The 55,899-nt window shown below is 61.0% G+C and carries 53 protein-coding genes and 2 pseudogenes (2 of these 55 running past the window's edge); 18 read left to right on the top strand and 37 right to left on the bottom strand.

All coding sequences use genetic code 11. The annotated features are described in order from the left end of the window. From ACSSVC_RS12760 to ACSSVC_RS12750, 3 genes and pseudogenes are all read left to right on the top strand, one after another. Positions 1 to 292, top strand: the 3' portion of a protein-coding gene (locus ACSSVC_RS12760) for a response regulator (RefSeq protein WP_346631923.1). 473 nt of this gene lie to the left of the window's left edge; only the last 292 of its 765 coding nucleotides appear in the window; its start codon lies beyond the left edge, outside the window; the stop codon is at positions 290 to 292. Beyond that, positions 292 to 1,344: a sensor histidine kinase gene (locus ACSSVC_RS12755; protein ID WP_346631924.1), complete on the top strand. Its 1,053-nt coding sequence runs from the start codon at positions 292 to 294 to the stop codon at positions 1,342 to 1,344. Before ACSSVC_RS12760 ends, ACSSVC_RS12755 begins: the two co-directional genes overlap by 1 nt. Positions 1,345 to 1,427: 83 nt before the next feature. Then, positions 1,428 to 1,613 (top strand): annotated as a pseudogene (locus tag ACSSVC_RS12750) (calcium-binding protein); the annotation flags it as partial. 37 nt (positions 1,614 to 1,650) lie between these two features. Here ACSSVC_RS12750 and ACSSVC_RS12745 read toward each other — a convergent pair. The 10 genes from ACSSVC_RS12745 to ACSSVC_RS12700 all read right to left on the bottom strand — a co-directional run bounded on the left by ACSSVC_RS12745 (position 1,651) and on the right by ACSSVC_RS12700 (position 10,220). Continuing rightward, positions 1,651 to 2,703: an AI-2E family transporter gene (locus tag ACSSVC_RS12745; protein ID WP_346631925.1), complete on the bottom strand. Its 1,053-nt coding sequence runs from the start codon at positions 2,701 to 2,703 to the stop codon at positions 1,651 to 1,653. 69 nt (positions 2,704 to 2,772) lie between these two features. Next, the gene (locus ACSSVC_RS12740) at positions 2,773 to 3,576 is read right to left on the bottom strand and encodes a DUF4892 domain-containing protein (protein WP_404938758.1); all 804 of its coding nucleotides are present in this window, start codon (positions 3,574 to 3,576) and stop codon (positions 2,773 to 2,775) included. Between the two features lie 8 nt (positions 3,577 to 3,584). Next, a complete protein-coding gene (locus ACSSVC_RS12735) occupies positions 3,585 to 4,244 on the bottom strand; it encodes a glutathione S-transferase family protein (protein WP_346631927.1) in 660 nt (219 codons plus the stop codon). Positions 4,245 to 4,294: 50 nt separating this feature from the next. Continuing rightward, on the bottom strand, positions 4,295 to 5,149 hold the full coding sequence (locus ACSSVC_RS12730) for an alpha/beta hydrolase (protein ID WP_346631928.1): 855 nt from the start codon (positions 5,147 to 5,149) through the stop codon (positions 4,295 to 4,297). Then, complete coding sequence (locus tag ACSSVC_RS12725) at positions 5,146 to 5,952, bottom strand: alpha/beta fold hydrolase (RefSeq protein WP_346631929.1); 807 nt, start codon at positions 5,950 to 5,952, stop codon at positions 5,146 to 5,148. Before ACSSVC_RS12725 ends, ACSSVC_RS12730 begins: the two co-directional genes overlap by 4 nt. 114 nt (positions 5,953 to 6,066) lie before the next feature. After that, the gene (locus ACSSVC_RS12720; protein WP_123723823.1) at positions 6,067 to 6,510 is read right to left on the bottom strand and encodes a hotdog fold thioesterase; all 444 of its coding nucleotides are present in this window, start codon (positions 6,508 to 6,510) and stop codon (positions 6,067 to 6,069) included. Positions 6,511 to 6,543: 33 nt separating this feature from the next. Continuing rightward, entirely contained in the window at positions 6,544 to 8,211 is a 1,668-nt protein-coding gene (locus ACSSVC_RS12715; protein WP_492612343.1) for an AMP-binding protein, read from the bottom strand. A gap of 171 nt (positions 8,212 to 8,382) precedes the next feature. Further along, positions 8,383 to 8,832 carry a phosphohistidine phosphatase SixA gene (gene sixA, locus ACSSVC_RS12710; protein WP_346631931.1) on the bottom strand — a complete coding sequence of 150 codons (450 nt, stop codon included), beginning with the start codon at positions 8,830 to 8,832 and terminating at the stop codon, positions 8,383 to 8,385. Continuing rightward, entirely contained in the window at positions 8,829 to 9,176 is a 348-nt protein-coding gene (locus ACSSVC_RS12705) for a DUF4389 domain-containing protein (protein ID WP_102863952.1), read from the bottom strand. The genes sixA and ACSSVC_RS12705 overlap by 4 nt, the downstream gene beginning before the upstream one ends. A gap of 18 nt (positions 9,177 to 9,194) precedes the next feature. Then, positions 9,195 to 10,220, bottom strand: a complete 1,026-nt coding sequence (locus tag ACSSVC_RS12700; protein WP_492612342.1) for an NAD(P)H-dependent glycerol-3-phosphate dehydrogenase — start codon at positions 10,218 to 10,220, stop codon at positions 9,195 to 9,197. Positions 10,221 to 10,414: 194 nt separating this feature from the next. On the opposite strand from ACSSVC_RS12700, the gene ACSSVC_RS12695 reads away from it, so the two are divergent. The 5 genes from ACSSVC_RS12695 to fabB all read left to right on the top strand — a co-directional run bounded on the left by ACSSVC_RS12695 (position 10,415) and on the right by fabB (position 17,365). Beyond that, positions 10,415 to 12,541 carry a TonB-dependent receptor plug domain-containing protein gene (locus ACSSVC_RS12695; protein WP_492612341.1) on the top strand — a complete coding sequence of 709 codons (2,127 nt, stop codon included), beginning with the start codon at positions 10,415 to 10,417 and terminating at the stop codon, positions 12,539 to 12,541. 1 nt (position 12,542) lies between these two features. After that, positions 12,543 to 13,472 carry an ABC transporter substrate-binding protein gene (locus ACSSVC_RS12690; RefSeq protein ID WP_404938750.1) on the top strand — a complete coding sequence of 310 codons (930 nt, stop codon included), beginning with the start codon at positions 12,543 to 12,545 and terminating at the stop codon, positions 13,470 to 13,472. Further along, positions 13,469 to 15,370: an ATP-binding protein gene (locus ACSSVC_RS12685; RefSeq protein ID WP_346631934.1), complete on the top strand. Its 1,902-nt coding sequence runs from the start codon at positions 13,469 to 13,471 to the stop codon at positions 15,368 to 15,370. The genes ACSSVC_RS12690 and ACSSVC_RS12685 overlap by 4 nt, the downstream gene beginning before the upstream one ends. A gap of 247 nt (positions 15,371 to 15,617) precedes the next feature. Next, positions 15,618 to 16,133 (top strand): 3-hydroxyacyl-[acyl-carrier-protein] dehydratase FabA, encoded by a 516-nt coding sequence (fabA, locus tag ACSSVC_RS12680; RefSeq protein ID WP_011060067.1) that lies wholly within the window; start codon positions 15,618 to 15,620, stop codon positions 16,131 to 16,133. Positions 16,134 to 16,144: 11 nt separating this feature from the next. Continuing rightward, a complete protein-coding gene (gene fabB, locus ACSSVC_RS12675) occupies positions 16,145 to 17,365 on the top strand; it encodes a beta-ketoacyl-ACP synthase I (protein WP_123723831.1) in 1,221 nt (406 codons plus the stop codon). Positions 17,366 to 17,486: 121 nt separating this feature from the next. On the opposite strand, the gene ACSSVC_RS12670 is transcribed toward fabB, so the two are convergent. From ACSSVC_RS12670 to ACSSVC_RS12655, 4 genes and pseudogenes are all read right to left on the bottom strand, one after another. Beyond that, positions 17,487 to 18,350 (bottom strand): methyl-accepting chemotaxis protein, encoded by an 864-nt coding sequence (locus ACSSVC_RS12670; RefSeq protein WP_372342471.1) that lies wholly within the window; start codon positions 18,348 to 18,350, stop codon positions 17,487 to 17,489. Further along, positions 18,342 to 19,112 (bottom strand): annotated as a pseudogene (locus ACSSVC_RS12665) (MCP four helix bundle domain-containing protein); the annotation flags it as partial. The gene ACSSVC_RS12670 and the pseudogene ACSSVC_RS12665, both read right to left, overlap by 9 nt. Before the next feature lie 139 nt (positions 19,113 to 19,251). Continuing rightward, positions 19,252 to 19,716, bottom strand: coding sequence for a DUF3859 domain-containing protein (locus ACSSVC_RS12660; RefSeq protein ID WP_346631936.1), 465 nt, complete (start codon positions 19,714 to 19,716; stop codon positions 19,252 to 19,254). 82 nt (positions 19,717 to 19,798) lie between these two features. After that, entirely contained in the window at positions 19,799 to 20,776 is a 978-nt protein-coding gene (locus tag ACSSVC_RS12655) for an amidohydrolase family protein (protein WP_404938748.1), read from the bottom strand. Between the two features lie 192 nt (positions 20,777 to 20,968). Between ACSSVC_RS12655 and ACSSVC_RS12650 the strand changes: the two genes are divergently transcribed. Next, positions 20,969 to 21,385 (top strand): OsmC family protein, encoded by a 417-nt coding sequence (locus tag ACSSVC_RS12650; RefSeq protein WP_346631938.1) that lies wholly within the window; start codon positions 20,969 to 20,971, stop codon positions 21,383 to 21,385. Positions 21,386 to 21,447: 62 nt separating this feature from the next. Then, positions 21,448 to 22,320: a pirin family protein gene (locus ACSSVC_RS12645; protein ID WP_346631939.1), complete on the top strand. Its 873-nt coding sequence runs from the start codon at positions 21,448 to 21,450 to the stop codon at positions 22,318 to 22,320. A 103-nt stretch (positions 22,321 to 22,423) separates the two neighbouring features. On the opposite strand, the gene ACSSVC_RS12640 is transcribed toward ACSSVC_RS12645, so the two are convergent. From ACSSVC_RS12640 to ACSSVC_RS12625, 4 genes are all read right to left on the bottom strand, one after another. Then, positions 22,424 to 23,152: a dienelactone hydrolase family protein gene (locus tag ACSSVC_RS12640; protein WP_346631940.1), complete on the bottom strand. Its 729-nt coding sequence runs from the start codon at positions 23,150 to 23,152 to the stop codon at positions 22,424 to 22,426. Positions 23,153 to 23,223: 71 nt separating this feature from the next. Then, positions 23,224 to 25,128 carry a molecular chaperone HtpG gene (gene htpG / locus ACSSVC_RS12635; protein WP_346631941.1) on the bottom strand — a complete coding sequence of 635 codons (1,905 nt, stop codon included), beginning with the start codon at positions 25,126 to 25,128 and terminating at the stop codon, positions 23,224 to 23,226. A 90-nt stretch (positions 25,129 to 25,218) separates the two neighbouring features. Then, complete coding sequence (locus tag ACSSVC_RS12630; protein ID WP_346631942.1) at positions 25,219 to 25,671, bottom strand: PaaI family thioesterase; 453 nt, start codon at positions 25,669 to 25,671, stop codon at positions 25,219 to 25,221. Further along, entirely contained in the window at positions 25,668 to 26,144 is a 477-nt protein-coding gene (locus tag ACSSVC_RS12625) for a PaaI family thioesterase (RefSeq protein WP_492612340.1), read from the bottom strand. The genes ACSSVC_RS12630 and ACSSVC_RS12625 overlap by 4 nt, the downstream gene beginning before the upstream one ends. Positions 26,145 to 26,302: 158 nt before the next feature. Between ACSSVC_RS12625 and ACSSVC_RS12620 the strand changes: the two genes are divergently transcribed. Beyond that, positions 26,303 to 26,554: a hypothetical protein gene (locus ACSSVC_RS12620; protein ID WP_016968094.1), complete on the top strand. Its 252-nt coding sequence runs from the start codon at positions 26,303 to 26,305 to the stop codon at positions 26,552 to 26,554. 117 nt (positions 26,555 to 26,671) lie between these two features. Here the strand turns inward: ACSSVC_RS12620 and ACSSVC_RS12615 are convergent, their stop codons facing one another. From ACSSVC_RS12615 to sdhC, 12 genes are all read right to left on the bottom strand, one after another. Next, entirely contained in the window at positions 26,672 to 27,142 is a 471-nt protein-coding gene (locus ACSSVC_RS12615; RefSeq protein WP_346631944.1) for a hypothetical protein, read from the bottom strand. 51 nt (positions 27,143 to 27,193) lie between these two features. Further along, complete coding sequence (locus ACSSVC_RS12610; RefSeq protein ID WP_346631945.1) at positions 27,194 to 27,931, bottom strand: DUF599 domain-containing protein; 738 nt, start codon at positions 27,929 to 27,931, stop codon at positions 27,194 to 27,196. A gap of 169 nt (positions 27,932 to 28,100) precedes the next feature. Beyond that, positions 28,101 to 29,414, bottom strand: coding sequence for a branched-chain amino acid transport system II carrier protein (brnQ, locus tag ACSSVC_RS12605; protein WP_346631946.1), 1,314 nt, complete (start codon positions 29,412 to 29,414; stop codon positions 28,101 to 28,103). Positions 29,415 to 29,876: 462 nt separating this feature from the next. After that, positions 29,877 to 30,758, bottom strand: coding sequence for a succinate--CoA ligase subunit alpha (gene sucD, locus ACSSVC_RS12600; protein ID WP_003223019.1), 882 nt, complete (start codon positions 30,756 to 30,758; stop codon positions 29,877 to 29,879). Further along, positions 30,758 to 31,924: an ADP-forming succinate--CoA ligase subunit beta gene (gene sucC / locus ACSSVC_RS12595; RefSeq protein WP_009047768.1), complete on the bottom strand. Its 1,167-nt coding sequence runs from the start codon at positions 31,922 to 31,924 to the stop codon at positions 30,758 to 30,760. Before sucC ends, sucD begins: the two co-directional genes overlap by 1 nt. Positions 31,925 to 32,153: 229 nt before the next feature. Further along, on the bottom strand, positions 32,154 to 33,590 hold the full coding sequence (gene lpdA / locus ACSSVC_RS12590) for a dihydrolipoyl dehydrogenase (RefSeq protein ID WP_346631947.1): 1,437 nt from the start codon (positions 33,588 to 33,590) through the stop codon (positions 32,154 to 32,156). A gap of 102 nt (positions 33,591 to 33,692) precedes the next feature. Continuing rightward, entirely contained in the window at positions 33,693 to 34,913 is a 1,221-nt protein-coding gene (gene odhB / locus ACSSVC_RS12585) for a 2-oxoglutarate dehydrogenase complex dihydrolipoyllysine-residue succinyltransferase (protein ID WP_492612339.1), read from the bottom strand. Between the two features lie 42 nt (positions 34,914 to 34,955). Next, on the bottom strand, positions 34,956 to 37,787 hold the full coding sequence (locus tag ACSSVC_RS12580; RefSeq protein WP_346631949.1) for a 2-oxoglutarate dehydrogenase E1 component: 2,832 nt from the start codon (positions 37,785 to 37,787) through the stop codon (positions 34,956 to 34,958). Positions 37,788 to 38,050: 263 nt separating this feature from the next. Beyond that, entirely contained in the window at positions 38,051 to 38,755 is a 705-nt protein-coding gene (locus ACSSVC_RS12575; RefSeq protein ID WP_011060051.1) for a succinate dehydrogenase iron-sulfur subunit, read from the bottom strand. Between the two features lie 12 nt (positions 38,756 to 38,767). Beyond that, entirely contained in the window at positions 38,768 to 40,540 is a 1,773-nt protein-coding gene (gene sdhA, locus ACSSVC_RS12570; RefSeq protein ID WP_102878886.1) for a succinate dehydrogenase flavoprotein subunit, read from the bottom strand. Positions 40,541 to 40,543: 3 nt separating this feature from the next. Next, the gene (gene sdhD / locus ACSSVC_RS12565; protein ID WP_011060049.1) at positions 40,544 to 40,912 is read right to left on the bottom strand and encodes a succinate dehydrogenase, hydrophobic membrane anchor protein; all 369 of its coding nucleotides are present in this window, start codon (positions 40,910 to 40,912) and stop codon (positions 40,544 to 40,546) included. Continuing rightward, entirely contained in the window at positions 40,906 to 41,292 is a 387-nt protein-coding gene (gene sdhC, locus ACSSVC_RS12560) for a succinate dehydrogenase, cytochrome b556 subunit (protein ID WP_015634665.1), read from the bottom strand. The genes sdhD and sdhC overlap by 7 nt, the downstream gene beginning before the upstream one ends. 350 nt (positions 41,293 to 41,642) lie before the next feature. Between sdhC and gltA the strand changes: the two genes are divergently transcribed. After that, the gene (gene gltA / locus ACSSVC_RS12555; RefSeq protein ID WP_011060047.1) at positions 41,643 to 42,932 is read left to right on the top strand and encodes a citrate synthase; all 1,290 of its coding nucleotides are present in this window, start codon (positions 41,643 to 41,645) and stop codon (positions 42,930 to 42,932) included. Between the two features lie 43 nt (positions 42,933 to 42,975). On the opposite strand, the gene ACSSVC_RS12550 is transcribed toward gltA, so the two are convergent. From ACSSVC_RS12550 to ACSSVC_RS12535, 4 genes are all read right to left on the bottom strand, one after another. Next, entirely contained in the window at positions 42,976 to 43,164 is a 189-nt protein-coding gene (locus ACSSVC_RS12550; RefSeq protein ID WP_492612338.1) for a hypothetical protein, read from the bottom strand. A gap of 97 nt (positions 43,165 to 43,261) precedes the next feature. Then, positions 43,262 to 44,920, bottom strand: a complete 1,659-nt coding sequence (locus ACSSVC_RS12545) for a cation acetate symporter (protein ID WP_346631950.1) — start codon at positions 44,918 to 44,920, stop codon at positions 43,262 to 43,264. Further along, on the bottom strand, positions 44,917 to 45,228 hold the full coding sequence (locus ACSSVC_RS12540) for a DUF485 domain-containing protein (RefSeq protein WP_253125219.1): 312 nt from the start codon (positions 45,226 to 45,228) through the stop codon (positions 44,917 to 44,919). The genes ACSSVC_RS12545 and ACSSVC_RS12540 overlap by 4 nt, the downstream gene beginning before the upstream one ends. Before the next feature lie 190 nt (positions 45,229 to 45,418). Next, complete coding sequence (locus tag ACSSVC_RS12535; RefSeq protein WP_346631951.1) at positions 45,419 to 46,270, bottom strand: glycine betaine ABC transporter substrate-binding protein; 852 nt, start codon at positions 46,268 to 46,270, stop codon at positions 45,419 to 45,421. A gap of 330 nt (positions 46,271 to 46,600) precedes the next feature. Here ACSSVC_RS12535 and ACSSVC_RS12530 point away from each other — a divergent pair, with 330 nt between their 5' ends. Continuing rightward, positions 46,601 to 48,154 (top strand): glycoside hydrolase family 17 protein, encoded by a 1,554-nt coding sequence (locus ACSSVC_RS12530; RefSeq protein WP_446438869.1) that lies wholly within the window; start codon positions 46,601 to 46,603, stop codon positions 48,152 to 48,154. Between the two features lie 31 nt (positions 48,155 to 48,185). On the opposite strand, the gene ACSSVC_RS12525 is transcribed toward ACSSVC_RS12530, so the two are convergent. Next, complete coding sequence (locus ACSSVC_RS12525; protein ID WP_346631953.1) at positions 48,186 to 48,551, bottom strand: hypothetical protein; 366 nt, start codon at positions 48,549 to 48,551, stop codon at positions 48,186 to 48,188. 234 nt (positions 48,552 to 48,785) lie between these two features. On the opposite strand from ACSSVC_RS12525, the gene ACSSVC_RS12520 reads away from it, so the two are divergent. From ACSSVC_RS12520 to ACSSVC_RS12510, 3 genes are all read left to right on the top strand, one after another. Continuing rightward, positions 48,786 to 50,084 carry a serine/threonine protein kinase gene (locus ACSSVC_RS12520; protein WP_404938736.1) on the top strand — a complete coding sequence of 433 codons (1,299 nt, stop codon included), beginning with the start codon at positions 48,786 to 48,788 and terminating at the stop codon, positions 50,082 to 50,084. Beyond that, positions 50,077 to 50,865, top strand: coding sequence for an MlaA family lipoprotein (locus ACSSVC_RS12515; protein ID WP_492612337.1), 789 nt, complete (start codon positions 50,077 to 50,079; stop codon positions 50,863 to 50,865). The genes ACSSVC_RS12520 and ACSSVC_RS12515 overlap by 8 nt, the downstream gene beginning before the upstream one ends. A gap of 151 nt (positions 50,866 to 51,016) precedes the next feature. Then, on the top strand, positions 51,017 to 53,050 hold the full coding sequence (locus tag ACSSVC_RS12510) for an FUSC family protein (RefSeq protein ID WP_492612336.1): 2,034 nt from the start codon (positions 51,017 to 51,019) through the stop codon (positions 53,048 to 53,050). Between the two features lie 8 nt (positions 53,051 to 53,058). Here ACSSVC_RS12510 and ACSSVC_RS12505 read toward each other — a convergent pair whose 3' ends face one another. Then, the gene (locus tag ACSSVC_RS12505; protein ID WP_346631957.1) at positions 53,059 to 53,982 is read right to left on the bottom strand and encodes a DUF808 domain-containing protein; all 924 of its coding nucleotides are present in this window, start codon (positions 53,980 to 53,982) and stop codon (positions 53,059 to 53,061) included. 167 nt (positions 53,983 to 54,149) lie between these two features. Between ACSSVC_RS12505 and ACSSVC_RS12500 the strand changes: the two genes are divergently transcribed. Continuing rightward, positions 54,150 to 54,758 carry a TetR/AcrR family transcriptional regulator gene (locus ACSSVC_RS12500; protein ID WP_346631958.1) on the top strand — a complete coding sequence of 203 codons (609 nt, stop codon included), beginning with the start codon at positions 54,150 to 54,152 and terminating at the stop codon, positions 54,756 to 54,758. A 72-nt stretch (positions 54,759 to 54,830) separates the two neighbouring features. Here the strand turns inward: ACSSVC_RS12500 and ACSSVC_RS12495 are convergent, their stop codons facing one another. Then, entirely contained in the window at positions 54,831 to 55,271 is a 441-nt protein-coding gene (locus ACSSVC_RS12495) for a GlcG/HbpS family heme-binding protein (protein WP_346631959.1), read from the bottom strand. 269 nt (positions 55,272 to 55,540) lie between these two features. Here ACSSVC_RS12495 and gcl point away from each other — a divergent pair, with 269 nt between their 5' ends. Then, a protein-coding gene (gcl, locus tag ACSSVC_RS12490; protein ID WP_402894234.1) for a glyoxylate carboligase crosses the window boundary here: on the top strand, positions 55,541 to 55,899 show its start. Its footprint extends 1,417 nt past the window's final position; 359 of the gene's 1,776 nt are visible here — the first part of the coding sequence; it begins with the start codon at positions 55,541 to 55,543; its stop codon lies off the right edge, out of view.

The raw sequence follows: 55,899 nt of genomic DNA, 5'->3' as shown, positions 1-55,899 counted from the left end.
GCGCCTGAACAGCGTCCTGCGCCAGCTGATCTCAGCCGATGGCCTGGTGGTGCCGCTGTCCAATGCCGAGTTCCGCCTGCTCTGGGTATTCATCGAGCGCCCGCGCCGGGTATTGAGCCGCGAACAACTGCTGGACGCCGCCCGGGGACGCTCCATCGAGGCCTTTGATCGCAGCATCGACCTGCTGGTCTCGCGCCTGCGGCAGAAGCTCGGGGATGATCCGAAATCACCGCAGTTGATCAAGACCGTGCGCGGTGAGGGCTACCTGTTCGACGCCCGAGATATCGGCTGATGCGTGGGCGCTTCGATACGCTGTTCGGCCGCCTGTTCGGCGTCCTGCTGATCGCGATCGTACTCGCCCACCTGTTGGCATTCTTCTGGTTTCACCATTACGGGCCACCACGGCCACCACCTCCCCCCACCCATTCGGCGACGCTCAGCAATGGCCAGCCTTCGGCTCCGCCACCACATTTCCCGAGACGCCCGCCACGTCCCTGGTTCGGTGGCCCATTGGTGCCCCTGACCTTCCAGTTCATCTCCTTGATCATCGCCGCCTGGTACGGCGCCAAGCTGCTATCGCGCCCCATCCAGCGCCTCAGCGATGCCGCCGAACGCCTGAGCGAAAATCTCGACAGCCCGCCGCTGGAAGAGGTCGGCCCCCGGGAAGCGCGACAAGCAGCCAGCGCCTTCAACCAGATGCAGAAGCGCATACAGGAACAGGTTCAGCAACGGGGGCGCATGCTCGGCGCCGTGTCCCACGACCTGCGCACTCCGCTGTCGCGACTCAAGCTGCGCCTGGAACAGATCGAGGACAGCAAGTTGCAAGGGCAGATGCGCCAGGACCTGGACGACATGATCAAGATGCTCGATGCCACCCTCAGCTATCTGCATGAACAGCGCACCAGCGAGGCGCAGCAATGGATGGATGTGCAGGCGCTGGTGGAGTCGCTCTGCGAGAACGCCCAGGACCAGGGCGCCGACGTCCAGGCCCAGGGCCATTGCGCGCCCCTGCTGGTGCAGCCGATGGCCCTGCAGTCCTGCCTCAACAACCTGCTGGACAACGCCTTGCGCTATGCCGGGCAGGCCACCCTGGCCCTGGAAGACAACCGTGAGCAGTTGCTGATCCGGGTCATCGACCATGGACCGGGGATTGCCGCCGACAAGCGTGAGGCCGTGTTCGAGCCCTTCTTCCGCCTCGAAGGCTCGCGCAACCGTAACTCCGGCGGTGTAGGCCTGGGCATGACCATCGCCCGCGAGGCTGCGGAGCGCATGGGTGGACAATTGCTGTTGGACGAAACCCCGGGCGGCGGCCTGACTGCAGTGTTGCACCTGCCTCGCCCCTGAGCGCCTTATGTAGCGACGGGTAGAAAATTCAAATACCCAGGACAACTCCCCCTCTGAGGCTGCAAGAGCCGGTGTCTCCCAGTAGCAGTGGCGGTATCAGCAGCGATGAGCTCAAGGCGGCGCTGCAAGCCGGACGCAATCAGCACAGCGGCTCCCAGGAGCAGCAGGCGAATATCGCCGAAGCCCTGGGCAAGATGATCGCCAACTGGAGCAAGCAGTATCAGTTGAACACCAGCAGCGTCGGCAACAGCGTCAACGTCGCCCCTTGAAGCAACTGCCGCTCCCACGGGAGCGGCAATCGGAAGATCAGCGCGGTTCCTGGGTCCGGGCCTGGCTAGCGCTCCAGTCCAGCAACAGGCTGTAGGCCACCGCCAGCAGGGTCGGGCCGATGAACAGACCGATAAAGCCGAAGGCAATCAGGCCGCCGAACACGCCGAGCAGCACAATCACCAGCGGCAGGTTGCCGCCGCGACTGATCAGGTAAGGCTTGAGCACGTTGTCCACGCCACTGATGATGAAGGTGCCCCAGATTCCCAGGAACACCGCCATGCCGTATTCGCCCTTCCAGGCCAGCCAGGCCGTAGCCGGAATCCACACCAGGGGCGGTCCCATGGGAATCAGGCTGAGCAGGAAGGTGACGATCCCCAGCACCAGCGCCCCGGGAACGCCGGCAATCAGAAAACCGATCAGCGCCAGCACGCCCTGGGCTGCTGCGGTACCTATGACTCCGTTGACCACCCGTTGCACGGTGCCGGCCACCAGTTCGATGTAATACCCGGCCCGGTCACCGATCAGGCGCTCCAGCAGCTTGTGCACGAACAGCGCCAGGCGCGGACCGTCGCGGTAGAAGAAAAACACGAAGACAATACTCAGGGTCAGCTCAAGAATGCCCCCGCCAATCTGCGCACTGCGGGCCAGCAACCAGTTGCCCACCTGCCCCAGGTACGGCTTGACCGCCAGCATCAGGGCCGCGCCCTGCTGGTCGATGCTGTCCCACAGCCCTACCAGCCGCTCCCCTATCAGTGGCAAGCCGCCGAGCCAGGCGGGAGCCTCGGGCAGCCCATCCACCTGCACGTCCTTGATAAAGGCCGTGGCATCGCGCACATGGTCCGCCAGATTGAGACCCAGCCAGACCAGGGGCGCCGCCACCAGGACCATCCAGCCCAGGGTCAGCAACGCTGCGGCCAGGGATTCGCGGCCATTGAGCCAACGGGTCAGCAATCGCATCAGAGGCCAGCTGGCAAAGGCCAGTACCGCGCCCCAGAACAGCGCCGACCAGAAAGGCGCCATCACCCAGAAGCTGGCACCGAACAACACCAGGAGCAGGATCTGCACCAGCAGTCGATCGTTATTGGGCATGAAATGTCTCGCGCAAGAAGAATCAGAGAAGAGTAGGCGAACCCGCGAGTGCGGGCCGCCTGAAACAGCTTAACGCAGCCGTTCGAAGTGCAGGCCGGCCACTTCGGTGTCGCCGGTCTCCATGCGCGCGGCCAGCACGCCCTGGCCGATCAGGGCCTGGCGCCAGGCTTCAGCCTGTTTGCCGGACAGGCTGACCCGCATCGTGGTGTCCAGATTCAAGCCACGGGAGAGCAGGTTGAGCCAGACGGGCTGGGGGTCCGTCAGTTTTGGCAGATCCAGTTTTCCCGTGTCCTTCAACTGCCGTAACAGGGTCGCCGAGGTGGGCAGCAAGTCGCCCAGAGGCGCTCCAGCATCGAACTGCTCCACATGGAGGTAGGCCCGGCGATTACCCCGGGTGATGCTGTACAAGGCCACCAGGGTGTTGTCCTGGGGCGCCGCCAGCCGCAACAGCAGATAGGCCTGCTGCTCATCGGCGCCATACAGCTTGGCGTTGCCGAACACGTCATTGGCCCACAGGCTGCTCTCGCCGCAATCCCGGGCCTGGCACCAGAACAACAGCTCGGCCCCCTGCTTCTGCAGCGCCTCCCGGGCCAGGGTGAAGGCCTCGTTGGAGCTGCGCTCGGCAGGCAATTGGTAGGTAATGGCGGTGAGCTTGCCCCGGGCATTGACCTGTCCGTCAAAACGCAGCTGGCCGCTGATCCTGCGGACTGACCCCAAAGGGTAGACGCGCTCCTGCTCCACTTCGGGGCGGTAGTCGACGATTTGTGCGTCGGTCAGACGGGGAACCAAAGGCAGGTCATGACTGCCCGGCAGATCGGCGGCAAACGCCAGCGAGCTTAACAAGGCCAAGCCCGGAACACTGATTGAACGCATGAACACTCTCATCGGATAAGCATGGCCTGGGCACCTTTGACGACGCTGGCGTCGTCACTGCGTTGCGGAACCTGCAAGCCGCGCTGGACCGCAGGCCGGGCCTCCAGGGCCGCCATCCAGCGTTGCAGGGCCGGCAATCCCTGCACCGAGACTCCGGACCATTCATGACCGCGCACCCAGGGGAAGGTGGCGATATCGGCAATGCTGTAGTCCCCGGCCAGATAGTCGACCTGTTGCAGGCGAGTATCGAGCACCTCGTACAGGCGTCGGGTTTCATGCTGATAGCGGTCGATGGCGCCCTGGAGCTTTTCCGGGAAGTAGCGGAAGAACACGTTGGCCTGGCCCTGCATGGGACCCACCCCGCCCATCTGGAACATCAGCCACTGCATGACGATGGAGCGGCCCTTGGGGTCGGTGGGCAGCAACTGGCCACTGCGTTCGGCCAGGTACACCAGGATCGCGCCGGATTCAAATACCGGAAAATCACCATTGTCGCGGTCGACGATGGCCGGAATACGCCCATTGGGATTGATCTTCAGGAACGCTGGGGCTTTTTGCTCCCTCTTGTCGAAACTCAAGGCATGCACTTCATAGGGCAGCCCGAGTTCTTCAAGCAGGATGGAAACCTTGTGACCATTGGGGGTCGCAGCGGTGTACAGATCTATCATGGTTGTCTCCCATTTCAACCCGCCCAGCCTCGACAGTTGCCCCCGTCAAGTCAAGGAACGGCGAAAAACCGATTGAAACAGTCTGCGACAAAGCGGGCACCGGTCTCATCATTGAGATGCAGATGGTGCCCGCCTGGCAGCTGTTCACGGCTAAAGGGTAGACGCTGCAACAGCGCTTCGTGCCTGGCCAGCATGCCATCGGCCGCTACCACCAGCTGGGTTGGACAACTGACACGCTGGACGAAGGACATGGCCTGCTCTTCGGTCAGGCGCAGCGGCGAGGCCAGGGTCAGGCGACTGTCACTGCGCCAGGTGTAGCCGCCAGGCACCGGCATCAGGCCACGCTGGGCCAGCAATTCGGCAGCCTCGCGGCTGACCGCCACCAGCCCCTTCATCCGCGCCTCGATGGCCCGCTCCAGGGTGCTGTAGACCGGCTTGCGCTTGTCCTGCAGGTGGATTTGCGCCTGCAGGGCCATGCCCAGGCGTTCGGCGGCGTCCTCACCCTTGGCGGTTGGTGGAATGACCCCGTCGATCAAAGCCAGGTGGCTGACCCGTTCCGGCAGCGCGGCCGTCAGCACCAGGGATACGATCGCCCCCAGGGAATGGCCCATCAGGGCGAAACGCTTCCAACCCAACTGTTCGGCGACTTGCAGCACGTCGTACACGTAGTCCCACAAGGCGTAGCCGGCCCCCAGGGGGCGATGCCCTGAATGACCATGGCCGGCCAGGTCCAGGGCAACGATACGCAGCCCCTTGAGCTTGGGCGCCAGCCGGGCAAAGCTGTTGGCGTTGTCCAGCCAGCCGTGCAGGGCGATGACCGGCAAACCGTCTTCGGGGCCGAACAGATGAGCCGCCAGCTCGATGTGGGGCAGACTCAGGCGCACTTCCTCGACGATATGGCTCATGCACAACTCCGTTGCTGGCGATCGTCCCAGCGGCTGAACAGTTCCTTGAGCAAGGCCGCCGTGGCATCGGGCCGTTCAAGGGGAAACATGTGGCCGCCGGGCATGGTCAGCGACTCACCATGGGGCATGCGCCCCACCGCACTGGTGTGATGACGCATCACCACCCGGCTCTGCTGCCCCCGCACCACCGCCAGAGGCACCTTTAGCTGGCGGGCACTGCCGGGGCTGGTGTGGGGCACACCGCGATAGATGCTGATCTCGGTAGCCGGATCGAAGCGCAACCGCAGCCGGTCGCCCACTTGCTGCAGGCCATGCTGCAAGTACGCGTCCAGACAGTCCGGGTCGAAAGCGCGAAACAGGGTCTTGCGCGAGAAGTAGCTGCGGGCCGCTTCGATATCGGCAAACTCCTCGCGACGTCCCAGGGTGCGCCCGGCGGGAGTCAAGCGGTCGATGAAACCAAAACGCTTGGCGGCGCGGATCACCCATTGATCGGCCCGGGTCAGCACCGGGGAGTCGAGCATGACCACGCCCCGATACAGCTCCGGACAACGCAAGGCCGCATGCAAGTGCAACACCCCGCCCAACGAATGTCCGACGCCCCATACCGGCTGGGCCTGCTGTTGCAGGTGGTGAATCAATTCGTCCACCAGGCTGCGCCAGTTGTCGTCCACTGGAAAACGCGGGTCATGGGCATGCTGCTGCAAGTGGCTGACCTGGAATTCAGGCGCCAAGGCAGCGAACAACTTGCCGTAAGTCCCAGAGGGAAACCCATTGGCGTGAGCGAAAAACACCTGTTGCGACATACCGACTCATCCATCCACCAAACCAACAACGATTGTCCGCAAGGCCCTGCGCCAGGGCAATGACCGTAACGGACAGGAATGCTGACACCCGGGCTCAGCCTATGGCCCGTCGTCTCAAGGCGCCGGCGGCTTCTGCCCCAGCGGCACCACCGCCATGGTCAGGCGCGAGACGCAACTGGCCTTGCCTTCATCACTGCTCAAGCGGATGTCCCAGACGTGGGTAGTGCGCCCGATATGAATGGCCCTGGCCACCGCTGTCACCCGGCCGCTGCGCAAGCCCCGCAAATGGTTGGCGTTGATCTCCAGGCCCACGCAATAGAACTGGCTGGCATCGATGCACAAATAACTGGCCATGGAGCCGACGCTTTCCGCCAGCACCACCGACGCGCCGCCATGCAACAGGCCATAGGGCTGGTGGGTGCGATGGTCGATGACCATGCTCGCCGTCAACGACTCCTCGTCGTAGGACTCAAAGCGAATATCCAGCACTTCGCCGATGGTGTTCTTCTGGATTGCGTTCAGTTGTTCAATGTTCGGAGTGGTACGCCACAGACTCATCGCCGCTTCCTTCTTTCGGGTTGTTCTTGTCGATCAATCCTGCCACAGCACGGCTTCGCTACGCTCGCTCCAGGTTTGAAAACTCCCGCCATAGGTGGCTTCGATCACATTGCGCTTGATCTTCAGGGTCGGAGTCAGAAAGCCGTTCTCCACGGCCCAGTTGTCCTTGACCACCACCAGCCGATGCAAACGCTCGTGCTTGTCCAAGCTGCCGTTGACCTGGGCCAGGAGGCTTTCCAGGCTGTTGTGCAACCCTTCCCGGGAGCTGCCGCCAGCAGCCTGCAAGCCGGCCGCTGAAAGCACGCACAGCCCCAGCGGCGCGCTCAAGCCATCACCCACCACGCACACCTGCTCGATATGGGCATGCACCGCCAGGCGATTCTCGATGGGGGCCGGGGCCACATACTTGCCCTTGCTGGTCTTGAATATTTCCTTGAGCCGGCCAGTCAGGCGCAAATTGCCGGTGGCATCCTGCTCGCCCTTGTCACCCGTGCGCAAAAAACCATCCTCGGTGATGGTTTCCGCCGTTTTCTGCGGGTCCTTGTAATACCCCAGCATGGTGGCCCCGCTGCGCACCTGGACCTCCCCCGCCTCATCGATACGGACTTCGACCTCAGGACAAGGCCGGCCGATCCAGCCCGGAACATGCTCCCCGGATCGCCCGATATGGGAATAACCGCAGCTTTCGGTCATGCCGTAGACCTCCAGCACATCCAGGCCCAGACGGCGATACCAGTGCAACAGGGTCTGGGGGACCGGCGCGGCCCCCGACAAGGCCAGACGCAATGCATCGAGTCCCAGTCCGGCCAGCACCTTGTGACCGACGCGCCTGCCGATGAAAGGCAGGCCCAGAAGAAAATCCAGGCGTTTGGCCGGCACCTTGCTGTAGACCCCCATTTGGAACTTGGTCCAGATCCGCGGCACGCCAAATAGCGCAGTGGGCCGGGCCCGTTGCAGGTCAACCAGGAAAGTATCGAGACTTTCGGCAAAGAACACGGTCTGCCCGGTGTAGATCGCCGCCATCTCGACGAACATGCGTTCGGCCACATGACACAACGGCAGGTAGGACAGCAACCGATCCTCGGGGCCCAGGCCGAAAAGCCCGACGCCGTGGCTGGCGGCAAATCCCAGGTTGCCGAAACTGTGCATCACGCCCTTGGGCATGCCGGTGGTACCGGAGGTGTAGATGATGGTGGCCAGTTGATCCGCAGACGGGCAAGGGCTGTCCGCCTGTGGTTGGCAACGCTGCACCTGATCCCAGTCGAAATCGAAATGCCCCTCGGGGCCCAGCGGCAGACGGATGGTGGGCAACCCGGGCTTGACCCCCGGGGCCATGCCCGGCCAGTCATCAAGCTTGCCGATTAATGCCAGGGCCGACTCGGAATGCTCCAGTACCTGGGCCACCGAATCGGCTGTGAGGTTGGGATACAGCGGCACCGACACATGCCCGGCCATCCAGATCGCCAGGTCGCTGATGATCCAGTGGGCGGAGTTCTTGCCGATGATTGCAATGTTGCTGCCAGGAGCCAGCTGCCGCTCCCGCAGCCACTGGGCGGCACGACGGGCCTGTTGGCCGACGTCGAACCAGCTCAACGCCTGCACCTGTCCTCCGGCGCTGGGCTGAACCAGGAAACGTTGGTGGGGATGACGAGCTTCGCGCTCGTAGAACACTTGCAGCGGCAAACTGAAAGCAGCAGACATGACTCGCTCCTTTGTTTTTATTCTGTTCGTGATACCAACCAAGCACTTGCTTGGCTGACTATTCCACGCACAAAGGAGCGCTGCAAGTTAAGAAATGTAGCGGATCACGACCCGATACCGACCGGGTGCAAAAGGTAATGGCGGCCGAAGGATTCCCGGCCGCCGCCCGCATCAAGGGTGCTTGACGCCGTTGAGGGTCATCAGTCCCGCCAGAGGCCAGTCGCCCTCCAGCTCCGCCAGGCTGGCGGTGTTCATGGGCTGGGGATCACGCAGATGGCCATGCTGCAACAGGCCGATCAGGCTACCCACCAGGGGCTGATGGCTGACCAGCAGCAAATTGTCCGCACTGTCCAGTTGCTGCAGCACCTGCAGCGGATTGGCCTCCGGCGTCAGCCAGGACACGGTGCGGACCTCTCCTTCGAACCCCAGCGCCTCGCGTACCAGCTGGGCAGTTTGCTGGGCTCGTACATAAGGGCTGGCGATGATTGCGCTGATGGGCTGGCCAATCAGGTGCGCGGCGCTGCCCAGCACTTCCTCACGGCCGTGGGCGGTGAGATTGCGCTGAGCATCGGTGGGCGCGTGGGATTCGGCCTGACCATGGCGCAGGACCCACAGTTTCACAGCTTGGGCTCCTCATCGCGCACCGGATGGGGTGCTGGCGGCACGCTATGGGGAGCCTCCCCTTCAGGTGCCCGTGGGGTTGGCCAATCCGAGAACGGCCAGGGCTTCTGCTCGGTATGGAAACTGCCGAAACGGCCGATCTGAGCCAGGAACTGGCTCAGGCTGTCACCGAAATTCATCAGGCCGGCATTGGGTGCGCCATAGATCAACCGATAAACAAGCTGCACCAGGACCAGGGCACCCAGGAGAAACTGCGCCACCTGCCACACCATCACGAACACCAGCATCCACAGCACGCGCAGGAGGATGGATTCATATTTGGCTTCGGAATTCGTATCGTTCATGTCTGGCTCCTGTGCTACTCAGTTGAATCCGCTGGTGGAGATAAAATCGACGTCGGTTTTCGGCTCGCCGCGCATCAAGAGCTCGATCACCTGATTCAGCGTACGCCCTTCGAACAGAATCGCGTGCAGCCCGGCTACCAGCGGCATGTAGACCCCCAGCTCCTGGGCCTTGGCCTTGAGCACCTTGAGGGTGTTGACGCCCTCCGCCACTTCGCCCAGGCGGGTCACCGCCTCTTCCAGGCTCAGGCCCTGGCCCAGGGCAAAGCCCACCTGATAGTTGCGGCTCTTGGGCGAGGAACAGGTGACGATCAGGTCACCGACACCGGCCAGACCGAGAAAGGTCATGGGATTGGCGCCCTGACTCACGGCAAAGCGGGTCATTTCCGCCAGCGCGCGGGTAATCAGCATGCTCTTGGTGTTTTCCCCCATGCCCAGGGCCACCGCCATGCCGGCGATGATTGCATAGACGTTCTTCAGTGCCCCGCCCAGCTCCACGCCAAAGCGGTCGGCACTGGCATAGACGCGAAAAGTCCGGCCATGCAGTGCGGCCTGGACCCGCTGGCACAGTTCTTCGTCTTCGCTGGCAACCACGGTAGCGGTCAGGGCGTGTTCGGCCACTTCACGGGCCAGATTGGGCCCGGAGAGCACGCCGATCCGCGCTTGCGGGGCGATATCCTCGAGAATCTCGCTCATCAGCTTGAAGGTCTGGGCCTCGATGCCCTTGGTCAGGCTGACCAGCATCTTGCCGCTCAACAGTTGCGCGTGGGGCGCCAGTACCGAGCGCAGGGCGCTGGAAGGCAAGGCGACAAAGCACAGGTCACTGTCATTCAGGGTGGCCAGCAGGTCGGTGACCGGCTCCACCGCCGGATGAATCTTGATGCCCTTGAGATAGCGCGGATTCTCGCGATTGACCCGAATGGCCTCAGCCTGTTCGGGATCACGCATCCACTGCCGCACCGGATGACCGTTCTCGGCCAGCAGATTGGCCACGGCGGTACCAAAACTTCCGCCTCCCAGGACCGCAATAGGGCGCTGTTGTGTCATATGCAATCCGTTTATCCATAGCAGTGGCGATGGCGCATTATACGGGGCGGTTTTCCCACCACCAGCCCCAGCAGCCATTCAGGCGATCTGTCGGGAACGGGTGGAGTCATTCGGGGAATGTCGGGCTTATCGACTGGAAAACTCGACTGTCTCGGTTAACATGCGCGCCATCTTTCAAGATTCAAGGCTGTGCCGTGTCCGTTGGCCCCTCACCTCTTCGTCTGTCACTGCTGCTGGGCATGCTGTTCGGCCACTCGGTGCTGGCCGACGATCTGTTTCTCGACGGTTCCGCCCTGCCGCAAGTCTTGACCGCCACCCGCCTGAAACAATCCCCTGCTGCGGTCCCCGGCAGCATGACCGTGCTCGACAATGAACTGATCAAGGCCAGCGGCGCCCGGGATATCAGCGAACTGCTGCGCCTGGTGCCGGGCATGATGGTCGGCGCCATCAGCGGCAACCAGGCCACCATCAACTACCACGGTACCAATGCCAGCGAAGCCCGACGCATGCAGGTGCTGATCGACGGACGCTCGGTGTATCGCGCGGGCCTGGCCACGGTGGACTGGAGCGATATCCCGGTGGCCATGGAGGACATCGAGCGCATCGAAGTGTTTCGTGGCCCCAACACCGTCAGCTACGGCGCCAACGCGCTGATGGCGGTGGTCAACATCATTACCCGCTCACCCGCCAACAGCCACGGCACGCGCTTCAAGGTGACTCGGGGCCAGCGCGGCATCAACGACTGGTACGCCAGCCAGGGCACCGGCTGGGAAAGCGGCGACCTGCGGCTGTCGTTGTCGGGGCAGGAAGATGATGGCTTCGACAGCCGCCTCGATGGTTCGGACTACCGCGACAGCAGGCGCTTGAATCGCGTCAGCCTGTCGGTGAGTCAGATGCTCAATGAACAACAAAGCATCGATTGGCAATTGAATGCCAAGGAAGGTACCAACCAGCGGCCCTATACCTACAAGCCGGTGTTCTATGGCGTGTCCCAACAGGGCAACAACTCCGACGTGGTGGCCAAGGACTACGCCGGGTCACTGCGCTGGAACCTGGAGTTCAATGCGCAGCACAGCCTTTATGTCCAGGGCTCGGCACAGCACTGGGATCGCCAGCAGACCTGGCGGGCCTGTGATGCGGCCATTTCCTTCAGCCCCGAACTGACGCGCCTGTGGCAACTCAACCCCAATTACGCAGAGCGCCTGGCGCGCGGCATCAAAGGTTTCAGCGATGCCGGTGCCCCGCCCCCGGGATCTCCAGCCGAGCAGGCCATAGCCCAGCAGGTCCTCACCCAGTGGAACGCCGGCGGCAAGAATACCGTCTGCGGCAATATCGACCAGAGCGCCCGGGAAACTCGCTACGACCTGGAGTTGCAGGACACCCTGAGCCTCAGCGATAACCTGCGGCTGGTCAGCGGCATGAACTATCGTTACGACCGGGCCGACTCCGAAACCTACTTCAACGGCACCCTCGACGACACCACCTGGCGCCTGTTCGGCCAGTTGGAGTGGCGGGCCAGCGAACACTGGCTGATCCAGGGCGGGGCTATGTACGAAGACACCCAACTGACCGGCAACTCGCTGACGCCACGGATCGCCGTCAACTACCTGATCAATCCGCGCCACGGGCTGCGCGCGGTGTATTCGGAAGCCATCCGCTCTGCGGACATGTTCGAGAACAACGTCAACTGGAGTTACCGGGTCACCGGTCTGAGCGCTCCGGTCTACGGCCAGAACAGCGCCCAGTACTTCGTCAGGACCCGTGGTCCCGGCAATCTTGACCAGGAGCACATGCGCTCTCGAGAGCTGGGCTACAACGGCTATTTCATCGACCAGGCACTGAATCTGGACCTCAAGCTGTTCTACGACGAAATCACCGGAATGATCAGCGAACCGCTGCGCAACAACCAGTACATCGCCAGCAACAACAACTCGTCGCGCTTCTCCGGCACCGAGAGCCAGCTGGACTGGCAACTGAGCCGCGCCGACCGCCTGCGCCTGACCTACGCCTATGTCCATGCGCAAGCCAGCAATCGCCTGGACCAGCACCTGACCGCCAGCAAAAGCGGTTCTGCCGGCTGGCTGCGCAATTGGGGCCAGGGCTGGTCCAGCGCCCTCTTCTACTATGGTGACAACGCCCTCAACGGCTACCGCTTCCAGCGCATCGACGCCCGCATCGCCAAACGCCTGGTCCTGGGCAAGGCCAGCCTGGAACTGGCAGGCACGCTGCAACAGCGGCTTGACCATGAGCCCACCACCTTCGCCGACAATCTCTACGACTCACGGCACGTGGCCTACCTCAGTGCCGAGCTGGAGTTCTAGCATGGGTCGGCGTGGGCCCTGGAAGGCCCTGGGCGTTCATCGCTGCCTCGGTCTCTGCCTGATCGTGCTGGGCCTGCTGCTGGCGACTCCGCTGCGGGCAGCCGACGTGTTGCTGACCGCCAGTGAAGACAGCGACAGTGTGCGTACCTTCACCGAAGAACTGGCCACTCAGCGTCCTCAGGACCAGGTGCGCTTCGTGCCCTTGGCACAACTGCCGGCACCGAGCCAACTGCCCGCAGCCACGCGCCTGATCCTGCTGGATCCGCAAAGCCTCGATTGGCGCCTGCAAGACCCGCAAGGGCCGGCCACCCTGGTCCTGCGGATCAGCCGCCTGCAAGCCCAGCAGCGCCTGCAAGGCGCGCCTCACCCCAAACTCAGCCTGCTCTGGAGCGACCCGCCCCTGAGCCGCCAACTGCGGTTGATCCACAAGGTCTTGCCCCAGGTGCGCCGGGTCGGCGTGCTGTACAGCGAGGACAGCCAGTTTCTGCTCAAGGAACTGCGCAGCGCAGCGCAATCCATGGCAATGGAAATCGTCGCCGAACCCTGGGACAGCATTAATGACAGCCGCCCGCTGCAGAACCTGCTGCGCAACAGCGAGGTGCTGCTGGGCCTGGACGACCCCAAGCTGTACAACCCGAAAACCGTGAAGAACCTGCTGCTGAGCAGCTACGCCCGGCAGCAGGCACTGATCGGGCCCAATGCCGGTTTCGTCAGGGCCGGCAGCCTGGCCAGCACCTACAGCGATCAGCAGGACTGGCTGCAGACCCTGGACAGCCTGCTGGATCAAGCACCGGCCCGCTGGCCCAGGGAGCTGTACCCGGCTGCCTTCAAAGTACTGAGCAATCCACAGGTGGCACGCTCCCTGGGCATCGAAGAAATCGACCCGCAAGCCGTCGCGCACCAGTTGAGTGAAGGAGAGAAACACCCATGACATTGCGTCGCCGGTGGGATATCCAGACCCGCACTCAGCTCATCAGCCTGGGCCCGGCCCTGCTCCTGACCCTGTTGCTGATCAGCTTCTTCACCTTCGTGCGTCTCCAGGATCTGCGCCAAGAGCTGAACCATACCGGCCAACTGATAGCCAACCAGTTGGCCCCGGCCACCGAGTACGGGGTGATCTCCGGCAACAACGAAGGCCTGGAAAGCCTGTTGCAAGCCACCCTGGCCACGCCCCATGTGCACTTTCTGGAGGTCCAGGACAGCGCCAACAACATCCTGGTGTATGTCGAGCAGCCGTCCGCCAGTCACAACCACGCCCAACAGATCAAGGTATTCCAGGCGCCGATACGCTTGCAGCGCATCCAGGTGCACAACGATTTTCTGCAGAATGATCCCGCCAGCCTGAGCCCCCAGGGTGACGGTTACCTGGGGCGGGTCATTGTTGGCATGTCCAATGACGCCTTCAGCCAGCGTCAGCAGGAAATCCTCCTCAAGGCCGGGATTCTCGCTCTGTTCGCCTTGCTGTTCACCTTCTTCCTGGCTCGACGCCTGGCGGCCGGCCTGGCGCAACCCATCAGCGCCATGGGCCACGCGGTGAAGGCGATTCAGGAAGGCGACTTCAAGACACCGCTGCCGATTGTCGACGACGGCGAGCTGGGCAATCTGGCGCGACATATCAACAACCTCGCCGCCGGCCTGGAACTGGCCAGCCGTGAGCAGCAACAGGCAATGTCACAACTGATTCAGACCCGGGAAGATGCAGAGCGAGCGAACAAGGCCAAATCCGACTTCCTGGCGATGATGAGCCATGAGCTGCGTACCCCGATGAACGGCGTGCTGGGGATGCTGCAATTGCTGGAAACCACCGAGATGACCCAGGAGCAGAGCGAGTACGCGGCATTGGCCTCGGAATCCACCGAGCACCTGCTGAAGGTGATCAATGACATCCTCGACTTCTCGCGCATCGAGCGCTCGGCCCTGGAGCTGGAGCACATTCCGTTCAACCTTGCCGAGTTGATCAGCAGCTCGGCCCAGGCCTTCCAGCACAGCGCATTGCAACGAGGCCTGGACCTGCAACTGCGGCTACCGCCGGGCATGGAATCGCTGCAGGTCAAGGGCGACCCCACGCGAATCCGCCAGATTCTGGTCAACCTGATCGGCAACGCGCTGAAATTCACCGAACAAGGCAACGTCACCATCGAGCCACAGTGGCAGGCCCTGGATCACGAACTCCTGTGGTTCACCTGCTCGGTGCGCGACAGCGGGATCGGCATCAGCCCGGCCAGCCTGGAACTGATGTTCGATGCATTCCAGCAAGCCGACAGTTCGATTTCCCGGCGCTACGGCGGCACGGGCCTCGGCTTGCCGATCGCCCGCACGCTGGCCGAACGCATGGGCGGCACCCTGCGCGCCCAAAGCGAAGAAGGCCAGGGCTCGGTGTTCACTCTGGAAATCCCCTTGGCGCTGTTTCAGCAAAGCCTGCCGGTGCTGGCGCCGCGAGTGAATACGGCCGCTCACCAGGGCGAAGGCCGCAACGTGCTGCTGGTGGAGGACAACCCGGTGAACCAGACCGTGATCCAGGCCATGTTGCGCAGCCTGGGCTTCACCGTGAGCATCGTCACTGACGGTGCCCAGGCGGTACGCAGCGCCGAAAGCCTGATTTTCGAGGCCATTCTGATGGACTGCCGACTGCCACTGGTCGACGGCTACGAAGCCACCCGGCAGATCCGCCAACTGCCCGGCTGCGCTGATTTGCCGATCATCGCCCTGACCGCCAACGCCTTGCAGGGCGACCGCGAAGCCTGCCTGGCGGCGGGCATGAACGACTACCTGGCCAAGCCGTTCAAGCGGGCGGATCTGCAGCAAATTCTCCAACGTTGGGTGCAGTAACAGGCTATTTTCGAACAGGTGCGACTGGCGTGATGGGCGAAAGTGCGGCAGTCTTAGGCACCCGACGGGGCCCCGAAAAGGCCCTCAAAAAAAATTTCAGTGCACAAGTGTACATTCATGCCCTTTGCGCTGTGACTTTCACTACAACGCAATAGTCTATGAGTAGGCTGCCGGCTCGAGGCATGAACGCTTCGATCGGCCGGGAAGATTGCCCAACCCTGCCGCACGGGACTATTGAGGAGCTCGCATGACCAAACAAAACGCCTTTACTCGGGAAGACCTGCTGCGCTGCAGTCGCGGTGAGCTGTTCGGCCCAGGTAACGCGCAACTGCCCGCCCCCAACATGCTGATGGTGGATCGCATCACCCATATCAGCGAAGAGGGTGGCAAGTACGGTAAAGGTGAATTGGTCGCTGAGCTGGATATCACTCCAGACCTGTGGTTCTTCGCTTGCCACTTCGAAGGCGATCCGGTGATGCCGGGCTGCCTGGGCCTGGATGCCATGTGGCAGCTGGTCGGTTTCTTCCTCGGCTGGCAAGGCCTGCCGGGCCGCGGCCGCGCCCTGGGTTCGGGGGAAGTGAAATTCTTCGGCCAGGTACTGCCGACCGCGAAAAAAGTCACCTATAACATTCACATCAAGCGCGTGCTCAAGGGCAAGCTGAACATGGCCATCGCCGATGGTTCGGTCAGCGTTGACGGCCGCGAAATCTATACCGCCGAAGGCCTTCGGGTCGGCGTGTTTACCTCAACTGACAACTTCTAAGGGTTATCCGCATGCGCCGCGTCGTTATCACTGGTCTGGGCATTGTTTCGTGCCTGGGCAATGACAAAGAGACCGTCTCCGCTAACCTGCGTGCAAGTCGCCCTGGCATCCGCTTCAACCCGGAATATGCCGAAATGGGTCTGCGTAGCCAGGTTTCCGGCTCCATTGACCTGAACCTTGAAGAGCTGATCGATCGCAAGATCTATCGCTTCGTCGGCCATGCGGCGGCTTACGCCTACCTGGCCATGAAAGACGCCATCGCCGACTCCGGTCTGAGCGAAGAGCAAGTGTCCAACCCCCGCACCGGCCTGATCGCCGGCTCCGGCGGCGCTTCGACCCTGAACCAGATGGAAGCGCTGGACATCCTGCGCGAGAAAGGCGTCAAGCGCGTTGGCCCATACCGTGTAACGCGGACCATGAGCAGCACCGTTTCCGCCTGCCTGGCCACACCGTTCAAGATCAAGGGCCTGAACTACTCCATCGCCTCTGCCTGCGCCACCAGTGCTCACTGCATCGGTACCGCCATGGAACAGATCCAGATGGGCAAGCAGGACATCGTCTTCGCCGGTGGCGGTGAAGAAGAGCATTGGACCCAGTCGTTCCTGTTCGATGCCATGGGCGCCCTGTCCACCCAGTACAACGAAACCCCGGAAAAGGCCTCCCGCGCCTACGACGCCAAGCGTGACGGTTTCGTCATTGCCGGCGGTGGCGGCATGGTGGTGGTCGAGGAGCTGGAACACGCTCTGGCCCGTGGCGCCAAGATCTACGCGGAAATCGTCGGCTACGGCGCCACTTCCGATGGCTACGACATGGTGGCTCCAAGCGGCGAAGGCGCAATCCGCTGCATGGAAATGGCCATGTCCACCGTCGACGCACCGATCGACTACCTGAACACCCACGGCACTTCGACTCCGGTCGGCGACGTTGCCGAGATGAAGGGCGTGCGTGAAGTGTTCGGCGACAAGGCCCCGGCCATCAGTTCCACCAAGAGCCTGTCGGGTCACTCCCTGGGCGCCGCCGGCGTTCACGAAGCGATCTACTGCATGCTGATGATGGAAGGCAACTTCATGGCCGGTTCGGCCAACATCGACGAGCTGGATCCGGAAGTGGCCGACATGCCGATCCTGACCAAGACTCGCGAAGATGCCACCATCAACACCGTGATGAGCAACAGCTTCGGCTTCGGTGGCACCAACGCCACCCTGGTGCTGAAACGCTGGCAGGGCAAGTAAGCCCCGCGGCTTCGCCGAATGAAAAAGGCCCCGACTGGTTCGGGGCTTTTTTTCGCCTGGAGCTCACTGGCAAGCCGCCTCCTACGCCACCTGTATGAAGCGGATCGCCGGCCAAACAACCTCACACCGAAAAGCGCGCCACCATGGTGTTCAGATCCACCGCCAGCCGCGACAGCTCCTGACTGGCGGCGCTGGTCTGGTTGGCCCCCGCCGAGGTCTGCAGCGCCAGATCACGGATGTTCATCAGATTGCGATCCACCTCCCGCGCCACCGCTGCCTGCTGCTCCGAGGCACTGGCAATCACGATATTGCGCTCGTTGATCAGGGTGAAGGCCGAAGCGATTTCCTCCAGCGCCTGCCCCGCCGCCTTGGCCACTTCCAGGGTCGAGCGGGCACGGCTGTTGCTGTGCTGCATGGAACTGACCGCCTGGTCGGTGCCTTGCTGAATACCACCGATCATCTGCTCGATTTCCTGGGTCGACTGCTGGGTCCGATGGGCCAGGGCCCGCACTTCATCCGCCACCACGGCAAACCCGCGCCCGGCATCCCCGGCTCGCGCAGCCTCGATGGCCGCGTTCAGTGCCAGCAGATTGGTCTGCTCGGCGATGGAGCGAATCACATCCAGCACCTTGCTGATGCCATAGACCTTCTGTGCCAGGTCTTCCACCTGACTGGCATTGGTCGTCACATCCTCGGCCAGCAACTCGATGGACAGCACCGTCTGATGCACCTGCTCACGCCCATGCTGGGCGATCCGGTCCGACTCCCGAGAGGCTTCGGACGTGGCCACAGCATTGCTGGCCACCTCCTCCACCGCGGCGGTCATCTGATTCACCGCGGTGGCCGCCTGCTCGATTTCCAGGCTCTGCTGATGCAGGCCCCGGGTCGCATCCTCGGTCACGCAACTGAGCTCTTCCGAGGCGGAGGCCAACTGGCTGGAAGAATCGGAAATGCGCCGGATGGTTTCCCGCAGACTGTGCTGCATGGCCTTGAGCGCTTGCAGCAGGCGTGCCGGCTCATCCTTGCCAACCACCGTGATATCCCCCGTCAGGTCACCGCCGGCCACCACCTCGGCGACACTCAGGGACTGGGCCAGGGGCAGGACGATACTGCGGGTCAGCAACAATGCCAGGCCAATGGTGACCAGCGCCGCCAACACGATCATGCCCACCACCCAGACCCGTGACTTGCTGAACACGGCCTGGGCCAGGTCCGTGGCTTGGGTCGCGCTCTGCTTGTTCAACTCGATCAGGTCATGCAGGGTCGCCGCCATTTCGTCGGCCAATTGGTTCATTTCGCCATTGACCACCTTGACCGCCTCTTCCAGCTGGTTCTGGCTGGAAAAGGCCATGACCTGGGCCTGGCGCTGCAGGTACTGCTTCTCAATGACCTTGAAACGATCGAACAGGATCCGCTCCTGGGGCAGCACGATCAATGACTCATAGCGGCCCTGGGCAGCCCCCAGGCCAGTCTTGATGTCGTTGATCTTGTTTTCGTTCTGGGCAATCGCCTGCGGGTCGCGATTGATCAGCAGACGCAGGGTCAGGGCGCGGATGCGCAGCAGGTCCTGACTCATGTCACCGACCGACATGACGCTGGGCAGCCAATTGCTTTCCACCTCATCGGACTGCTGACGCATATTGGCCATCTGCATCAGGGCGAATGCCCCGAGAGCAAACACCATTAGCGCCAGCAAGCCGAAACCCAGGCTTGCGCGCGGCGCGATATTGAGACTTCTGAGGCTCATTCCTCTGGCTCCTTCCTAGAGCGCTGCAAGAACTTGCAGCAGGGTGCTCTTAGACGGTATCGGGCCGTTGGAAAATTGCGTAAGACAAAAACGTGATATCAAAACGCCCTAGCACTCCAATACCTGGGCGTAAAACGATTCAGCGCACAGAAAATCGCTGTTCTGCCAACAAACGGTCACCCTGGAAGACCATGAAGTGCCATTCGCCGGGCACCACTTCGTGGCTCTCCGTGAATTCGTAGGCCATCACATCCTGAGGCGCATTGGGCACCAGCTTCTGGGTGATCTCGAACTTGTCATGGCGCGCACCGTCCGGGGTACGGATACCCGGAGTCAGGTAGAGCAGAGTCAGGGGCTGATCCTCGGCCACCTTGCCCAGCAGTTGGTAGCGCATGCCGAATTTGGTCCCCAGCTTGGCGGGCACCACCGAGGTTGGCTGGATCTTCTCGTTGCTGCGGCGCAGCACCCGCTCCCCCGACTGCAGCTCGGCCTTGGGCCCTTCGAACAGGCCATATTCCACAGGGCCTTCCAGACGAACTTCGGCACTGGCCAGGCCACTGAAAATCATCAGCGCCGCCAGGGCGCTGGTACGAGTGAAGTGCATATCGCGCTCCTTGATTGAGATGGCGCGAGCTTATGAAGCAGGCGTGACAGGCTGATGACAGTCTGCGACCAGGGCGAGGCGCCTACCTGCGGTGGCGGGCGGGGAGGATCGCGAGGAAGTTGTCATGGGCCACCTGACGCGCCACATCCTCGGGCAAGGCATCGAGGAAGACATCGAAGCTGTGCAGCTCCCGCCCCAGCTTGTTGAACCGTCCCACCACATCCGACCCCAGCATGAAGCGCTCCGGGAAGCGCTCCACCAGCTGCAGCCACTCCTGGCGGGGCTCGCCCTGCTCATCCAGCAGATAGGGCGTGAGCAAGCTCCAGGACAGGTCTATGTAGAGATTCGGGTAGCTGTCCAGCAGCCGCGCCAGGGTGGGCAACAGAAACTCCAGGCGCACCTGATGACGATGGATCTCGGCGCTAGTGCCGGCATGGGCCCAGATGAAGCGCGTATGAGGATGGTTGCGCAACGGCTCTTCGATTTCTGCCAGGTACAGCGGGTTGCGTTCGCGCTTGGAGGTGATGTTGGAATGCAGCATGACCGGTAGATCGTTCTCCGCCGCCAGATGATAGATCTTGGTCATCGCCTCGTTGTTGGCCCGTGGCGTGTCACCGGCAGTCAAAGCCGTGAGGTCGTCATGGCGGGTGAAGACTTCACCGATGCCCTGCCACAGGCCCGGATCAAGGTCGAGCATGCGTTGGATATGCGCCGCAGAGTTCTTGTCATTGGGATTGAAACCGGACAGGAAGGGATGAAAACGCTGACGCTGCTCAGGGGACAGTTGCTTCACCGCAGCCGCCACCAGCACATCGGTGGCGCTGTACCAATAGGCATCAGCATCGTCACCGGCGTAATAACGTGGACGCTTGGGTTCATCCTCGTGCCATTTCTTGGCCACCGGAATGCCGGAAATCATGACCTGTTCGATACGGTTGTCAGCCATGGCCTTGAGCAACGCATCCATGCCCGCGGTTTCCTGGAAGAAGTCCACGTAATGCATGTGAGCATCGCTGTAGCGGTAATCCCGTGCCTGGGCCGCCCCACAGGGCAGTTGCATCAGCAACACCCCAAGGCACGTTCCGTATAAATGATTCCAGTGCACCACAGCGTCTCCGAAGGGTTGAAGCCGGGTAGACCCTGCGCCCAGGCAGCAGGTTCAGAAAAAGGGGAACGCCTGTGCCTTCCCATGCTCTATAACTTCAGCACCTTTACAGCCTGATCCGATATTCATCACTGCCTGAGGTTTGCCATGACCATTACCGTCAATACCGAGTCCAGCGAAGGTTTCCGCCACAGCATCCAAGTGGATGACCATCAGTTGTTCACCGACCTGCCCCAGTACGCCGGGGGCGAAGGCACTGCACCAGAGCCCCACGACTACTTCGATGCCGCTCTGGGTGCCTGCAAGGCCCTGACCCTGAAGCTTTACGCGCAGAAAAAAAACATCCCGCTCACCGGAGTCACGGTGGAGCTCAAGCACGACAACAGCCAGGAGCAGCAAGGCAAATACGCCCTGCATGTAAAACTGACCCTCAAGGGCGTGCTCACTGACGCCCAGCGCGATGAGCTGCACCGGGTGGCCGACCGTTGCCCGATCCACAAACTGATGACCACCAGTGAAGTCAGCATCGAGACTCACCTCTCCGAAGGCGCCTTCAGCCAGTAGCGGCAAGACTGGCACAAGCGGGTTATGCTCCCGGGCATAACCCGATCAGCCTGGTATCCGCCATGAATTCTCCCCTCGTGATCCGTCCCCGTATCGAGGACGTTGAAGGCCAGCCCATCCTCCGCCCCCTGCCTTCGGCGCAGTGCCGCAGCGTCGGGCCCTTCGTGTTCTTCGACCATATGCTGGCCACGCCCTACCCCGCCGGCAAAGGCATGAACATCCGCCAGCATCCGCATATCGGCCTCTCGACCCTGACCTACCTGTTCAGCGGACAGATCCAGCACAAGGACAGCCTGGGCTCGGATCAGATTGTCCAGGCCGGAGACGTCAGCTGGATGACGGCCGGCAGCGCCATCGCCCATGTCGAGCGCACCCCCGAGGCCTTGCTGGCCGAGGATTTCGAGATGCATGGATTGCAGGTCTGGCTGGCCTCGCCCAAAGAGCACGAGCAAGGCCCGGGGCATTACAGCCACCACCCGGCCGCTACGCTGCCGGTGAGCGCCAACCTCGGGGTGACAATCCGCATGATTGCCGGAACGGGTTTCTGCCTGGAGTCCCAGGTGCCGGTGCTCTCTCCCACCCTGTACGCCGAACTGCATTTGCAGACCGCTACCAGCCTGCTGATCCCTACCGAGCATCAACAACGCGCCCTGTATGTACTGGACGGCGAGGCACACCTGGATGGAGAAGCGATCAGCGCGCACTCGCTGGTGGTGTTGCCGGAGGGAGAAAGCGTGACCCTGTTCGCCGAGAGCGACTGTCACGCGGTACTGATCGGTGGCGCGCCCCTGGACGGACCACGGCGGATCAACTGGAACTTCGTCGCCAGCGATCCGGCACGTATCGATGAAGCTCGCCAACGCTGGGCCGCCGGGGATTGGCCCCAGGTGCCGGGAGAAAGCGAGCGCATCGAATTGCCACCCGCTCGCCACTGATCGGTAGGGGCCGGCTTGCCGACGAACAGGCCTGTGAGTCTGGCGTTGCTCTCACTGACGCCTTCGCTGGCAAGCCAGCTCCTACGGGATCAGGGTCGGTGGGTCAGCCGCTAAAGACTTCGTCCAGCAGGTAATGCATGGTGGCGAAGGCCCGCGCCGAGGTCTTGGCGTCGTACATCATCTTGCCCGGTACATTGGCGTGGGTATCGGTGAAGGAGTGCACCGCACCGCCATAGCTGACCAGTTGCCAGTCCACACCCGCCGCATCCATTTCCGCCTCGAAGGCCGGCAGTTGCTCCTTGGCGACCAAAGGATCAGCCGCGCCATGCAACACCAGCACCGAGCCCTTGATGTTCTTCGCGTCAGCAGGGTTGGGGGTGTCCAGAGTGCCGTGGAAGGAGGCCGCAGCTTTCACCGGCGCACCGCTGCGGGCCAGCTCCAGGGCGCAGCAGCCGCCAAAGCAGAAACCGAAGGTGGCCAGCTTCGAGCTGTCCACGGCAGCCTCGGTCTGGCTCTGCAAGGCGCTGAACGCCGCTTGCATGCGCTTGCGCAACAACGCCCGGTCATCCTTGAGAGGCATCATCGCTGCACCGGCCTGGTTGGCGTCGCTGGGACGTACCGCCTGCCCATACAGATCAGCAATCAGTACCACGTAGCCCTTGGCCGCCACCGCCTCGGCGATCTTCTGCGCACCGGCGCTGACACCCATCCAGTTAGGCGCCATCAGCAACCCCGGACGAGCGCCCTGGTGGGCGGCATCGAAGGCCAGTCGACCTTCATAGGGCTGGCCATCGATCTGATAGACCACGGAACGCACTGTGATTTGACTCATGACTCATCTTCTCCAGTAGGGGGACACCAGAATGAAAAAACCCGCCGAAGCGGGTTTTTCTTGCAACGTGGTTAAACCGACAGTTCAACCAGCAGCTTGTTCAGTCGGCGCACATAGGCCGCCGGGTCTTTCAAGCTGTCACCGGCCGCCAGGGCCGCCTGATCGAAGAGGATGTGCGACAGGTCGCCAAACCGCTCCTCGCTCTGCTCGCCGTCGAGTTTCTCGATCAGCGGATGGCTCGGGTTGAATTCGAAGATCGGCTTGGAGTCCGGAACCTTCTGCCCGCTGGCTTCAAGGATCTGGCGCATTTGCAGCCCCAGGTCCTGCTCGCCGATGGCCAGGATCGCCGGCGAATCGGTCAGGCGGTGGGAAACCCGTACTTCACTGACGCTCTCGCCCAGGGCGGTCTTGATCCGCTCAACCAGGCCTTCCTTGGTCTTGGCAACTTCCTCGGCAGCCTTCTTGTCCTCTTCCGAGTCCAGATTGCCCAGGTCCAGATCACCACGCGCCACGTCGACAAAGCTCTTGCCGTCGAATTCGTTGAGGTAGCTCATCAGCCACTCGTCGATACGGTCGGTGAGCAGCAGCACTTCGATGCCTTTCTTGCGGAAGACCTCCAGATGCGGACTGTTCTTCACCTGGGCGTAGGATTCGCCGGTGAGGAAGTAGATCTTGTCCTGACCTTCCTTGGCACGAGCCAGGTAGTCGGCCAGGGACACATTCTGCTCGCCGTCGTCGCCCTGGGTGGAGGCAAAGCGCAACAGACCGGCGATCTTCTCCTTGTTGGCGAAGTCTTCGGCCGGGCCTTCCTTCATCACCTGGCCGAAGTTCTTCCAGAAGCCCTTGTATTGCTCAGGCTCGTTCTTCGCCAGTTTTTCCAACATGTCGAGGACGCGCTTGGTCAGTGCCGATTTCATCGAATCGATGATCGGATCTTTCTGCAGAATTTCCCGCGAGACGTTCAGCGACAGGTCGTTGGAGTCCACCACGCCTTTGATGAAACGCAGGTACAGCGGCAGGAACGACTCAGCCTGATCCATGACGAATACGCGCTGCACGTAGAGCTTGAGGCCCTTCGGCGCTTCGCGCTGGTACAAGTCGAATGGTGCGCGCGCCGGAACATAAAGCAGCGAGCTGTATTCAAGCTTGCCTTCAACCTTGTTGTGGCTCCAGCTCAGCGGGTTCTCGAAGTCATGGGCGATGTGCTTGTAGAACTCCTGGTATTCCTCGTCCTTGATCTCGGTACGCGGACGGGTCCACAGGGCACTGGCGCGGTTGACGGTTTCCCACTCCAGCGCAGGTTTCTCTTCGCCTTCAGCGGCAGCGGCTTCTTTGGGCAGCTCGATCGGCAGCGCGATGTGGTCGGAATACTTCTTGATGATATTGCGCAGGCGCCAGCCATCGGCGAACTCGTCCTCACCGGACTTCAGGTGCAGAACGATGCGGGTACCGCGCTCGGCCTTGTCGATGGTCGCAACTTCGAACTCGCCTTCGCCCTTGGACGACCAGTGCACGCCTTCGCTGGCGGGCAGACCGGCACGACGGCTGAACACTTCAACCTGGTCGGCAACAATGAACGCGGAGTAGAAACCCACGCCGAACTGACCGATCAGGTGCGAGTCCTTCTTCTGGTCACCGGTGAGGTTCTTCATGAAATCGGCGGTGCCGGACTTGGCGATGGTCCCCAGGTGGGTGATCACATCTTCACGGCTCATGCCGATACCGTTGTCTTCGAGGGTGACGGTTTTCGCGTCCTTGTCGAAGCTCACACGGATTTTCAGTTCGGCGCCACCTTCCAGCAACTCAGGCTTGGACAGGGCTTCGAAGCGCAATTTGTCGACGGCGTCAGAGGCGTTCGAGATCAATTCGCGAAGGAAGATTTCCTTGTTGGAATACAGCGAATGGATCATGAGGTGCAGCAGTTGCTTCACCTCGGTCTGGAAGCCCAGGGTTTCCTTTTGAGTTTCCACACTCATGGTCATCAAACTCCAATCAGATGGCTGTGGCCGCGTTCCGGAAGCGGAGGGCGGCGGGATGACATGAAAGTGGGGGTCGCTCGCAGGATTTCAAGGGGCAAGACTCTCTTCGATCTTGAAATGTGCCCTGGCGGTAGCAATTGGCTCATCGGCGGTGCTCTGCCAGGCCGTGATCGCGACATTGGCCACCCTCCTCCCCTGCCGGCACACCTGACAGCGAGCGAAGGTGTCGCGAAACTGCCCGGCACGCAGGTAGTCCAGGGAAAAATCGATGATCTTCGGCACCCCGGGCGAGCCGGTGAGAATCAGCAAATGCAAGGCCGCCGCCAACTCCATGAAACCGGCGATCACCCCGCCGTGCAGGGCCGGCAGCAGGGGGTTGCCGATATTGTCCTTATTGGCCGGCAGGCGAAACAGCAGCTCATCGCCCAGTGGCGTGCACTCGATGCCGATCAATTTGGCGTAGGGAATCTGCTCCAGCAACGCGCTGTAATCGCCCTGCTGGCGAACCTGATTCAACAGCGCTTGAAGGTCCACGCTCATGCCCGCTCCCCCTTGAGGGAGTTGACGAACCCGCGGCTGCCCTTGAGACCTTTGCCCATGCGCATGAAGGTACCGACCACGTGCGCCACCGGGCGTTCGGGATCGTCCTGGTAGGCAAAGCCACGGGTGAAGATCACATCGGTGGTGACCCGGTAACACTGGGCAAAACCGTGCACATCGTGATGAGGCACTGCCGGATGCATATAGTCTATGCGCAGGTCCAGGGTCGGACACACCTCGAACTCCGGCAGCACGCACAAGGTAGCCATGCCACAGGCGCTGTCCATCAGCGTGGTCAGGGCACCGCCATGAATGATCCCGGTTTGCGGGTCACCGACAATCTGCGGGCTATAAGGCAAGGTCAGGGTCATGCCTTCTACAGAGGCGCTGTGCACCCTGATATCCAGCACCTGACAGTGGCGCAGGGCGGAAAGAAAGCGTGTCGCACGCTCGAAAATTGGGTTGTGCACCATGGCTAATGCCTCTTGTTATTGTCAGGAATGTGCATTGAATGAAGCAGACAAAAGTTCCGTGAAACGAATACTTAATATATCTGTGAGCCTCAAGGAACTTAAATCACAAGGCCATGATCGAAAGGCCAGTAGATATCTTCACTAAGGAGAAACACCCCATGCGTAAGACTTTAGCTATTGCCCTGATGCTGACCGCTTCCCTCGGTCTGGCTGCCTGCGACAAAAAATCCGAGGACAAAGCTCAAGATGCCAATCAACATGCTGAGCAAGCTCAACAAAAAATGAACGAAGCTCAGGATAAAGTGAACGAGGCAGCGAAAGAAAACGCCGAAGCCGCCAAAGATCAGGCTGAATCCAACAAGGCCGCTGCTGAAGAAAGCGCCAAGGAAGCAGCACCTAAAACCAACTAAGTCGGTTTTAGCGCAACACAAAAAAGCCCGCCAAGTGCGGGCTTTTTCTTGTCCGCAAAACAGCGGCTCGATACAACTGTGCTTAGTTGTCGAATATCTAACTAAGCACAATGAAGCTCAATATCCTGACTCCAGGAACAACTCGTCCTGACGCGGCTCTGCCTGCAACGGCTGTCCTGCCTCTCCATTGTCTGAAGACTCCAACGCATAGTGCAAGGAACTGGATGCGGGCAACAGCCTGATGGGAAAGTCGTAGTGGGCGGTAAAGGGTGCCAACCACTGGCGAGTCTGGTAATCGACTGCGGTGATACTCATGTAGCAAGGGTGCGGAGTGTCCTGGGGCCCACGGCCGGCCAGCACCATCACCAGCTCCCAGTCGGTTGCCTGCTCGACCTGGAAGCGTCCGTCGTCGCCAGTCAGGAACTGCGCCCCACACAAGGCGCCCTTGGCCCCGGCGACTGGTCTGCCGCTCAATGCATCCACCACCTGGCCCCGCGCTTCGCCATTCAGATACAGGGTTTGCACCCGGCAGCCCGACAACAACATGAATGACAAGCACAGCCACATCAGGGCGCGCGGATTGTTCATTGGCCAACTCCTTTTAACCGGGCAACAGATCAATCGATAAGTTCTCCCCACTCAAACTGCGTCTTTGGGGCTATCGGCCAAAGGCGGTTCTGTCGGGGTATAGACCATGACGTCAAGTACATCGGAATGAAACTCCCGCTGGTACAGGACAAATACCACGCCTGCACTCATCAGCATGAACAACCAGGGGCTGACGAACCAGGCCAGCATGGTCATGCCGAAATAGTAGGAACGCAGACCGAAGTTGAACTGGTTGGCCGCCATGGAAATCACCCGGGCTGCCCGCGAAGCAAACGCCTTGCGCTCCTGCTCGGAGACATGTCGCTCACCGATCATCGGCGCCGACCCCACCAAGACTGCGGCGAAGTTGTATTGGCGCATGCACCAACTGAACGTGAAAAAGGCATACACGAACACCAGCGCCAGGCACAGCAACTTGATCTCCGACATGCCCTGAGAGGCCTGCTGGACCATCGGAATGTCCGCCAGCAGCGACACCGCACGCTCCGATGCACCGAGCACAGTGAGGATGCCTGCCAGGATGATCAAGGTACTGGAGGCGAAGAACGAAGCGTTGCGTTCCAGGTTGCCGATCACACTGGCGTCGGCGATACGGTTGTCCCGCAGCAGCATGCGGCGCATCCAGTCCTCGCGGTACAGGTGCAGGACACTGGCCAGACAGGCCGTGTCCCGGCCCTTCCAGGAGGCGTAACGGGTATAGCCGCCCCAGCAGACGACGAACCATAGAGCGGCCAGTAGGTGAATCAGGTTGGCTTGGACGAACGACATGCAAATTCCTGTAAGGCGTTGGCAAAAGACAAGGACACTGCTTCGACGCCACGCCGAGGAAAAAGACACCGCCCAAGCCCCATAAAAAATGCCCCGTATCGATGGATACGGGGCATTGTTCTTGGCACTCAGGGACCGCTTGTGGCGGTCCCGATCCATCAGCGGCGGATCAAGCCAGGGCTTCGGCCGGCTTGCCCAGAATACGGTCGAAGATCACCGCAACCGCCAGGATGATCACCGAAGGCACCAGCCAGGCCAGACCTTGCTCGCTCAACGGCAGGTGGGACAGCTGGCTAGGCAAGCCATCGGCCAGGCCGGCCCCCTTGAGCGCATCGATCAGACCGAACACGAAAGACACCAGCATCACCGGACCAACGATGCGCCGCTGGTCCCGCCAGAAGTCTTTGCAGAAGCTCAGGGCCACCAGGGCAATGCACGGCGGATAGATGGCGGTCAGCACCGGGATCGAGAAGGCGATCAGCTTGGTGAGGCCAAGGTTCGACACCAACAGCGAGAAGACCGCGAGGATCACTACCAGAGTCTTATAGGACAATGGTGTTACCCGGCTGAAATACTCGGCGCAGGCACAGGTCAGGCCCACGGCGGTCACCAGGCAAGCCAGGGAGATCAGTACCGCGAGGAAACCGCTGCCCAGGGAGCCAAAGGTGTGTTGTACATAGGCATGCAACACCGCCGCGCCATTGGTGGCACCAGCAGCCACTTCATGGCTGCCCGAACCGAGACGGAACAGACTGACATAAACCAGCGCCAGGCCGACCCCGGCGATCAGGCCGGCGATCACCGCATAGCGAGTGATCAGTCGAGGCGATTCGACCCCGCGCGAACGAATGGCGTTAACGATGACGATGCCGAACACCAGGGCGCCCAGGGTATCCATGGTCAGGTAGCCATTGATGAAGCCCTGGGAGAATGGTGCAGCAACGTACTCGGGCGTGGCCTCGCCGATGGTGCCGGCCGGCAAGGCAAACGCAGCGATGCCCAGCACTGCCAGGGCAATGATTTTCAGCGGTGCCAGGAAACGGCCAACGGTATCCAGCAGACGGCCCGGATACAGGGAGATGAAGAACACCAACAGGAAGTAGGCCGAGCTGTAGAGGAACAGTGCCAGCGGGCTCTCGCCGGTCAGTGGCGCCAGGCCCACTTCGAAGGACACGGTGGCAGTGCGCGGGGTGGCGAACAAAGGCCCCACTGCCAGGTAGCAGACGGCGGCCAGCACACCACCGGCGACTTTACCGATAGGACTGCTCAGGGCATCCATCGCGCCCCCGACCTTGGCCAGGGCGACCACGGTGATCACTGGCAGACCGACTGCCGTGATCAGAAAACCCAGCGCCGCCATCCAGACATGGGGTCCGGACTGCAAACCGACGATAGGAGGGAAAATGATGTTGCCAGCCCCGACGAACAGGGCAAAAGTCATGAAGCCGAGTGCCAGAATGTCCTGGCCTTTCAACACTTTCATTAAGGAAATACCACACTACTGAATCGGAATTTAGAGAGGGATTTCCCTTATGGGTGAGGGAAATGCTGTCAATCCGTATAAGACTGACCCGTTTAGCGCGCAGTTACCTTGTGGGCAGCAGACGCAAAAAGAGGCGGGTAGCCTACCGAATCTCCAAGACGAACGCACCGGCGCAGTGCGAATTTTCTGATATGCGACATTGGGATGTCGCATTTTCGAAATTATATTTCCATCGGGCTTAATCCCATCCCCGCACACCGGCCGGCATGCTGGGAGCCGAACCGTATAGAAACCGAATTGGCTAAGCGCGGCTTGTGTAGGAGCTGGCTTTCCAGCGCAGCCCTCCCCCAAGGCTGCATCGGACCTGAAGGCTTTTCGCCGGCAAGCCGTCCCCTACGCCAGAAAGCACAAAGGCCACCCGAAGGTGGCCTTTGCTGGTTTTGCGTCAGCTAAGCGCGAGGCTTACTTGACAGCCCAACCGGTCAGCTCGGCCAGGGCCTTGCCGATGTCTGCCAGCGAACGCACGGTTTTTACACCTGCGTCTTGCAGAGCAGCGAATTTCTCGTCTGCAGTGCCTTTGCCGCCAGAGATGATTGCGCCAGCATGGCCCATGCGTTTGCCCGGAGGAGCAGTCACACCAGCGATGTAGGAAACAACCGGCTTGGTCACGTGAGCCTTGATGTAGGCAGCCGCTTCTTCTTCAGCCGAACCGCCGATCTCACCGATCATCACGATCGCTTCGGTCTTCGGGTCTTCCTGGAACAGCTTCAGGATGTCGATGAAGTTGGAACCTGGGATCGGGTCACCACCGATGCCGACGCAGGTGGACTGACCGAAACCGGCGTCAGTGGTCTGCTTCACAGCTTCGTAAGTCAGGGTGCCGGAACGGGAAACGATACCGACCTTGCCTGGCAAGTGAATGTGACCTGGCATGATGCCGATCTTGCATTCGCCTGGAGTGATCACGCCTGGGCAGTTAGGGCCGATCAGGGTAACACCCAGCTCGTCGCACTTAACTTTAGCGTCCAGCATGTCCAGGGTAGGAATGCCTTCGGTGATGCAGACGATCAGCTTGATGCCGCCGAAAGCAGCTTCCAGGATCGAGTCCTTGCAGAAAGGAGCCGGAACGTAGATCACGCTGGCGGTGGCGCCAGTGGCAGCTACAGCGTCTTTCACGGTGTTGAACACTGGCAGACCCAGGTGCTCGGTGCCGCCTTTGCCAGGAGTTACGCCACCAACCATCTTGGTGCCGTATTCGATGGCTTGCTGGGTGTGGAAACTACCTTGCGAACCGGTAATGCCCTGGCAGATAACTTTGGTGTCTTTATTGATCAGGACGCTCATTATTTGCCCTCCGCAGCTTTGACAACTTGTTGAGCAGCGTCGGTCAGGCTGGTAGCAGCGATGATGTTCAAGCCGCTTTCTGCCAGTACTTTAGCGCCCAGTTCAGCGTTGTTGCCTTCAAGGCGAACAACAACCGGGATTTTCACGCCGACTTCTTTCACGGCGCCGATGATGCCTTCGGCAATCATGTCGCAGCGAACGATGCCGCCGAAGATGTTGACCAGTACTGCAGCGACGTTGGTGTCGGACAGGATGATCTTGAAGGCTTCGGTCACACGCTCTTTGGTAGCACCACCGCCCACGTCGAGGAAGTTGGCTGGCTTACCGCCGTGCAGGTTGACGATGTCCATGGTACCCATGGCCAGGCCGGCACCGTTGACCATGCAGCCGATGTTGCCTTCCAGGGCTACGTAGTTCAGTTCGAACTTGGCAGCGTGCGCTTCGCGCGGATCGTCTTGCGACGGATCGTGGAAAGTCTTCAGCTTAGGCTGACGGTACATGGCGTTGGCGTCGATGTTGATCTTGGCGTCCAGGCAGTGCAGATCGCCGTCAGCCTTGATCACCAGCGGGTTCACTTCCAGCAGGGCCAGATCGTGATCCTGGAACAGTTTGGCCAGACCAACGAAGATCTTGGCGAACTGGGCAACTTGCTTGCCTTCCAGACCCAGCTGGAAAGCCAGCTCGCGACCCTGGAATGGCTGAGCGCCAACCAGTGGATCGATAGTGGCTTTCAGAATTTTTTCTGGAGTGTCGTGAGCGATTTTCTCGATGTCCACGCCACCTTCGGTGGAAGCCATGAACACGATGCGACGGCTCGAACGGTCAACGACAGCGCCCAGGTACAGCTCTTTAGCGATATCAGTGCACGATTCAACCAGGATCTTGGTGACAGGCTGGCCATTGGCATCAGTCTGATAGGTCACCAGACGCTTGCCCAACCACTGCTGAGCGAATGCCTTAGCGTCTTCTTTGCTGCGAACCAGCTTAACGCCGCCCGCTTTACCGCGACCACCGGCGTGAACCTGGGCTTTGACAACCCACTCGGAGCCGCCGATTTTGTCGCAAGCTTCTGCTGCTTCTTCCGGGGTGTCTACCGCGTAGCCTTTGGATACTGGCAGGCCGTATTCAGCGAACAGCTGCTTACCCTGATACTCGTGAAGATTCATGCTTTTTACCGTCTTCGTTAGGTACTGCGCATTCGGCGCTGCGCTCAAGATTGAGTGCCGCACCACCTGTGACCGCTACTCTCAAACCAGCGCCACACCTGAACCCGGAGCCTGGGCCCCGGTCCAGTGTGTGGCGCTACCCTGAGAGGTCGAGTCCAGCGGATATTCCGCGGTGAGTCTTGCGCACAAGGCTCACGACGGGCCAACCGCCGTGGTTTCTTATTATTGCTTAGCGTTTCTTGCGGTTGGCAATGTGGATGGCAGTGCCATTCACAGCCAGAGCTGCTTCGTGCAGGGCTTCGGACAGGGTCGGATGGGAGAAAACCATCATGCCCAGGTCTTCGGCGCTGGTGCCGAATTCCATGCCGATCGCACCTTGCTGAACCAGTTCCGCAGCGCTTGGGCCAATCACGTGGACGCCCAATACGCGGTCAGTCTTGGCATCGGCGATGACTTTGACGAAACCGCCGGTGTCGTTGGCTGCCATGGCACGGCCGCTGGCGGCAAACGGGAAGGTGCCGACGTTAACTTCAACGCCTTCAGCTTTCAAGGCCTGCTCGGTTTTACCGACCCATGCAATTTCCGGGTGAGTATAGATAACCGAAGGGATCAGGTCATAGTTCATCTGGGCTTTGTGGCCCTTGATGCGCTCGGCAACCATGATGCCCTCTTCCGAGGCCTTGTGAGCCAGCATCATGCCGCGCACCACGTCACCGATGGCGTAGACGCCCGGTACGGTAGTAGCGCAGTGATCGTCAACGTGCACAAAACCGCGCTCGTCGAGGGTCACGCCGCAGTCGGCGGCCAGCAGATCGGTGGTCACCGGACGGCGACCAACGGCTACGATCAGCTTGTCGAAAGTGATGGTCTGTTCGCCGTTGGCATCGGTGTAGGTCACTACGACTTCTTCGCCGTTGACCTTGGAGCCGGTCACGCGAGCGCCCAGCTTGATGTCCAGACCCTGTTTGGTCAGGGTTTTCAGCGCTTCCTTGGAGACAGCGGCATCAGCGGCCATCAGGAAGGTGTCGAGGGCTTCCAGGACGGTCACTTGCGCGCCCAGGCGCGACCAGACCGAACCCAGCTCCAGACCGATCACGCCAGCGCCGATCACGCCCAGACGTTTTGGTACGGATTGGAATTCCAGAGCGCCGGTGGAGTCGACGATGACATTCTGATCGACCGGAGCCGGTGGAATGTCGATTGGACGTGAGCCTGGAGCCAGGATGACGTTTTCGGCTTCGATGACTTCAACCGAACCGTCAGCCTTGGTGACTTCGACTTTCTTGCCAGCCAGCAGTTTGCCGTGGCCCTGAATCGAGGTGACGCCGTTGGCTTTGAACAGGGTGGCAACACCGCTGGTCAGGCCTTTGACGATGTTGGCCTTGCGACCCACCATGGCCGGTACGTCCATGGTCACGCCAGCATGGTTGATGCCGTGGATGGCAAAACCGTCCTGGGCTTCGTGGAATTTCCAGGAGCTGTCCAGCAGCGCCTTGGAAGGAATGCAACCGACGTTCAGACAAGTACCACCGAGGGCCAGCTTGCCCTCTTTATCGGTGTACTTCTCGATGCAAGCGGTGGTGAAACCGAGTTGTGCGGCCTTGATTGCGGCGACATAACCGCCTGGGCCCGCGCCAATCACTACCACGTCGAATTTCTGAGTCATAAAAAGGTTCCTTTTAACGGCAAGCTAGAAGCCGCAAGCCGCAAGCTGGAGCCTCCGGCCCTGAGGGCCCGAGGCGAATCGCTTACAGCTTGCAGCTGCTTTTTAGATGTCCAGGAGCAGACGCGCTGGGTCTTCCAGCAGGTTCTTGATGGTCACCAGGAACGTCACGGCCTCTTTACCGTCGATCAGACGGTGATCGTAGGACAGCGCCAGGTACATCATCGGACGGATTACCACCTGACCGTTGATTGCCATAGGACGTTGCAGGATGTTGTGCATGCCCAGGATCGCTGCTTGCGGCGGGTTAACGATCGGGGTCGACATCATCGAACCGAAGGTACCACCGTTGGTGATGGTGAAAGTACCACCTGTCATCTCTTCCATCGACAGCTTGCCGTCGCGGGCCTTCTTGCCGAAGGTGGCGATGCCGCCTTCGATTTCAGCCAGGCTCATCAGTTCGGCGTTGCGCAGAACCGGAACCACCAGGCCACGGTCGCTGGACACCGCAACACCGATGTCGGCGTAGCCGTGGTAGACGATATCGGAACCGTCGATCGAAGCGTTGACCGCAGGGAAACGCTTCAGCGCTTCGGTGGCAGCCTTGACGAAGAACGACATGAAGCCCAGGCGTACGCCGTTGTGGGACTTCTCGAACAGGTCCTTGTACTTCGAACGCAGGGCCATGACTTCGGTCATGTCGACTTCGTTGAAGGTGGTCAGCATTGCCATGTTCGATTGAGCTTCAACCAGACGCTCGGCAACCTTGGCACGCAGGCGTGTCATAGGTACGCGCTTCTCGACGCGATCGCCGGCAGCGAAGACTGGAGCAGCAGCGGCTGGAGCCGGAGCCTTGGCAGGCGCGGCAGCCGGAGCGGCTTTCTTGGCGGCAACAGCAGCCACCACGTCTTCCTTGGTCACACGACCGCCTTTGCCGGTGCCGGCAACGGAAGCGATGTTGATGCCGTTCTCTTCAGCCAGCTTGCGCGCGGCTGGAGCAGCGATTGGATCGTCTTCGCCTTCAGCGGCAGCGGGGGCAGCAGCAGCAGCGGCCGGAGCGGCAGCAGCAGGAGCAGCGGCAGCAGCTGCGCCTTCAACGATGGAGCCCAGAACTTCGTCGGACAGAACGGTGTCGCCTTCGTTCTTGACGATAGCGCCCAGTACGCCGTCAGCGGTGGCCAGAACTTCCAGCACAACCTTGTCAGTCTCGATGTCGACGATCAGTTCGTCGCGCTTGACGGCCTCGCCCGGTTGTTTGTGCCAGGTGGCAACGGTGCCATCGGCAACCGATTCCGGGAAAGTGGGGGCTTTGATCTCGATAGCCATTATCTGTGGTTCCTTAAATTCGGTTTCAGGTGCGCGAAGGCGTTAAACAGTGAAGGCATCTTGCAGCAGTTTTTCCTGCTGCTCAGCGTGCATCGATGCGTAACCACAAGCTGGGGCAGCAGAAGCGTCACGGCCCGCGTACTCGAGTACGAGCGACTTGTTGTGACCGCTGATGATGCGACGCATGTGATGCTGGCTGCAGTACCAGGCACCCTGGTTCATCGGCTCTTCCTGACACCAAACGATGTGTTTGAGGTTTTTGTACGGAGCCAGGACTTCGATCAGGTCGTCCTCAGGGAATGGGTACAGCTGCTCGATACGCACGATGGCGATGTCGTCACGACCTTCGGCACGGCGTTTTTCCAACAGGTCGTAGTAGACCTTGCCGCTACACAGAACGATGCGACCCACGTCTTTCGGATCCTGGGCATCGATTTCCGGAATAACGGTCTGGAACGAACCTTCCGCCAGATCTTCCAGGGTCGAGATGGCCAGTTTATGACGCAGCAGCGACTTCGGTGTCAGCACGACCAGAGGCTTGCGCAGCGGACGAATCACCTGACGGCGCAGCAAGTGGTAGATCTGAGCCGGCGTGGTCGGTACGCACACCTGGATGTTGTGCTCGGCGCACAGCTGCAGGTAACGCTCCAGACGAGCCGAGGAGTGCTCAGGGCCCTGACCTTCATAACCGTGTGGCAGCAGCATGGTCAGACCGCAGAGACGGCCCCACTTGTGCTCGCCGCTGGTGATGAACTGGTCGATCACCACTTGGGCACCGTTGGCGAAGTCGCCGAACTGGGCTTCCCAGATCACCAGCGCGTTAGGCGTGGTGGTCGAGTAGCCGTATTCGAATGCCAGTACCGCTTCTTCCGACAGGAAGGAGTCGTACAGGTCGAAGCGCGGCTGACCGTCGAACAGGTGCTGCAGCGGGATGTAGGTGCTGGCATCTTTCTGGTTGTGCAAAACCGCGTGGCGGTGCGAGAAAGTACCGCGGCCGATGTCCTGGCCGGTCATGCGGATCGGGTGACCTTCGAACGCCAGGGTCGCGTACGCCATGGTTTCGGCGTAACCCCAGTTGATCGGCAGGCCGCCGGCTTGCATTTTCTGACGGTCTTCGTAGATCTTCGCGACCTGACGCTGAACCACGAAGCCTTCTGGCAGCTCCAGCAGCTTGGCGGACAGTTCCTGCAGGGTCTTGAGATCGAAGGTGGTGTCGTGACGTGCGGTCCAGGTGTGGCCCAGGTACGGGCGCCAGTCCACGAACAACTCTTTGTTCGGTTCCTTGACCAGGCTCTTCACTACGTGCAGACCGTTGTCCAGCGCATTGCGGTATTCGTCGACTTTCGCCTGAACACGCTCTGCGTCGAGCACACCGCTCTGGGTCAGACGATCGGCATACAGCTCACGGGTGGTGCGCTGCTTGGTGATCTGCTGATACATCAGAGGCTGGGTGCCGCTCGGCTCGTCGGCCTCGTTGTGGCCGCGACGACGGTAGCAGACCAGGTCGATTACCACGTCGCGCTTGTACTGCATGCGGTAGTCGATGGCCAGCTGGGTCACGAACAACACGGCTTCCGGATCATCACCATTCACATGGAGGATCGGCGCCTGGATCATCTTCGCAACGTCGGTAGCGTACTCGGTGGAACGCGAGTCCAGCGGGTTGCTGATGGTGAAACCAACCTGATTGTTGATCACGATGTGCACAGTGCCGCCGGTACGGAAACCGCGGGTCTGGGACATCTGGAAGGTTTCCATCACCACGCCCTGACCGGCAAATGCCGCGTCACCGTGGATCGAGATCGGCAGAACCTTGTCGCCGGTCTGGTCGTTGCGACGATCCTGACGGGCGCGCACCGAACCTTCGACCACTGGCGAAACGATTTCCAGGTGGGACGGGTTGAACGCCATGGCCAGGTGAACTTCACCGCCGGCAGTCATCACGTTGGACGAGAAGCCCTGGTGATACTTAACGTCACCGGAACCCAGCTCGACCTTCTTCTTGCCTTCGAACTCGTCGAACAACTCGCGCGGGTTCTTGCCGAAAGTGTTGACCAGCACGTTGAGACGGCCACGGTGGGCCATGCCGATCACGACTTCCTTGGTGCCGTAGGAACCTGAACGCTGGATCAGTTCGTCGAGCATCGGAATCAGGCTCTCGCCGCCTTCCAGACCGAAACGCTTGGTGCCCGGGTATTTGGTACCCAGGTATTTTTCCAGGCCTTCGCCGGCGGTGACGCGCTCGAGCAGGTGGCTCTTGATGTCGGCGGAATAGGTCGGACGGCCGCGTACGCTTTCCAGACGCTGCTGGAACCACTGACGCTGCTCGGAATCGGTGATGTGCGTGAATTCAGCGCCGATGGTGCGGCAATATGTCTGCTGCAACGCTTCGTGAATTTCGCGTAGGCTCGCTTCCTCTTTGCCGATGAACAGGTCGCCGGCACGGAAGGTCGTATCAAGATCGGCATTGGTCAAGCCGTAATGATTGATCGACAGGTCTGCAGGTGCAGGACGCTGCCACAGCCCCAGCGGGTCCAGCTGGGCTGCCTGGTGGCCACGCATCCGATAGGCCTGGATCAATCGCAGCACTTCAACTTGCTTCTTCTCGTGCTCACTGCTCACGCTCCCGGCGGATACCGGTTGGGCGCGGCGCTGGTTCTTTGCCAGCAAGACGAAATGATCGCGAATTGTCGAGTGCGAAACATCGATGGCAGTGCTGCCGTCGGTAGGCAACTTCTGAAAGTAAGTGCGCCACTCTTCTGGCACAGCGTTAGGGTCGTGCAGGTAGAGCTCGTAGAGCTCTTCCACATAGGCAGCGTTACTACCGGATAGGTAGGCGCTGTTCCACATGCGCTGCATCACGCTTTCTTGCATGCTTGGTCACCCTCGGTTAGGGGAACACCACCGGCGAAGACACCGAGCAAGCTTGCAGAAGTCCGAATGCAGCGACCAAAACAAGCCACTTAGGATCACGCTGATAGTCCGGGTACCAGCCCGGATGCCCCTGCTTGTCTCATTTCTTCAAAAATAAGAGCAGCCACTTTGTGAGCTGCTGCTCAGGTTAGAGCCATGACGCGGGTTGAAGCCCGCGCCTTGGCTTTTACGGGTACAGCGGTCCTACGGGTACAACAGCTGAATCACACGCCACTCTGCAGCAACATGTTACGAATGTGACCGATGGCCTTAGTCGGGTTCAGACCCTTCGGACAAACGTTGACGCAGTTCATGATCCCCCGGCAGCGGAATACGCTGAACGGGTCATCCAGGGAAGCCAGACGCTCGGACGTCTTGGTATCACGGCTGTCTGCCAGGAAGCGATAGGCTTGCAGCAGAGCAGCTGGACCCAGGAACTTGTCCGGGTTCCACCAGAAGGACGGGCAAGAGGTCGAGCAGCAAGCGCACAGGATGCACTCGTACAGACCGTCAAGCTTCTCGCGCTCTTCCGGAGACTGCAGACGCTCGATGGCCGGAGCCGGCGTATCGTTCTGCAGGAATGGCTTCACCTTCTCGTATTGCTTGTAGAAGATGCTCATATCGACGACCAGGTCACGGATAACCGGCAGACCTGGCAGCGGACGAACAACCAGCTTGTTCTTCTTGACCACGGCGGACAGCGGCGTGATGCACGCCAGGCCGTTCTTGCCGTTGATGTTCATGCCATCGGAACCGCAAACGCCTTCACGGCAGGAACGACGATAGGAGAAACCCTCGTCCTGCTCTTTGATCAGCGCCAGCACGTCCAGCACCATCAAGTCCTTGCCACCGGTGTCGACCTGGAAAACCTGGGTTTTCGGAGCCGAGTCGGTGTCAGGGTTGTAACGATAAACTTCAACTTGCAACATATCGATCACCCTTTAGTAAGTCCGGACTTTTGGTTCGAAAGTCGGAACAGTCTTCGGCGAGAAGTTGACCGCACGCTTGGCAACGCGCTTCTCACCCGGGAAGTACAGGGTGTGGCACAGCCAGTTTTCGTCGTCACGGTCTTCAAAGTCTTCACGGGCGTGAGCGCCGCGAGACTCTTTACGCACTTCGGCAGCGATGGCAGTGGCTTCAGCCACTTCCAGCAGGTTCTGCAGCTCAAGTGCTTCGATACGCGCAGTGTTGAAAGCTTGAGACTTGTCGTTGATCTTGACGTTGGCGATACGCTCGCGCAGCTCAGCCAGCTGAGCAATACCCTTCTGCATGTATTCGCCGGTACGGAATACACCGAAGTAGTTCTGCATGCAGTTCTGCAGCTCGCGGCGCAGGGTTGCGACGTCTTCACCGGTGGTGCGCTCATTGAGCTTGGCCAGGCGGTTCAGAGCAACGTCGACGTCGGTGTCGCTGGCATCGCGGTATTCGATACCGTCGGTCAGCGCTTTTTCCAGGTGCAGGCCAGCTGCACGACCGAACACCACCAGGTCCAGCAGCGAGTTGCCGCCCAGACGGTTGGCGCCGTGAACCGATACGCAAGCCACTTCACCCACTGCGAACAGGCCAGGGATGATGGTGTCTTCGCCAGCAGCGTTCTGAGTGATCGCCTGACCATGAATGTTGGTGGCGACGCCGCCCATCATGTAGTGGCAGGTTGGAACGACCGGAACCGGAGCAACGACCGGATCAACGTGTGCAAAGGTCTTGGACAGTTCGCAGATACCAGGCAGGCGGCTGTGCAGCACTTCCTCACCCAGGTGATCGAGCTTGAGCATCACGTGATCGCCATTCGGACCACAGCCGTTGCCGGCGATGATTTCCTTGACCATGGAGCGCGCTACAACGTCGCGACCAGCCAGGTCTTTGGCGTTCGGGGCATAACGCTCCATGAAACGCTCGCCGTGCTTGTTGATCAGGTAACCGCCTTCACCGCGGCAGCCTTCAGTCACCAGTACACCGGCGCCGGCGATGCCGGTCGGGTGGAACTGCCACATTTCGATGTCTTGCACAGGAACGCCGGCACGCAGCGCCATGCCTACACCGTCACCGGTGTTGATCAGCGCGTTGGTGGTGGAAGCGTAGATACGACCAGCACCGCCGGTAGCCAGAACGGTGGCCTTGGAGCGGATGTAGGTGGTTTCGCCGGTTTCGATGCAGATAGCGATCACGCCGACAAAGGCGCCGTCCTGGTTCTTGACCAGATCAACCGCGTACCACTCGTTGAGGAACGTGGTACCGGCTTTCAGGTTGCCCTGATAAAGGGTGTGCAGCAGCGCGTGACCGGTACGGTCGGAAGCTGCGCAGGTACGAGCAGCCTGGCCGCCCTTACCGTAATCCTTGGATTGACCACCGAAAGGACGCTGATAGATACGACCGGTTTCGGTACGGGAGAACGGCAGACCCATGTGGTCCAGCTCGAAGACCGCAGCCGGGCCTTCCTGACACATGTATTCGATAGCGTCCTGGTCACCGATGTAGTCGGAGCCCTTGACGGTATCGTACATGTGCCAGCGCCAGTCATCGTTCGGGTCCGCCGAGGCGATCGCGCAAGTGATGCCGCCCTGGGCAGACACAGTGTGCGAACGGGTCGGGAACACCTTGGTGATCACTGCAGTCTTGTGGCCGCCCTGGGCCAGCTGCAGTGCGGCACGCATGCCGGCGCCGCCGCCGCCAATGATGATGGCGTCGAAAGAAATGGTTGGAATGTTAGCCATGAATCAGATACCCCAGAGAATCTGCACACCCCAGACGAAGTAAGCGAACATCGCAACGCCGCATACTGCCTGGAAAAGGAAACGTACTGCTGTCGCCGACTTGCCCAGCGCCATCGGCGTCAGGTAGTCAGTCGAGATGGTCCACATGCCGACCCAGGCGTGAGCGCCCAGGGCCACCATGGCCAGCAGACTGAAGATACGCATCCAGTTGTTTGCGAACAGGCCATGCCACTGGGTGTAGTCAATGCCCGGATTCGCTACGAGGTATCCAATCAGGAAAATGAAATAAGCCGCGAGAACGACCGCAGACACACGCTGTGCCATCCAGTCATAAAGGCCCGAACGCGACAGGTTCGTAACGCTGGTTACCATATCCAAACTCCCGCCAGAACGATTACCACCACGGATACGGCGATAACGATTTTCGAGCCCAGCTTGCCGCCTTCCAGCGTCTCACCGATGCCCATGTCCATAATCAGATGGCGTACACCGGCCACCAAGTGATACAGCAAGGCGGACAGGAGGCCCCACGCAACGAATTTGGCCAGCGGACTGGTCAAGCACGCCTTCACCTCGGCATAGCCTTCCTCGGAGCCCAGGGATTTGCTCAATGCGTAAAGCATGATGCCGATGCCCAGGAAGAGGATGATGCCGGAAACACGGTGAAGAAACGACGTAACGCCGGTGATGGGGAGTTTGATGGTCCTTAGGTCTAGGTTTACAGGTCGTTGGCTATTCACGGCTTTTTTCACACTGAAGAGCCCCTAACAATCAGGGCAAAGTTGTTGGGGAGTGCACTGGTCAGGTAACCACTACCCAGGGAGTGCGACCCCCAATAAAGCGGGCCCAGAAGCCTACGGAGGTCGGTGGCCGAGTATAGACAGTTAGGCTACTAATGACAACGCAAACACCTTCCCCTAATAGCTGATTGCGTTAGCCTTATAAAAGGCGTAAATGGCAGTGAATTTCGCTAAAAAATCCCTCCCAAAGCCTTCTGGGACAAGACTTTAGGCAAATTGACATTCAGATTTATCTCACTATAGTGGTGCGGGCCCTGCGTGGGGGGTCTGTCTGATGATTTCAAGCATAAATAGGAGGCCACATGGCTGACAAAAAAGCGCAGTTGATCATCGAGGGCGCAGCCCCCGTCGAGCTGCCCATTTTAACCGGCACCGTTGGTCCCGATGTAATTGATGTTCGGGGCCTGACGGCCACGGGCCGCTTCACTTTTGACCCGGGTTTCATGTCGACCGCCTCCTGCGAGTCGAAAATCACCTATATCGACGGCGACAACGGCATTCTGTTGCACCGCGGCTACCCGATCGAACAACTGGCTGAAAAGTCGGACTATCTGGAAACCTGCTACCTGCTGCTCAACGGTGAATTGCCCACCGCCGAACAGAAAGCCCAGTTCGTCAGCACCGTGAAGAACCACACCATGGTTCACGAGCAGTTGAAGAGCTTCTTCAACGGTTTCCGCCGCGACGCCCACCCAATGGCGGTGATGTGCGGCGTAGTGGGTGCACTCTCGGCGTTCTACCACGACTCCCTGGACATCAATAACCCGCAGCATCGCGAAATCTCCGCTGTGCGCCTGGTAGCCAAGATGCCGACCCTGGCAGCGATGGTTTACAAGTACTCCATGGGTCAGCCGATGATGTATCCGCGCAACGACCTGTCGTACGCGGAAAACTTCCTGCACATGATGTTCAACACCCCGTGCGAGATCAAACCGATCAGCCCGGTGCTGGCCAAGGCAATGGACCGGATCTTCATCCTCCACGCCGACCACGAACAGAACGCCTCGACTTCCACCGTACGCCTTGCCGGCTCTTCGGGTGCCAACCCGTTCGCCTGTATCGCTGCCGGTATCGCCGCGCTCTGGGGCCCTGCCCACGGCGGTGCCAACGAAGCCGTGCTGACCATGCTCGACGAAATTGGCGATGTATCGAACATCGACAAGTTCATCGCCAAGGCCAAGGACAAGAACGATCCGTTCAAACTCATGGGCTTCGGCCACCGCGTGTATAAAAACCGCGACCCGCGCGCCACCGTGATGAAGCAGACCTGCGACGAAGTACTGAAAGAACTGGGCATCAACAACGATCCTCAGCTCGAACTGGCCATGCGCCTGGAAGAAATCGCCCTGACCGATCCGTACTTCATCGAACGCTCCCTGTACCCGAACGTCGACTTCTACTCGGGGATCATCCTCAAGGCGATCGGCATTCCGACCAGCATGTTCACCGTGATCTTCGCCCTGGCGCGTACCGTCGGCTGGATCTCCCACTGGAAAGAAATGCTCTCCAGCCCTTACAAGATCGGCCGTCCTCGTCAGCTGTACACCGGCTACGAATCGCGCGACATCACCAAGCTGGAAGACCGCAAGTAAGACCTGCCTTGCGCACACGTCTTAGCTGCACCGGATACGGCCTCTAACAGAGGTCGTATTTGTTTCTGCCCTCCTCCTCCTCCTCCTCCTCCTCCTCCTCCTCCTCCTCCTCCTCCTCCTCCTCCTCCTCCTCCTCCTCCTCCTCCTCCTCCTCCTCCTCCTCACGACACGACACGGCGCCAATACACCCGTAGGAGAGGCCCTCCAGCCCCACACACACCACCACCACCACCACCACCACCGACAGGCAAAAAAAATGCCCCGGTCTCTCGACCAGGGCATTTCGCTACTACACCGCCTCTATATAGAAGCCGCTACACAGGACCCACTCAGTGCGACACCGCCCCACTGGCGCCCAGGCCGGTCTGCGAACGCACGAACTGCGGGAAGAACAAGGCCCGCTCATTGGCCGCCGAAGCCGACTTGTCAGTGATGGAGAAGAACCAGATACCGACAAAGGCAATGATCATCGAGAACAGCGCTGGGTACTCGTACGGGAAGATCGCCTTCTCATGATGCAGGATCTGCACCCAGATGGTCGGGCCGAGAACCATCAATGCCACGGCGCTGACCAGACCCAGCCAGCCGCCAATCATGGCGCCACGGGTGGTGAGCTTCTTCCAGTACATGGAGAGCAGCAGCACCGGGAAGTTGCAACTGGCTGCGATGGAGAACGCCAGGCCCACCATGAACGCAATGTTCTGGCTTTCGAAGAGAATCCCCAGGCCGATGGCCAGCACGCCCAAGGCCACGGTCGTGATCTTGGAAACGCGAATCTCATCCTTGTCGTTGGCCTTGCCCTTCTTGATCACACTGGCATAGAGGTCATGAGACACCGCCGAAGCACCTGCCAGGGTCAGGCCTGCCACTACCGCCAGAATGGTGGCGAAGGCCACCGCCGAGATGAAGCCGAGGAACACGCTGCCACCCACCGCATTGGCCAGGTGCACCGCCGCCATGTTGTTGCCACCCAGCAAGGCGCCTGCGGCATCCTTGAAGGCCGGATTGGTGCTCACCAGCAGGATTGCGCCAAAGCCGATGATGAAGGTCAGGATGTAGAAGTACCCGATGAAGCCAGTGGCGTAGAGCACGCTCTTACGGGCTTCCTTGGCATCGCTCACAGTGAAGAAGCGCATCAGGATGTGCGGCAGGCCGGCAGTACCGAACATCAGCGCAAGCCCCAGGGAGAACGCCGATATCGGGTCCTTCACCAGACCGCCAGGGCTCATGATCGCCTCACCTTTGGGGTGAACCTTGATCGCCTCGGAGAACAGGGTGTTGAAATCGAAGTTGACGTGTTTCATCACCATCAGCGCCATGAAGGACGCACCGGACAGCAGCAGCACCGCCTTGATGATCTGTACCCACGTGGTGGCCAGCATGCCGCCGAACAGCACATACAGGCACATCAGGATCCCCACCAGGATCACCGCCACATGGTAGTCGAGACCGAACAGCAACTGGATCAGCTTGCCGGCCCCTACCATCTGCGCGATCAGGTAGAACGCCACCACCACCAGCGAACCACAGGCCGATAGGGTGCGGATCTGAGTCTGCCCGAGGCGATAGGACGCCACGTCAGCAAAGGTGTACTTGCCCAGGTTACGCAGGCGCTCGGCGATCAGGAACAGAATGATCGGCCAGCCCACCAGGAAACCGATGGAGTAAATCAGTCCGTCATAGCCGGAGGTGAACACCAGCGCGGAGATCCCCAGGAAGGACGCCGCCGACATGTAGTCACCGGCAATCGCCAGGCCGTTCTGGAAACCGGTGATCTTGCCACCGGCGGCGTAATAGTCGGCAGCCGACTTGTTGCGCTTGGAGGCCCAGTAGGTGATGCACAAAGTGGCGCCGACGAAGACCACGAACATCGCAATCGCCGAGACGTTGAGGGGTTGCTTGTGGACTTCACCGGTCAAAGCGTCTGCGGCCCAGAGGGCGGGAGCGAAAGCGGCAAGACCGAGTGCTGCGAATAGACGTCGGATCATTGCTGAGCCTCCTTCAGGATCGCATTGTTCAGGTCATCGAACTCGCCGTTGGCGCGTCGCACATAGATGGCCGTCAGGATGAAGGCCGAGACAATCAAGCCGACACCAATGGGAATGCCCCAGGTGATGGATGAAGTTGGACTGAGTTTGGCGCCCAGGATCTGCGGACCGTAAGCGATCAACAGAATGAAGCCCGAGTAAAGCCCAAGCATGATCGCCGAGAGAATCCAGGCGAACCGCTCTCGCTTACTGACCAGCTCCTTGAAACGCGGACTGTTTTGAATCGAGAGGTAAATGCTGTCGTTCATTGTTTTTATCCTCGCAGCACAGATTTTAGGTAGAACCTAATCCACTCTATGCGGCTGTGAGGCAGGTTCCAGACGACCTTAGTATTAGAACGACATTAGCCACCTCGCCAGCTTTCCACCCCAAAAAACACAAGGCCGCCCGCTGATTTCAGCGGGCGGCCTCGCAACCCTTGTTCTAGACGCCTGGCGACTATTTAGCCGTCCACTCGGCAACCCGATCCGGGTGCTTGCTCACCCAGTCCTTGGCCGCCACATCCGGTTTTGCGCCGTCTTGGATGGCCAGCATGACTTCGCCGATTTCATCCTTCGACGCCCACTGGAACTTCTTCAGGAACGCTGCCACTTCCGGCGCCTTCTTCTCCAGGCCCTTGCTGCCGATGCTGTTGACGGTTTCAGCGGCGCCATACACGCCTTTCGGGTCTTCGAGGAAGCGCAGTTTCCACTTGGCGAACATCCAGTGCGGCACCCAGCCGGTCACGGCGATGGATTCCTGCTTCTCTTCGGCACGGGTCAATTCGGCGATCATCGCCGCACCGGAACTGGCCTGCAGCTTGTAGTCCAGGCCGTAATCCTTGATCGCCTGGTCAGTCTTGAGCATCACGCCGGACCCGGCGTCGATGCCGACAATCTTGTTCTTGAAGCTGGTATCGGTCTTGAGGTCCTCGATGGTCTTGGCCTTGACATACTCCGGCACGATCAAGCCGATCTTGGCGTCCTTGAAGTTGGGACCGTAGTCCACCACCTTGTCCTTGTTCTTGGTCCAGTACTCGCCGTGGGTCACTGGCAACCAGGCCGAGAGCATGGCGTCGAGCTTGCCGGTGGCCACGCCCTGCCACATGATCCCGGTCGCCACCGCTTGCAGTTTGACGTCATAACCGAGCTTCTGCTTGATCACCTCCGCCGCCACATAGGTCGTCGCCACGCTGTCGGACCAGCCGTCGACGTAGCCGATGCTCAGGGTTTTGCTGTCGGCACTGGCCAGAGTGGAGCTGATGGCAAGTACCAGTGCGGCACCTGCGCCTAAGAGTCGTCGCATCTTCATCGTTACTTCCCCGAAAAGTGCAGTGCCAGGCGGCTGCCGGGCACGTCAACGTATGGTTATGGTGCTCAGCGCCCCCATCACGCCTCACCGCGAACGCGTTCGATCATCAGCGGAGTACTGATGCTTCGATCATCAACCCGCCACCGCCCGCGACCTGCTCTGCCTGCGACCTCAAGGCAACCAGCAACGACATCAGATAGCCAGTAACCAGGCGCTGCGACCACTCCAACAAAGGGCCCGCCCAAACTTTGCATGTCAAAATCATGCGAGCCACCAAGCTGTGGACAAATGCGGGTAAGATGCCCCGCTTTGTTCCACTACGGCCTGACCATGCCCGCCACAGCCCGCTTCCCCACCCTCGCTTATCTGTTCGCCTGCCTGCTCGGCCTGCTGGCCCTTTGTGGCTACTGGTACGGCCTTGGCCGGCCGGTGTCGCTGCCGGACGTCGCCAGCGCCAGCCACAAACTGCAATGCGCCTCCTACACGCCATTCGACAAGGACCAATCGCCCTTCGACCAGCCGTTCAAACTGCGCCCCGAACGCATGGACGCCGACCTGGCACTGCTGGCCACGCGCTTCGAATGCATCCGCACCTATTCCATGACCGGCCTCGAAGCCCTGCCTGAGCTGGCGCGCAAGCACGGCCTGAAGCTGATGATCGGCGCCTGGGTCAATAGCAACCCGGTGGACACCGAGAAGGAAATCGACCTGCTGATCGCCTCGGCCAATGCCAACCCGGATGTCGTCAGCGCGGTGATCGTCGGCAACGAGGCATTACTGCGCAAGGAAGTCACCGGCCCGCAATTGGCACGGTTGATCCTCAAGGTCAAGGCCGGGGTCAAGCAGCCGGTCACCTATGCCGATGTCTGGGAGTTCTGGCTCAAGCACCCGGAAATCGCACCAACGGTGGACTTCCTCACCATTCACCTGCTGCCGTACTGGGAAGACGACCCCTCGAACATCGATGCGGCCCTGAACCACGTGGCCGAGGTACGCCAGGTCTTCGGCAACCGTTTTGCCCCCAAGGACGTGCTGATCGGTGAAACCGGCTGGCCCAGCGAAGGCCGCCAGCGGGAAACCGCACTGCCGAGCCGGGTCAACGAGGCCAAGTTCATTCGCGGCTTCGTAGCCCTGGCAGAACAGAACGGCTGGCATTACAACCTGATCGAAGCCTTCGATCAGCCCTGGAAACGTGCCAGCGAAGGCGCTGTCGGCGGTTACTGGGGATTGTTCGATGCCGATCGCCAGGACAAGGGCATCCTCGCAGGCCCGGTGTCCAATCTGCCTTACTGGCCACAATGGCTGGGCGCGGGCGCAGTGATATTCCTCGGCACCCTGATCCTGGGTGGCCGGGTTCGCGGTCGACGTGCTGCGCTGCTACTGCCGCTGCTGGGCGCGCTGGCGGCCTGCACCATCGGTACCTGGGGCGAACTGGCGCGGGTCACCAGCCGCTTCACTGGCGAATGGTGCTGGGCCGGACTGCTGCTGGGCCTGAACCTGCTGATTCTGGCCCATGCCGCCCTGGCCTTGAGCCCTCGCGAAGGCTGGCGCCTGCGGGCCTTCAATGCCCTGGAAAAGCGTGCAGGCTGGTTGCTGGCAACGGCAGGGTTCGCCGCTGCAGTGATGATGCTGGAGCTGGTGTTCGACCCGCGCTACCGCAGCTTCCCGAGTGCCGCCCTGCTGCTGCCGGCAGTGGTCTACCTGTGCCGCCCGGTGCGAGTGCCACGCCGCGAAATCGCCCTGCTGACCTTTATCCTGGGTGCCGGTATCGCTCCGCAGCTGTATCAGGAAGGCCTGGCCAACCAGCAGGCCTGGGGCTGGGCCTTGGTCAGCCTGCTGATGGTGGCCGCGCTATGGCGCAGTCTAAGGGCTCGCATCGCCTGACCCTCATCCCGGCCGCAGGCGAAACCTGCGGCTAGGGCCTGGCGGCGCGCACCAGGCGCAAGGCTGCAATCACCACCGCGAACACCGCCAGCGTGGTGTTGTACAAGGCCAGGGCCGGAATACCCACCAGCAAGGCCAACACCGCCAGCCCCCAGCCAGCACGACCGGGCACGACAAACCCCAGCAGCGCCGCGCCCAAGGCACTCCAGCCCAGCACCTTGAAGTGGATCATCCAGCCCAGGCTGGAACGTAGCGAACACTCCCAGCGACCGGCCTCATCGACACAGACGCCCACCCACCGAGCATCCTCCATAAAGCCATAGCGCAGGCCATAACTGGCAGCCAGCCACAGCGGCAGGACAACGAGCAGCAGAATCACGGGAAGGCGGCGGGACATGAAACACTCCGAACAATCAAAACGGCGCCCAGCATAATCGTCCACGGACGCTTGGCAAGCGCGACGCACAGATAACTGTTCAGCAAATAGCGGCAAAGTGTATCGTCCGGCTACTATCACCTCCCAGCAGGCCTGTGGCCGGGGTTATTTGTGCCCACCCATGGCACTTCGGCAGCAGCGCGGTGGTCATAGCCTGCGAACCTCATTCGGTACCTTCCTTCTAGGGATACAGTCATGCTTCGTTCCTTGCGCTTCGCTGCCCTGTTCGGCGGCCTTATCCTGAGTGCGTCCGCACTGGCGGTGGATGTCGACCCGGCCAGCTATGGCTACCCGTTGACCAACCCCTTTGAAGCCACCATCGCCACCACCCCCCCGGAACTGCGCCCGGAACTGCCCGCCAACGATGACATCCATCAGTCCGACTACAGCCTGAACCTGCGGCCGGAGCGCGAGTTCATCCTCCCGGACAATTTCTGGGCGGTGAAGAAGCTTACCTACCGCATCGCCACCCAGGACCACGCCGCGCCACTGATCTTCCTGATCGCCGGTACCGGTGCGCGCTACGACAGCAGCCTCAACGAGTACCTGAAGAAGCTCTACTACAAGGCCGGCTACCATGTGGTGCAGCTGTCCTCGCCCACCAGCTTCGACTTCATCAGTGCCGCCTCGCGCTTCGCCACCCCCGGGGTGAGCCAGGAAGACGCCGAAGACATGTACCGGGTCATGCAGGCCGTACGGGCCCAGCACCCCAAGCTGCCGATCACCGAGTTCTACCTCACCGGCTACAGCCTCGGCGCCCTGGACGCAGCATTCATCAGCAAGCTGGATGAGACCCGACGCAGTTTCAACTTCAAGAAGGTGCTGCTGCTCAACCCGCCGGTCAACCTCTATACCTCGATCACCAACCTCGACAAGCTGGTACAGACCGAGGTCAAGGGCATCAACAACAGCACCACCTTCTATGAACTGGTGCTGGGCAAGCTGACCCGCTACTTCCAGCAGAAGGGCTACATCGACCTCAACGACGCCCTGCTCTATGACTTCCAGCAGTCCAAGCAACATCTGACCAACGAGCAGATGGCCATGCTGATCGGTACCTCCTTCCGCTTCTCGGCAGCGGACATCGCCTTCACCTCGGACCTGATCAACCGCCGCGGCCTGATCATTCCGCCCAAGTACCCGATCCGCGAAGGCACCAGCCTTACCCCGTTCCTCAAGCGCGCCCTGCAGTGCGACTTCGACTGCTACCTGACCGAACAGGTGATCCCGATGTGGCGCGCCCGCACCGACGGCGGCAGCCTGCTGCAACTGATCGACCAGGTCAGCCTCTATGCCCTGCAGGACTACCTCAAGGCCAGCCCGAAGATCGCCGTGATGCACAACGCCGACGACGTGATCCTCGGCCCCGGCGACCTGGGCTTCTTGCGCAAGACCTTTGGCGACCGCCTGACCGTCTACCCCCATGGCGGCCATTGCGGCAACCTCAACTACCGCGTCAACAGCGACGCCATGCTGGAGTTCTTCCGTGGCTAAACATCTCCTGCTTATCGCTGCGTTGCTCTGCGCAGGCTATGCCCAAGCCGACAACAGCAAGGCCCATACCCCCACGGTTCACGACCCCGACGGCTTCACCGAGCCGTTGAAGAAACTCAAGTTCAACCCGGGGCTGGACCAGCGCGAGTTCGAGCGTTCGACCCTCAATGCCCTGAATATCTATGACCCGCTGGAGTCATGGAACCGCCGGGTCTACCACTTCAACTACCGCTTCGATCAGTGGGTATTCCTGCCGGTGGTGGACGGTTATCGCTATGTGACCCCGAGCTTCCTGCGCACCGGGGTCAGCAACTTCTTCAATAACCTCGGCGACGTCCCGAACCTGATGAACAGCCTGTTGCAGTTCAAGGGCCAGCGGTCGATGGAAACCACCGCGCGCCTGCTGCTCAACACCACCATCGGCGTTGCCGGCCTGTGGGACCCGGCCACCAAGATGGGCCTGCCACGCCAGAGCGAAGATTTCGGCCAGACCCTGGGCTTCTATGGCGTGCCTGGCGGCGCCTATCTGGTGCTGCCGATCCTCGGCCCGTCGAACCTGAGGGATACGGCCGGGCTGGCGGTGGACTACACCGCCGAATCAGCGATCAACTTCCTCAACGTCTCGGAAGTCAGCAGCAATCACCCCGAGATCTGGGCGCTGCGTGGTGTCGACAAGCGCTACCAGACCAGCTTTCGCTATGGTCAGCTGAACTCGCCGTTTGAATACGAGAAGGTGCGCTACGTGTACACCGAATCGCGCAAACTGCAGATCGCCGAGTAGTCTGCGCCCCGCCCGCCCCGCCCATCTGGCGGGGCACTGCTGCCCCTCCCGCCTCAAGCCACCCCCAGCAAGGGCTGAAAAAGCCGATTGGCATCCCCTGGCAACATAGATACGATGCTAATCATTAGCTAGCTATCAATGTGCCTGAAGCATGAAAATCCTTACCCTTCACGTCGCCGATGTCTGGCCCGCACTGTTCGCCCCGACCCTCTCTGATCTGCTGTTCGCCCTCAGGAACCTGATCGCCGGCGGACTAGCCCTGTACCTCGCACTGCGTCTGAATTTTGAACAACCGCAGTGGGCCCTGACCACCGTATTCATTGTCAGCCAGCCCAGCAGCGGGATGGTCCTGGCCAAGGGCGCCTACCGCCTGCTGGGAACCTTGGTCGGGGCAGTCGCCTCGATCCTGCTGATCGCCACGCTGGGCCAGGCGCCGCTGCTGTTCCTGCTGGCCACGGCCCTGTGGCTGGCCTTCTGCACCACCGGCGCCTCGCTGCTGCGCAATCATGCCGCCTATGGCTTCGTACTGGCGGGATACACCGCCGCGATCATCGCCCTGCCCGCCACTGCCGCACCGTTGCAGGTATTCGATCAGGCCATGGCGCGCTGCTCGGAAATCGGCCTGGGGATCCTCTGCGCCTCGGTGGCGAGCATCGTCCTCTGGCCACGCCGGGTCGAACAGACGCTGGCGCTCCAGGGACGAGCTGCCTGGCTCGCCGGGCGCCACGCCGCCGCCTCGGAGCTGCAGGGAGAGGACCAGCGCAAGGGCTTGCTGGAAGCCCTGGGACGCATCGTCACTGTGGACGCACAGCGTGATCACGCCTGGTTCGAGGGCCCTCAAGGGCGCCGTCGCTCACAGGCGCTGCGGGTACTGAGCCGCGACCTGCTGGGTCTGCTCCGCTGCGCCCGAGGCGTGGCCAGGCAACGGCAGATGCTCGACACCACTACCGCGCAACGCCTGGAGCCATTGATCCGCGAGACCATCCACGCCCTCGAAACCGCGCCCGACGCAACCCTGGCCCCCTTGACCCAACGACTGGGACAAGCCCTGCAGGATCCGTGGCTATCGGCCGAAGGCCATCTGTGCCTGGTGCAACTGGCCCAGGTACTGGAGCGGGTCGAACAAAGCGTCCAGAGCATCGAGGCCGTGGAACAGGGCCGGGTGCCACCGGGTGCGCCCGGTGCCCTGTCCTGGCACCGGGATATCCAGCAAGGGGTGTTGGGGGGCATGCGCAGTGCCCTGGCCTTTCTCGCCGTGGCCAGCTTCTGGTTGCTGTCCGCCTGGCCTTCGGGGTTGGGCGCGGTGTCGATTTGCGGGGTGGTATTGAGCCTGTTCGCCGGTCGCGAGAACCCAGCGGCCTCTTGCTTGAACTTCTTCAAGGGGATCGCCCTGTCGATCCCCGTGGCCGGGTTCGTCGGCCTTGGCCTGCTGCCCGGCTGGAATGGGTTTCCCCTGCTGTGTCTGGCTCTGGCCCCGCCTTTGTTCTTCGCCTCTCTGTGCATGAGCCGGCCGAAGATCGCGCCGATCGCCTCGGCGTTCTGCATTTTCTTTATCAACAATGTCGGCCCCGGCAATCTGATGACCTACGACCTCGGCGCCTTTCTGAACAAGGCCATGGCCACCCTGATCGGGGTCGGCATCGCCGTGGTGGTGTTGCGCCTGGTCAGCCTCAACCCGGGAGAACATCACTACCGACGGATGTTCAAGGCCTCGCTGTTTGACTTGGCACAACTCACTTCACGACCACCGGAACAGGCCGAAAGCTGGTTTGGCGGACGCATGGCCGATCGCCTGATCCGCGTGTCGAGGTATTGGCAGATGCAGCCCGAGAATCGTCGCGTGCATTGGGACAACGGCCTGCTGGGGTTGGACCTGGGTGACGAACTGCTGCAACTGCGCAGTTGCCTGGACAGCGCCGCAGGCGCCTTGGGAGCTGAACGTGACCATTACCTGGCGCACCTGGCGGCGCTACTCCAGCACGGCGGCCCGATGCCGGCTCGCAGCGAACGACTGGACGCCGCTTCGATCGCCCTGCTCAAGGCCCTGGACAAGGATCGGACGCTGCCGGTGCAAGCCCAGGAAATGGCCCGTGCAGCGATCCTGCAATTGCAGTTCACCTGGCGACGCTGGTGCCGCCAACAGCCAACTGCTGCGTCGCCGGCTCGGATAGTGGCCCCAGGCTGAGCCTGGATTCAGCCGCGCAGGGCGCGCCAGCCTTTGCCCAGCAGCGTCACGGCCAGCAGTACCAGCCCACCGGCAATGATCCCGGCCACGGCATTGAGCAGGGTCGGCATGATCGCCGACGCCGCGCCTATGACTCCGGCACTACGCTCGGCCAGGCCCTCGATCATTTGATGCACGGCTGGAACACCGTGGGTGAGGATGCCGCCGCCCACCATGAACATCGCCGCCGTGCCGATCACCGACAGACTCTTCATCATCCACGGCGCCGCTCGCAGGATGGCGCCACCGATGCGTTTGGCCAGGGCACCCGGCTTCTGCGCCAACCACAACCCCAGGTCATCGAGCTTGACGATGCCGCCCACCAGGCCATAGACGCCGACGGTCATGACAATCGCAATCCCCGAGAGCACCACCACCTGCTGGCTCAGGGAAGCGCCTGCCACCGTGCCCAGGGTAATGGCGATGATTTCCGCGGAAAGGATGAAGTCGGTACGAATCGCGCCCTTGATCTTGTCCTTCTCAAAGGCCACCAGATCCACCTGAGGGTCCGCCAGCGCCTGCAGAGTCTGCGCATGTTCGGCGGCATCGTCGCCGTGGGGCAGGTACTTGTGCGCCAGCTTCTCGAAGCCTTCGAAACACAGGTAGGCGCCGCCGATCATCAGCAGCGGCGTCACCAGCCAGGGCGCCAGGGCACTGATGGCCAGCGCCGCCGGCACCAGGATCAACTTGTTGCGAAACGAGCCCTTGGCCACGGCCCAGACCACGGGAATTTCCCGCTCGGCGCGAACCCCGGAAACCTGCTGGGCATTAAGCGCCAGATCGTCGCCCAATACCCCGGCGGTCTTCTTCGCCGCCATCTTGGTCATCAAGGCCACGTCATCGAGAACGGCGGCGATGTCGTCGATCAAAACCAGCAAACTGCTTCCTGCCATGGGCCAGGCTTCCCTGCGTGAAATAAGGCGCGCAGCATACCGCGCCAGAGGCTGGACAGGCGAGATGCCGGAAGCGGGAAACTACGGCCAGCGGGCATTCTTGAGCCCCTCGCGACGCCGGTGCTACCATGCGCAACCGCCCGAACAGGCAAGGAATCCCCTGGTTTATGAGCACCATCCGCGAGCGCAATAAAGAACTGATCCTGCGGGCCGCCAGTGAAGAGTTTGCCGACAAGGGCTTTGCAGCGACCAAGACCAGCGACATCGCCGCCAAGGCCGGGTTACCCAAGCCCAACGTTTACTACTACTTCAAGTCCAAGGAAAACCTCTACCGCGAGGTGCTGGAAAGCATCATCGAACCGATCCTCCAGGCTTCCACTCCGTTCAATGCCGACGGCGTACCCAGTGAAGTGCTCAGCGGCTACATCCGCTCGAAGATCCGCATCTCCCGCGACCTGCCCTTTGCCTCCAAGGTGTTCGCCAGTGAAATCATGCACGGTGCGCCGCACCTGAGCCCGGAGCAGGTGGAACAGCTCAACGCCCAGGCCAAGCACAATATCGAATGCATCCAGAGCTGGATCGACCGCGGCCAGATCGCCCCCCTCGATCCCAACCATCTGATGTTCAGCATCTGGGCTGCGACCCAGACCTACGCCGACTTCGACTGGCAGATATCGGTGGTGACCGGCAAGGCCAAGCTCACCGAAGAAGACTACGAGGCGGCGGCGCAGACCATCATCCGCCTGGTGCTCAAAGGCTGCGAACCGGACCGCTGACAGCACTCCGACCACGTTTCCATATCCCTGTAGTCGCTGTCGCAGGCCAGGGCCCGCGACAGCGCGCCCTGGTCAGGCGGTAACGCCAGCATCCGCCGCCAGGCCCTGGGCCTCGATAGCGCTGATTGCGCATTGCTCATCGATGTCCGAAGTGTCGCCACTGATGCCGATGGCACCAATCACCGCCCCCGTCTGATCCCGAATCAGCACCCCACCCGGGGCCGGCACCACACTGCCCTGCCCCAGACCATTCAAGGCACCGATGAACGCCGGACGCTGCTGTGCGTCCAGGGCCAGCAGGCGCGAGCCCTTGCCCAAGGCAATCGCGCCCCAGGCCTTGCCGATGGCGATCTGCGGACGCAGCAGGCTGGCGCCATCCTCTCTTTGCAAGGTCACCAGATGCCCACCGGCATCCAGCACCGCAATGGTCAGCGGCGCTGCGCTGATCTGGCGTCCCGCACTGATGGCCTGATTGGCCAGGTTGATTGCGACTTTCAAGGTTAAAGCGCTCATGGGTGCCGTCCTTATCTTGTTATTGAGAAAGTCTGGTGGAAGCTTCTTGTAGGAGAAGTCCGATACCGCAAATAGAACACAATGAAATTAATTTTTGTATACAATAATTCTCGAAAACCAACTCATGCGACAAAAGGACGCCGGTTTATCGAGGCCTGGTCAAAAGCCGTTACCCCTCAAGAAAATCCATTGACCTGCGCCGTCCGCCGTGAATACACTTTGCGAAAAGCCACTTGTATACAATTACAAAACGTAAGAGGCACAAAACCATGAGCAAAATGAGAGCAATCGAAGCCGCCGTTCTGGTGATGCGCCGCGAAGGGGTCGATACCGCTTTTGGCATCCCGGGTGCCGCCATCAACCCGCTGTATTCCGCGCTGCAGAAAGTCGGAGGCATCGATCACGTCCTCGCTCGCCACGTTGAAGGCGCCTCGCACATGGCCGAGGGCTACACCCGCACCAAGGCCGGCAATATCGGCGTGTGCATCGGCACTTCCGGGCCGGCCGGCACCGACATGGTCACGGGCCTGTACAGCGCCTCGGCCGACTCGATCCCGATTCTCTGCATCACCGGCCAGGCGCCCCGGGCCCGCCTGCACAAGGAAGACTTCCAGGCCGTGGACATCAC

The sequence above is a fragment of the Pseudomonas sp. E1BtOHC1 genome (assembly GCF_058744285.1).
Note: the sequence above shows the minus strand (reverse complement) of the source record. Positions and strands in the feature narration are given on the sequence as shown.

What these genes read in the sequence shown, in the direction of transcription:
- ACSSVC_RS12725 (WP_346631929.1), bottom strand. Translation starts at nt 5,952, where the DNA reads ATGTCGCAACAGGTGTTTTTCGCTCACGCCAATGGGTTTCCCTCTGGG.
- ACSSVC_RS12620 (WP_016968094.1), top strand. Translation starts at nt 26,303, where the DNA reads ATGCGTAAGACTTTAGCTATTGCCCTGATGCTGACCGCTTCCCTCGGT.
- ACSSVC_RS12510 (WP_492612336.1), top strand. Translation starts at nt 51,017, where the DNA reads ATGAAAATCCTTACCCTTCACGTCGCCGATGTCTGGCCCGCACTGTTC.
- sucC (WP_009047768.1), bottom strand. Translation starts at nt 31,924, where the DNA reads ATGAATCTTCACGAGTATCAGGGTAAGCAGCTGTTCGCTGAATACGGC.
- ACSSVC_RS12690 (WP_404938750.1), top strand. Translation starts at nt 12,543, where the DNA reads ATGGGTCGGCGTGGGCCCTGGAAGGCCCTGGGCGTTCATCGCTGCCTC.
- ACSSVC_RS12660 (WP_346631936.1), bottom strand. Translation starts at nt 19,716, where the DNA reads ATGCACTTCACTCGTACCAGCGCCCTGGCGGCGCTGATGATTTTCAGT.
- ACSSVC_RS12740 (WP_404938758.1), bottom strand. Translation starts at nt 3,576, where the DNA reads ATGCGTTCAATCAGTGTTCCGGGCTTGGCCTTGTTAAGCTCGCTGGCG.
- ACSSVC_RS12520 (WP_404938736.1), top strand. Translation starts at nt 48,786, where the DNA reads ATGCTTCGTTCCTTGCGCTTCGCTGCCCTGTTCGGCGGCCTTATCCTG.
- ACSSVC_RS12535 (WP_346631951.1), bottom strand. Translation starts at nt 46,270, where the DNA reads ATGAAGATGCGACGACTCTTAGGCGCAGGTGCCGCACTGGTACTTGCC.
- sucD (WP_003223019.1), bottom strand. Translation starts at nt 30,758, where the DNA reads ATGAGCGTCCTGATCAATAAAGACACCAAAGTTATCTGCCAGGGCATT.
- ACSSVC_RS12505 (WP_346631957.1), bottom strand. Translation starts at nt 53,982, where the DNA reads ATGGCAGGAAGCAGTTTGCTGGTTTTGATCGACGACATCGCCGCCGTT.
- ACSSVC_RS12720 (WP_123723823.1), bottom strand. Translation starts at nt 6,510, where the DNA reads ATGAGTCTGTGGCGTACCACTCCGAACATTGAACAACTGAACGCAATC.
- sdhA (WP_102878886.1), bottom strand. Translation starts at nt 40,540, where the DNA reads ATGGCTAACATTCCAACCATTTCTTTCGACGCCATCATCATTGGCGGC.
- ACSSVC_RS12655 (WP_404938748.1), bottom strand. Translation starts at nt 20,776, where the DNA reads ATGCAACTGCCCTGTGGGGCGGCCCAGGCACGGGATTACCGCTACAGC.
- ACSSVC_RS12645 (WP_346631939.1), top strand. Translation starts at nt 21,448, where the DNA reads ATGAATTCTCCCCTCGTGATCCGTCCCCGTATCGAGGACGTTGAAGGC.
- htpG (WP_346631941.1), bottom strand. Translation starts at nt 25,128, where the DNA reads ATGAGTGTGGAAACTCAAAAGGAAACCCTGGGCTTCCAGACCGAGGTG.
- ACSSVC_RS12530 (WP_446438869.1), top strand. Translation starts at nt 46,601, where the DNA reads ATGCCCGCCACAGCCCGCTTCCCCACCCTCGCTTATCTGTTCGCCTGC.
- sdhD (WP_011060049.1), bottom strand. Translation starts at nt 40,912, where the DNA reads ATGGTAACCAGCGTTACGAACCTGTCGCGTTCGGGCCTTTATGACTGG.
- ACSSVC_RS12700 (WP_492612342.1), bottom strand. Translation starts at nt 10,220, where the DNA reads ATGACACAACAGCGCCCTATTGCGGTCCTGGGAGGCGGAAGTTTTGGT.
- ACSSVC_RS12630 (WP_346631942.1), bottom strand. Translation starts at nt 25,671, where the DNA reads ATGAGCGTGGACCTTCAAGCGCTGTTGAATCAGGTTCGCCAGCAGGGC.
- ACSSVC_RS12730 (WP_346631928.1), bottom strand. Translation starts at nt 5,149, where the DNA reads ATGAGCCATATCGTCGAGGAAGTGCGCCTGAGTCTGCCCCACATCGAG.
- ACSSVC_RS12625 (WP_492612340.1), bottom strand. Translation starts at nt 26,144, where the DNA reads ATGGTGCACAACCCAATTTTCGAGCGTGCGACACGCTTTCTTTCCGCC.
- ACSSVC_RS12525 (WP_346631953.1), bottom strand. Translation starts at nt 48,551, where the DNA reads ATGTCCCGCCGCCTTCCCGTGATTCTGCTGCTCGTTGTCCTGCCGCTG.
- ACSSVC_RS12670 (WP_372342471.1), bottom strand. Translation starts at nt 18,350, where the DNA reads ATGCAGCACAGTCTGCGGGAAACCATCCGGCGCATTTCCGATTCTTCC.
- ACSSVC_RS12735 (WP_346631927.1), bottom strand. Translation starts at nt 4,244, where the DNA reads ATGATAGATCTGTACACCGCTGCGACCCCCAATGGTCACAAGGTTTCC.
- ACSSVC_RS12495 (WP_346631959.1), bottom strand. Translation starts at nt 55,271, where the DNA reads ATGAGCGCTTTAACCTTGAAAGTCGCAATCAACCTGGCCAATCAGGCC.
- ACSSVC_RS12500 (WP_346631958.1), top strand. Translation starts at nt 54,150, where the DNA reads ATGAGCACCATCCGCGAGCGCAATAAAGAACTGATCCTGCGGGCCGCC.
- ACSSVC_RS12615 (WP_346631944.1), bottom strand. Translation starts at nt 27,142, where the DNA reads ATGAACAATCCGCGCGCCCTGATGTGGCTGTGCTTGTCATTCATGTTG.
- ACSSVC_RS12715 (WP_492612343.1), bottom strand. Translation starts at nt 8,211, where the DNA reads ATGTCTGCTGCTTTCAGTTTGCCGCTGCAAGTGTTCTACGAGCGCGAA.
- brnQ (WP_346631946.1), bottom strand. Translation starts at nt 29,414, where the DNA reads ATGAAAGTGTTGAAAGGCCAGGACATTCTGGCACTCGGCTTCATGACT.
- fabA (WP_011060067.1), top strand. Translation starts at nt 15,618, where the DNA reads ATGACCAAACAAAACGCCTTTACTCGGGAAGACCTGCTGCGCTGCAGT.
- ACSSVC_RS12640 (WP_346631940.1), bottom strand. Translation starts at nt 23,152, where the DNA reads ATGAGTCAAATCACAGTGCGTTCCGTGGTCTATCAGATCGATGGCCAG.
- ACSSVC_RS12745 (WP_346631925.1), bottom strand. Translation starts at nt 2,703, where the DNA reads ATGCCCAATAACGATCGACTGCTGGTGCAGATCCTGCTCCTGGTGTTG.
- ACSSVC_RS12755 (WP_346631924.1), top strand. Translation starts at nt 292, where the DNA reads ATGCGTGGGCGCTTCGATACGCTGTTCGGCCGCCTGTTCGGCGTCCTG.
- ACSSVC_RS12650 (WP_346631938.1), top strand. Translation starts at nt 20,969, where the DNA reads ATGACCATTACCGTCAATACCGAGTCCAGCGAAGGTTTCCGCCACAGC.
- ACSSVC_RS12705 (WP_102863952.1), bottom strand. Translation starts at nt 9,176, where the DNA reads ATGAACGATACGAATTCCGAAGCCAAATATGAATCCATCCTCCTGCGC.
- ACSSVC_RS12575 (WP_011060051.1), bottom strand. Translation starts at nt 38,755, where the DNA reads ATGTTGCAAGTTGAAGTTTATCGTTACAACCCTGACACCGACTCGGCT.
- ACSSVC_RS12610 (WP_346631945.1), bottom strand. Translation starts at nt 27,931, where the DNA reads ATGTCGTTCGTCCAAGCCAACCTGATTCACCTACTGGCCGCTCTATGG.
- odhB (WP_492612339.1), bottom strand. Translation starts at nt 34,913, where the DNA reads ATGGCTATCGAGATCAAAGCCCCCACTTTCCCGGAATCGGTTGCCGAT.
- ACSSVC_RS12540 (WP_253125219.1), bottom strand. Translation starts at nt 45,228, where the DNA reads ATGAACGACAGCATTTACCTCTCGATTCAAAACAGTCCGCGTTTCAAG.
- ACSSVC_RS12685 (WP_346631934.1), top strand. Translation starts at nt 13,469, where the DNA reads ATGACATTGCGTCGCCGGTGGGATATCCAGACCCGCACTCAGCTCATC.
- lpdA (WP_346631947.1), bottom strand. Translation starts at nt 33,590, where the DNA reads ATGACTCAGAAATTCGACGTGGTAGTGATTGGCGCGGGCCCAGGCGGT.
- ACSSVC_RS12545 (WP_346631950.1), bottom strand. Translation starts at nt 44,920, where the DNA reads ATGATCCGACGTCTATTCGCAGCACTCGGTCTTGCCGCTTTCGCTCCC.
- ACSSVC_RS12580 (WP_346631949.1), bottom strand. Translation starts at nt 37,787, where the DNA reads ATGCAAGAAAGCGTGATGCAGCGCATGTGGAACAGCGCCTACCTATCC.
- fabB (WP_123723831.1), top strand. Translation starts at nt 16,145, where the DNA reads ATGCGCCGCGTCGTTATCACTGGTCTGGGCATTGTTTCGTGCCTGGGC.
- gltA (WP_011060047.1), top strand. Translation starts at nt 41,643, where the DNA reads ATGGCTGACAAAAAAGCGCAGTTGATCATCGAGGGCGCAGCCCCCGTC.